At 63.0% G+C, this 57,671-nt stretch carries 47 protein-coding genes and 1 other RNA gene (2 of these 48 only partly in view); 20 read left to right on the top strand and 28 right to left on the bottom strand.

The window, feature by feature from the left end; all coding sequences use genetic code 11:
- Window positions 1–132, bottom strand: the beginning of a protein-coding gene (locus AC097A_RS01360; RefSeq protein ID WP_315494826.1) for a methyl-accepting chemotaxis protein. Its footprint begins 1,956 nt before the window's first position; 132 of the gene's 2,088 nt are visible here — the first part of the coding sequence; the start codon lies at window positions 130–132; its stop codon lies beyond the left edge, outside the window.
- Between the two features lie 19 nt (window positions 133–151).
- Window positions 152–664 (bottom strand): chemotaxis protein CheW, encoded by a 513-nt coding sequence (locus tag AC097A_RS01365; protein WP_479619471.1) that lies wholly within the window; start codon window positions 662–664, stop codon window positions 152–154.
- A gap of 191 nt (window positions 665–855) precedes the next feature.
- Here AC097A_RS01365 and AC097A_RS01370 point away from each other — a divergent pair, with 191 nt between their 5' ends.
- Both AC097A_RS01370 and AC097A_RS01375 read left to right on the top strand, forming a co-directional pair.
- A complete protein-coding gene (locus AC097A_RS01370; RefSeq protein WP_479619472.1) occupies window positions 856–2,424 on the top strand; it encodes a wax ester/triacylglycerol synthase family O-acyltransferase in 1,569 nt (522 codons plus the stop codon).
- 10 nt (window positions 2,425–2,434) lie between these two features.
- Window positions 2,435–3,226, top strand: coding sequence for an esterase/lipase family protein (locus AC097A_RS01375; RefSeq protein WP_479619473.1), 792 nt, complete (start codon window positions 2,435–2,437; stop codon window positions 3,224–3,226).
- Window positions 3,227–3,372: 146 nt separating this feature from the next.
- Here AC097A_RS01375 and ppa read toward each other — a convergent pair whose 3' ends face one another.
- Window positions 3,373–3,909, bottom strand: coding sequence for an inorganic diphosphatase (gene ppa / locus AC097A_RS01380; protein ID WP_105259644.1), 537 nt, complete (start codon window positions 3,907–3,909; stop codon window positions 3,373–3,375).
- 225 nt (window positions 3,910–4,134) lie between these two features.
- On the opposite strand from ppa, the gene AC097A_RS01385 reads away from it, so the two are divergent.
- Complete coding sequence (locus tag AC097A_RS01385; protein ID WP_315494823.1) at window positions 4,135–6,198, top strand: sodium-translocating pyrophosphatase; 2,064 nt, start codon at window positions 4,135–4,137, stop codon at window positions 6,196–6,198.
- 122 nt (window positions 6,199–6,320) lie between these two features.
- The gene (locus AC097A_RS01390) at window positions 6,321–6,959 is read left to right on the top strand and encodes a response regulator transcription factor (protein WP_105259646.1); all 639 of its coding nucleotides are present in this window, start codon (window positions 6,321–6,323) and stop codon (window positions 6,957–6,959) included.
- Here the strand turns inward: AC097A_RS01390 and AC097A_RS01395 are convergent, their stop codons facing one another.
- Genes AC097A_RS01395 through AC097A_RS01405 form a run of 3 tightly spaced genes read right to left on the bottom strand, consistent with a single transcriptional unit; the run spans window position 6,960 to window position 11,803 of the window.
- Window positions 6,960–8,903 (bottom strand): hybrid sensor histidine kinase/response regulator, encoded by a 1,944-nt coding sequence (locus AC097A_RS01395; protein ID WP_105259647.1) that lies wholly within the window; start codon window positions 8,901–8,903, stop codon window positions 6,960–6,962.
- The gene (locus AC097A_RS01400; RefSeq protein WP_479619474.1) at window positions 8,900–9,832 is read right to left on the bottom strand and encodes an ABC transporter substrate-binding protein; all 933 of its coding nucleotides are present in this window, start codon (window positions 9,830–9,832) and stop codon (window positions 8,900–8,902) included. Before AC097A_RS01400 ends, AC097A_RS01395 begins: the two co-directional genes overlap by 4 nt.
- A 9-nt stretch (window positions 9,833–9,841) precedes the next feature.
- Window positions 9,842–11,803 (bottom strand): TonB-dependent receptor plug domain-containing protein, encoded by a 1,962-nt coding sequence (locus AC097A_RS01405; protein ID WP_479619475.1) that lies wholly within the window; start codon window positions 11,801–11,803, stop codon window positions 9,842–9,844.
- Window positions 11,804–11,969: 166 nt separating this feature from the next.
- Between AC097A_RS01405 and moaA the strand changes: the two genes are divergently transcribed.
- Entirely contained in the window at window positions 11,970–13,058 is a 1,089-nt protein-coding gene (gene moaA, locus AC097A_RS01410; RefSeq protein WP_479620183.1) for a GTP 3',8-cyclase MoaA, read from the top strand.
- On the top strand, window positions 13,051–13,698 hold the full coding sequence (gene mobA, locus AC097A_RS01415) for a molybdenum cofactor guanylyltransferase MobA (protein WP_479619476.1): 648 nt from the start codon (window positions 13,051–13,053) through the stop codon (window positions 13,696–13,698). Before moaA ends, mobA begins: the two co-directional genes overlap by 8 nt.
- 1 nt (window position 13,699) lies before the next feature.
- Here the strand turns inward: mobA and AC097A_RS01420 are convergent, their stop codons facing one another.
- The 4 genes from AC097A_RS01420 to AC097A_RS01435 all read right to left on the bottom strand — a co-directional run bounded on the left by AC097A_RS01420 (window position 13,700) and on the right by AC097A_RS01435 (window position 19,399).
- Window positions 13,700–16,750, bottom strand: a complete 3,051-nt coding sequence (locus AC097A_RS01420) for an efflux RND transporter permease subunit (RefSeq protein WP_479619477.1) — start codon at window positions 16,748–16,750, stop codon at window positions 13,700–13,702.
- Window positions 16,751–16,756: 6 nt separating this feature from the next.
- Window positions 16,757–18,013: an efflux RND transporter periplasmic adaptor subunit gene (locus AC097A_RS01425; protein ID WP_479619478.1), complete on the bottom strand. Its 1,257-nt coding sequence runs from the start codon at window positions 18,011–18,013 to the stop codon at window positions 16,757–16,759.
- A 122-nt stretch (window positions 18,014–18,135) separates the two neighbouring features.
- Window positions 18,136–18,588 (bottom strand): ribonuclease HI, encoded by a 453-nt coding sequence (gene rnhA / locus AC097A_RS01430; protein ID WP_105259654.1) that lies wholly within the window; start codon window positions 18,586–18,588, stop codon window positions 18,136–18,138.
- 25 nt (window positions 18,589–18,613) lie between these two features.
- On the bottom strand, window positions 18,614–19,399 hold the full coding sequence (locus tag AC097A_RS01435) for a class I SAM-dependent methyltransferase (RefSeq protein WP_479619479.1): 786 nt from the start codon (window positions 19,397–19,399) through the stop codon (window positions 18,614–18,616).
- Between AC097A_RS01435 and gloB the strand changes: the two genes are divergently transcribed.
- Both gloB and AC097A_RS01445 read left to right on the top strand, forming a co-directional pair.
- Window positions 19,398–20,168 (top strand): hydroxyacylglutathione hydrolase, encoded by a 771-nt coding sequence (gloB, locus tag AC097A_RS01440; protein WP_479619480.1) that lies wholly within the window; start codon window positions 19,398–19,400, stop codon window positions 20,166–20,168. The genes AC097A_RS01435 and gloB overlap by 2 nt on opposite strands.
- Window positions 20,165–21,766, top strand: coding sequence for a transglycosylase SLT domain-containing protein (locus tag AC097A_RS01445; protein ID WP_479619481.1), 1,602 nt, complete (start codon window positions 20,165–20,167; stop codon window positions 21,764–21,766). Before gloB ends, AC097A_RS01445 begins: the two co-directional genes overlap by 4 nt.
- Before the next feature lie 59 nt (window positions 21,767–21,825).
- On the opposite strand, the gene AC097A_RS01450 is transcribed toward AC097A_RS01445, so the two are convergent.
- From AC097A_RS01450 to dnaX, 4 genes are read right to left on the bottom strand one after another with little or no spacing between them, the layout of a single operon-like run.
- Entirely contained in the window at window positions 21,826–22,239 is a 414-nt protein-coding gene (locus tag AC097A_RS01450; RefSeq protein ID WP_105260366.1) for an MAPEG family protein, read from the bottom strand.
- A gap of 45 nt (window positions 22,240–22,284) precedes the next feature.
- A complete protein-coding gene (gene recR, locus AC097A_RS01455) occupies window positions 22,285–22,875 on the bottom strand; it encodes a recombination mediator RecR (protein ID WP_479619482.1) in 591 nt (196 codons plus the stop codon).
- A 25-nt stretch (window positions 22,876–22,900) separates the two neighbouring features.
- Window positions 22,901–23,233 carry a YbaB/EbfC family nucleoid-associated protein gene (locus AC097A_RS01460; protein WP_105259658.1) on the bottom strand — a complete coding sequence of 111 codons (333 nt, stop codon included), beginning with the start codon at window positions 23,231–23,233 and terminating at the stop codon, window positions 22,901–22,903.
- A 39-nt stretch (window positions 23,234–23,272) separates the two neighbouring features.
- Window positions 23,273–25,234 (bottom strand): DNA polymerase III subunit gamma/tau, encoded by a 1,962-nt coding sequence (gene dnaX / locus AC097A_RS01465; protein WP_479619483.1) that lies wholly within the window; start codon window positions 25,232–25,234, stop codon window positions 23,273–23,275.
- A 75-nt stretch (window positions 25,235–25,309) separates the two neighbouring features.
- Here dnaX and AC097A_RS01470 point away from each other — a divergent pair, with 75 nt between their 5' ends.
- The 4 genes from AC097A_RS01470 (at window position 25,310) to AC097A_RS01485 (ending at window position 30,191) form a co-directional block, all read left to right on the top strand.
- The gene (locus AC097A_RS01470) at window positions 25,310–26,365 is read left to right on the top strand and encodes an ABC transporter substrate-binding protein (RefSeq protein ID WP_479619484.1); all 1,056 of its coding nucleotides are present in this window, start codon (window positions 25,310–25,312) and stop codon (window positions 26,363–26,365) included.
- Window positions 26,362–28,092 carry a diguanylate cyclase domain-containing protein gene (locus AC097A_RS01475; protein ID WP_479619485.1) on the top strand — a complete coding sequence of 577 codons (1,731 nt, stop codon included), beginning with the start codon at window positions 26,362–26,364 and terminating at the stop codon, window positions 28,090–28,092. Before AC097A_RS01470 ends, AC097A_RS01475 begins: the two co-directional genes overlap by 4 nt.
- Before the next feature lie 41 nt (window positions 28,093–28,133).
- Window positions 28,134–28,229: signal recognition particle sRNA small type (ffs, locus tag AC097A_RS01480), an RNA gene on the top strand.
- 39 nt (window positions 28,230–28,268) lie between these two features.
- A complete protein-coding gene (locus AC097A_RS01485) occupies window positions 28,269–30,191 on the top strand; it encodes a sensor domain-containing diguanylate cyclase (RefSeq protein WP_479619486.1) in 1,923 nt (640 codons plus the stop codon).
- Window positions 30,192–30,264: 73 nt separating this feature from the next.
- On the opposite strand, the gene AC097A_RS01490 is transcribed toward AC097A_RS01485, so the two are convergent.
- Genes AC097A_RS01490 through AC097A_RS01500 form a run of 3 tightly spaced genes read right to left on the bottom strand, consistent with a single transcriptional unit; the run spans window position 30,265 to window position 37,468 of the window.
- The gene (locus AC097A_RS01490; RefSeq protein ID WP_479619487.1) at window positions 30,265–31,581 is read right to left on the bottom strand and encodes a TIGR03862 family flavoprotein; all 1,317 of its coding nucleotides are present in this window, start codon (window positions 31,579–31,581) and stop codon (window positions 30,265–30,267) included.
- On the bottom strand, window positions 31,578–34,928 hold the full coding sequence (locus tag AC097A_RS01495) for a UvrD-helicase domain-containing protein (protein WP_479619488.1): 3,351 nt from the start codon (window positions 34,926–34,928) through the stop codon (window positions 31,578–31,580). Before AC097A_RS01495 ends, AC097A_RS01490 begins: the two co-directional genes overlap by 4 nt.
- Entirely contained in the window at window positions 34,925–37,468 is a 2,544-nt protein-coding gene (locus tag AC097A_RS01500) for a PD-(D/E)XK nuclease family protein (protein ID WP_479619489.1), read from the bottom strand. Before AC097A_RS01500 ends, AC097A_RS01495 begins: the two co-directional genes overlap by 4 nt.
- A gap of 157 nt (window positions 37,469–37,625) precedes the next feature.
- On the opposite strand from AC097A_RS01500, the gene trxA reads away from it, so the two are divergent.
- The 4 genes from trxA (at window position 37,626) to AC097A_RS01520 (ending at window position 41,639) form a co-directional block, all read left to right on the top strand.
- Window positions 37,626–37,958 carry a thioredoxin TrxA gene (trxA, locus tag AC097A_RS01505; RefSeq protein WP_105259664.1) on the top strand — a complete coding sequence of 111 codons (333 nt, stop codon included), beginning with the start codon at window positions 37,626–37,628 and terminating at the stop codon, window positions 37,956–37,958.
- Window positions 37,959–38,245: 287 nt separating this feature from the next.
- The gene (gene rho / locus AC097A_RS01510) at window positions 38,246–39,508 is read left to right on the top strand and encodes a transcription termination factor Rho (protein WP_105259665.1); all 1,263 of its coding nucleotides are present in this window, start codon (window positions 38,246–38,248) and stop codon (window positions 39,506–39,508) included.
- An 84-nt stretch (window positions 39,509–39,592) separates the two neighbouring features.
- Window positions 39,593–39,850, top strand: a complete 258-nt coding sequence (locus AC097A_RS01515) for a type B 50S ribosomal protein L31 (protein ID WP_105259666.1) — start codon at window positions 39,593–39,595, stop codon at window positions 39,848–39,850.
- Between the two features lie 85 nt (window positions 39,851–39,935).
- The gene (locus tag AC097A_RS01520; protein WP_479619490.1) at window positions 39,936–41,639 is read left to right on the top strand and encodes a hypothetical protein; all 1,704 of its coding nucleotides are present in this window, start codon (window positions 39,936–39,938) and stop codon (window positions 41,637–41,639) included.
- A gap of 4 nt (window positions 41,640–41,643) precedes the next feature.
- Here the strand turns inward: AC097A_RS01520 and phoR are convergent, their stop codons facing one another.
- From phoR to pstS, 7 genes are read right to left on the bottom strand one after another with little or no spacing between them, the layout of a single operon-like run.
- Window positions 41,644–42,990 carry a phosphate regulon sensor histidine kinase PhoR gene (gene phoR / locus AC097A_RS01525; RefSeq protein ID WP_479619491.1) on the bottom strand — a complete coding sequence of 449 codons (1,347 nt, stop codon included), beginning with the start codon at window positions 42,988–42,990 and terminating at the stop codon, window positions 41,644–41,646.
- Window positions 42,991–43,007: 17 nt separating this feature from the next.
- Complete coding sequence (gene phoB / locus AC097A_RS01530; RefSeq protein WP_105259669.1) at window positions 43,008–43,730, bottom strand: phosphate regulon transcriptional regulator PhoB; 723 nt, start codon at window positions 43,728–43,730, stop codon at window positions 43,008–43,010.
- On the bottom strand, window positions 43,727–44,428 hold the full coding sequence (phoU, locus tag AC097A_RS01535) for a phosphate signaling complex protein PhoU (RefSeq protein WP_094478445.1): 702 nt from the start codon (window positions 44,426–44,428) through the stop codon (window positions 43,727–43,729). The genes phoB and phoU overlap by 4 nt, the downstream gene beginning before the upstream one ends.
- A 17-nt stretch (window positions 44,429–44,445) precedes the next feature.
- Window positions 44,446–45,225, bottom strand: a complete 780-nt coding sequence (gene pstB, locus AC097A_RS01540; RefSeq protein ID WP_315494803.1) for a phosphate ABC transporter ATP-binding protein PstB — start codon at window positions 45,223–45,225, stop codon at window positions 44,446–44,448.
- Between the two features lie 35 nt (window positions 45,226–45,260).
- Window positions 45,261–46,121 carry a phosphate ABC transporter permease PstA gene (gene pstA / locus AC097A_RS01545; RefSeq protein WP_105259671.1) on the bottom strand — a complete coding sequence of 287 codons (861 nt, stop codon included), beginning with the start codon at window positions 46,119–46,121 and terminating at the stop codon, window positions 45,261–45,263.
- A complete protein-coding gene (gene pstC, locus AC097A_RS01550; protein WP_201740772.1) occupies window positions 46,118–47,149 on the bottom strand; it encodes a phosphate ABC transporter permease subunit PstC in 1,032 nt (343 codons plus the stop codon). Before pstC ends, pstA begins: the two co-directional genes overlap by 4 nt.
- 36 nt (window positions 47,150–47,185) lie before the next feature.
- On the bottom strand, window positions 47,186–48,229 hold the full coding sequence (pstS, locus tag AC097A_RS01555; RefSeq protein WP_105259673.1) for a phosphate ABC transporter substrate-binding protein PstS: 1,044 nt from the start codon (window positions 48,227–48,229) through the stop codon (window positions 47,186–47,188).
- 196 nt (window positions 48,230–48,425) lie between these two features.
- Between pstS and AC097A_RS01560 the strand changes: the two genes are divergently transcribed.
- The 3 genes from AC097A_RS01560 (at window position 48,426) to AC097A_RS01570 (ending at window position 51,781) form a co-directional block, all read left to right on the top strand.
- Window positions 48,426–48,929 carry a fasciclin domain-containing protein gene (locus AC097A_RS01560; protein ID WP_479619492.1) on the top strand — a complete coding sequence of 168 codons (504 nt, stop codon included), beginning with the start codon at window positions 48,426–48,428 and terminating at the stop codon, window positions 48,927–48,929.
- A 128-nt stretch (window positions 48,930–49,057) separates the two neighbouring features.
- Window positions 49,058–50,206, top strand: coding sequence for an ABC transporter substrate-binding protein (locus tag AC097A_RS01565; protein ID WP_479619493.1), 1,149 nt, complete (start codon window positions 49,058–49,060; stop codon window positions 50,204–50,206).
- Between the two features lie 72 nt (window positions 50,207–50,278).
- Window positions 50,279–51,781 carry a Ppx/GppA phosphatase family protein gene (locus AC097A_RS01570; RefSeq protein WP_315494800.1) on the top strand — a complete coding sequence of 501 codons (1,503 nt, stop codon included), beginning with the start codon at window positions 50,279–50,281 and terminating at the stop codon, window positions 51,779–51,781.
- Between the two features lie 111 nt (window positions 51,782–51,892).
- On the opposite strand, the gene AC097A_RS01575 is transcribed toward AC097A_RS01570, so the two are convergent.
- Window positions 51,893–53,701, bottom strand: coding sequence for a GGDEF domain-containing protein (locus AC097A_RS01575; RefSeq protein ID WP_105259677.1), 1,809 nt, complete (start codon window positions 53,699–53,701; stop codon window positions 51,893–51,895).
- Window positions 53,702–53,846: 145 nt separating this feature from the next.
- On the opposite strand from AC097A_RS01575, the gene AC097A_RS01580 reads away from it, so the two are divergent.
- Window positions 53,847–54,371, top strand: coding sequence for a hypothetical protein (locus AC097A_RS01580; RefSeq protein WP_479619494.1), 525 nt, complete (start codon window positions 53,847–53,849; stop codon window positions 54,369–54,371).
- Window positions 54,372–54,470: 99 nt separating this feature from the next.
- Here AC097A_RS01580 and AC097A_RS01585 read toward each other — a convergent pair whose 3' ends face one another.
- The 3 genes in view from AC097A_RS01585 to AC097A_RS01595 are tightly spaced (at most 45 nt apart) and all read right to left on the bottom strand, a layout consistent with a single transcriptional unit that may run on beyond the window.
- Window positions 54,471–54,932, bottom strand: coding sequence for a SixA phosphatase family protein (locus AC097A_RS01585; protein WP_105259678.1), 462 nt, complete (start codon window positions 54,930–54,932; stop codon window positions 54,471–54,473).
- 17 nt (window positions 54,933–54,949) lie between these two features.
- Window positions 54,950–57,046, bottom strand: a complete 2,097-nt coding sequence (ppk1, locus tag AC097A_RS01590; RefSeq protein WP_479619495.1) for a polyphosphate kinase 1 — start codon at window positions 57,044–57,046, stop codon at window positions 54,950–54,952.
- A gap of 45 nt (window positions 57,047–57,091) precedes the next feature.
- On the bottom strand, window positions 57,092–57,671 hold the 3' portion of the coding sequence (locus AC097A_RS01595; RefSeq protein ID WP_479619496.1) for a glycosyltransferase family 4 protein. The gene runs 491 nt beyond the window's last position; the window shows 580 of its 1,071 coding nt (coding positions 492–1,071); its start codon lies beyond the right edge, outside the window — the gene reads right to left on this strand; it ends in the stop codon at window positions 57,092–57,094.

The raw sequence follows: 57,671 nt of genomic DNA on the forward strand, positions 1-57,671 counted from the left end.
CAGAGACTGCAGCGCATGGCTGCGGGCCGTATAGACATTGGTAGCCGACAAAACCAGCAAGCCCGCGGCCACCAGCAGCCCCACGGTTGCCACAATTTTCCCGCGCAGGGAGGTCAAAAAACCAAGTGCCATCGTTTGTGCTCCAGTAAGTTCAGGTGGCCACTGCCACACCGATTTCGGCATTGCCCATCAACAATTCCATGTTCACCACAATCAGCATGCGCTCGCCCACATGGGCCAGCCCCAGGATAAAACGGGCGTCCAGCGCCGATTCGAATTGCGGCGTCGGCTTGATGGACTGGGCGCTCAGCGTCACCACATCCGACACGCCGTCCACCACCGCCCCCACCACACTGCCCCGCAGCTTGAGGATGATGACCACGGTGAAGTCGTTGTAAACAACGTGCGGCAAACGCAGCTTGAGGCGCAGATCCACAATGGGCACGATCACGCCGCGCAGATTGATCACACCTTTGACGAAACTGGGGGAATTCACCATGCTGATGGGCTGCTCGTAGGAGCGAATCTCCTGCACCCGCATGATGTCGATGGCGTACTCTTCGGTGCCCAGACGCAGGGTCAGGTACTGGCCGGAATCAGCATGGGCTGCGGCGCCCTGGGCAGGGCTGTGGTCCAGCATCGATGCGTTTCGTGGCACGTCCATAGGAACTCCTGATCAGGCCCGGCAAACGGGATTCCAACGCCTTGCAATTCATCATACACGCGCACCCCCGCTTCGGGAACCCGGCATTTGCAGTGTCAAAACGGGGCGTCCAGCTTGGGGCTGCGGCCCTTGGCAAACCCTAGCTGGCAGGCCCTGTGGGCACTGCTACCCTGTGCGCAGGAGACCCCACCATGAACACCTTGAGCGGCCTGGACGCCACCTTTTTGTACCTGGAGACGCCGCAGATGCCCATGCATGTGGGCTCGTTCTGTCTCTACGAACTGCCCGACACCCCGCGCTTCAGCCTGCACAAGGCCATCAGTGCCCACATTGGCCAGCGCCTGCACCTGGCCGCCGTGTTCACACGCAAGCTGGGCTTCATGCCGCTGGACCTGGGCCACCCGGTGTGGCTGCAGGCCGGTGAGGTGGACCTGGGCTTTCACATCCGCAAGGTCAAAGGCCGCACTCTGCCGCTGGCGCAAGCCCAGGCCCTGGCGGCCGAGCTGCACAGCGGCCTGATCGACCGCAGCCGCCCGCTGTGGGAGTTCCATGTGTTCGACCGCGTGTTGTGCCCGGACGGCACCGTGTGCGGCGCGATGTACTCCAAGATCCACCACGCCACGCTGGATGGCAAAAGCGGCACGGTATTGACGCAGGCCATGATGGACGTGGGCCCCACACCACGCGCCGTGCCGCCGCCCGACGAGAAGCCGCGCAAGGCGCAAAGCCTCAAAGTCGGCCAGATGCTGGGCGCGGTGTTCTCCGATTCACTGGCCCAGTACGCCAAGCTGGCGCGCGCGCTGCCCCAAGCCGCGCAGGCCCTGGGCAGCACCGTGGCGCGGCAAAGCCTGCAGGGCCAAGGCAGCGGCTTGCGCCCCAAGTCACCCATCACGCTGGCCCCGATGACCGACTTCAACGTGGCGGTGGGCACGGCGCGCAGCTTTGGCACCGCCAGCATTCCGTTTGAAGACTGCCGCGCCATGGCGCAGGCCGCAGGTGGCTCGTTCAACGACATCGTGCTGTGGATTTGCGCCACCGCACTACGCAGCTACCTGGCCCAGCACGGAGGCATTCCGCGCAAACCCCTGCTGGCCGCCATGCCGGTGAGCCTGCGCGAAGAGGGCAATACCGACTACAGCACCCAGGCCTCCATGACCGTGGTGGCACTGGGCACGCACCTGGCCCAGCCGCTCAAGCGCCTGCAGGCCATCATGGACTCCACCGCCAAGGTCAAGACCGCCATGGTGCAGCTCAAGGGCATGCTGCCCACCGACTACCCCTCGCTGTTGGCGCCGTGGATTGTGGGCGGCGTGGCCAAGGCCGCCTTCAAAACCTACAGCGCCACCGGCCTCTCGCACCGACTGCCCATGGTGGCCAACCTGGTCATCAGCAATGTGCCGGGCCCACGCGTGCCGCTGTACCTGGCCGGTGCACGCATGCGCACCTTCCACCCCATGTCCATCGTGGTGCACGGTATTGCCCTCAACATCACGGTGCAGACCTACGCCGGCAGCGTGGACTTTGGGGTGATTGCCGACGCCCAGGCGGTACCCCAGGTGCAAGACCTAACGCAGGCCCTGGTGGCCGCGTTTGAGGAAGGTCGCGCCCTTCTGGGCGCAGCACCCACCGAAACACCAGTCGCCAGGGCGACAAAAAAACAGAGTGGCCCAACTAAAGCCACCGCACCACGGTGGGGCACGGCCGCAAAAGCTGCTACTGTGAAATCCCCTTCAAAAAAACAGCCTGCAAAACGGGCCTGAAATACGTCGTATGGCCAAAGCGCGTGCCCCCAAGGGCGATCACCACCCTGCCCCCAATGCCTGGCTCATGGCCCTGGAACTGCGCGCCCCCTGGGAGCTGTGGTCGGTGCTGCCCAGCTGGCCGGCACTGGCCAAGGCGCCGGTGGGCGATGGGCATCCGGTCATCGTGTTCCCCGGCCTCTCGGCCAGCGACGGCTCCACGCTGCCACTGCGGGCCTACCTCAACAACCTGGGCTACGACATCTCGGGCTGGAACCAGGGCTACAATTTTGGCCCGCGCGCCGGCGTGCTGGAAACCGCCAAGCGCCAGGTGCAAGAGACGGCCGAGGCCAGCGGCGAGGCCGTGAGCCTGGTGGGCTGGAGCCTGGGCGGCGTGTACGCCCGTGAGCTGGCCAAGGAGCTGCCCCAGCATGTGCGCAGCGTCATTACCTTGGGCACACCCTTTGCGGGCTCGCACAAAAGCACCAATGCCTGGCGCCTCTACGAGCTCACCAGCGGCCGCAGCATTGCGCAGGAGGTCGAGAACTTCGACCTGCCGGCCGCGCCGCCGGTACCCACCACCTCCATCTACTCGCGCACCGACGGTGTAGTGGCTTGGCCCGCCAGCCTGCAGGCGCCCAGCCAGGCCAACCCGCACACCGAAAACGTGGAAGTATTTGCCAGCCACATTGGCTTGGGCCTGAACCCCAGCGCCTGGTGGGTGGTAGCCGACAGGTTGGCCCAAACCCCGGGCACCTGGAAGCCGTTTGAACGCACGGGCAAGCTGCAGCAGTGGGTGTTTCCCGACCCCACAAGGCCCTGAGCGTTGCCGGGGCGCCGTTTCAGCGGGCCACAAACACCAAGAGCGCTGCCCCTTACGGGAAAGCGCTCTTTTTTTGATAGCTGCTTGCGCAGTATCTACGGGGGCTAGAGGCCTATTTGACCTCTAAAACCCCGTCGCAGGCCGGTTCAGGCTTGCTGCTTGTTGTAATTGGCAATGCCGTCCATGATTTCCTTCTGCGCGGACTCTGGGCCTTCCCAGCCTTGCACCTTGACCCACTTGCCTTCTTCCAGATCCTTGTAGTGTTCAAAGAAGTGGGCAATGGTCTTCAAGCGGAAGGGGTTCAGGTCTTCCGGCTTCTTCCACTGGCTGTACAGCGACAAAATCTTGTCCACGGGCACGGCCAACACCTTGCCGTCTTCGCCAGCTTCGTCGGTCATCTTCAGGATGCCGATGGCACGGCAAGTCACCACCACACCGGGGATCAGGGGCACGGGGGTGATCACCAACACGTCCACGGGGTCGCCGTCGCCAGAGATGGTCTTGGGCACATAACCGTAGTTGGTCGGGTAGTGCATGGCGGTGCTCATGAAGCGGTCCACAAAAATGGCGCCAGAGTCCTTGTCCACTTCGTACTTCACCGGGTCGGCGTTCATGGGGATTTCGATGATGACGTTGAACGCCTCGGGGACTTTGCTGCCAGGGGTGACTTTGTCGAGGGACATGGAGTTCTCTTAGTGAAGTTAAAACAGAAACCTAGGGATTAACCCGGATTTTACTGACTACACACTTTCGTTTTCCACGTGCTGTCTTCAAAGCACGCTACATTCGGCCCGTTGGCCAATCATCTCCCCTTGCTTTGTAGGGTTGGAGCACTGAGGAAGCAACGCAGCGGGGGCCTCGCTAGCGTTGCTCCCATCTTTGCGAAACAACCATAGAGGAGTATTTCTATGACGGGCAACACAGCGCTGTTTCTGGCGCTTGGCTGTGGTCTCATTGCCGTGGTGTACGGTGTGTGGGCACGCAGCTGGATCCTTTCCCAAGACGCCGGCAATGCGCGCATGCAAGAGATTGCAGCCGCCATCCAGACCGGCGCCGCCGCCTACCTTTCTCGCCAGTACAAGACCATCGCCATCGTGGGCGTGATCCTGACCATCCTGATTGGTATTTTTCTCGATCCCCTCAGTGCCGTGGGCTTTGTAGTCGGTGCGGTGCTCTCGGGTGCTTGCGGCTTCATCGGCATGAACGTGTCGGTGCGCGCCAACGTGCGCACCGCACAAGCGGCCACCAAGGGCATTGGCCCCGCGCTGGATGTCGCCTTCCGCGGCGGCGCCATCACCGGCATGCTGGTGGTGGGCCTGGGTCTGCTGGGTGTCACTGGTTTTTACTGGTACCTGGTACCGGACGGTGTGGTAACCGCCGCCAAACTCAACCCGTTGATCGGTTTTGCCTTTGGCTCCTCGCTGATCTCCATCTTCGCCCGCCTGGGCGGTGGCATTTTCACCAAGGGCGCCGACGTGGGTGCCGATCTGGTGGGCAAGGTCGAAGCCGGCATTCCTGAGGATGACCCGCGCAACCCCGCAGTGATCGCCGACAACGTGGGCGACAACGTGGGCGACTGCGCTGGTATGGCCGCCGACCTGTTTGAAACCTATGCGGTGACCCTGATCGCCACTATGGTTTTAGGAGCACTTCTCGCAAGTGCAGCGGGGGCTACTGCCGTTTTATACCCTCTGGCGCTCGGTGCGGTGTCGATTGTGGCGTCCATCATTGGCTGCTTCTTCGTCAAGGCCTCACCCGGTATGAAGAATGTGATGCCTGCGCTGTACAAGGGTCTGGCCATTGCCGGCGTGTTGTCGCTGATTGCGTTTTACTTTGTGACGCAGTCCATGTTCCCCGCCGCCATCACCTTGACGGACGGCCACGTCTTGTCCGCCAGCAGCCTGTTTGGCGCCTGCACCGTGGGCCTGGTGCTAACGGGTGCGTTGGTCTGGATCACCGAGTACTACACCGGCACACAGTACGCACCGGTGCAGCACATCGCCCAGGCTTCGACCACTGGCCACGGCACCAACATCATTGCCGGTCTGGGGGTGTCCATGCGCTCCACCGCATGGCCGGTGATTTTTGTTTGTATGGCGATCTACAGTGCCTTTAGTCTGGGCGGCCTGTACGGCATCGCCATCGCCGCCACCTCCATGCTGAGCATGGCCGGTATTGTGGTGGCGTTGGACGCCTACGGCCCCATCACCGACAACGCCGGTGGCATTGCCGAAATGGCGGAACTGCCCGCCAGTGTGCGCGACATCACCGACCCGCTGGATGCCGTGGGCAACACCACCAAGGCCGTGACCAAAGGCTACGCCATCGGCTCTGCCGGCCTGGCCGCGCTGGTGCTGTTTGCCGACTACACCCACAAGCTGGACGCGTTTGGCAAACACATTACCTTCGACCTGAGCGACCCCATGGTCATCATCGGTCTGTTCATCGGTGGCCTGATTCCCTACCTGTTTGGTGCCATGGCGATGGAGGCCGTAGGCCGCGCCGCGGGCTCGGTGGTGGTGGAAGTGCGCCGCCAGTTCAAGGAGATCAAGGGCATCATGGATGGCACGGGCAAGCCCGAGTACGACACTGCGGTGGATATGCTGACCACGGCTGCGATCAAGGAAATGATGATTCCGTCGCTGCTGCCGGTGGTGGTGCCCATTGTGGTCGGCTTGGCCCTGGGCCCCGCCGCACTGGGCGGCCTGCTGATGGGCACCATCGTGACCGGTCTGTTTGTGGCCATCTCCATGTGCACCGGTGGCGGCGCCTGGGACAACGCCAAGAAGTACATCGAAGACGGCCACCACGGCGGCAAGGGTTCCGAAACCCACAAGGCCGCGGTCACCGGTGACACCGTGGGCGACCCTTACAAAGACACGGCCGGCCCAGCCGTCAACCCGCTGATCAAGATCATCAACATCGTGGCGCTGCTCATCGTGCCGTTGATGATGAAGATCCACGGCGGCTGAGTTCTCCCCGCTTGCCACACAGGCCCGCCTCGGCGGGCCTTTTGCATGGTGACTGGCAGTTGCCGCTTTGCGCTACCATGCTGCCACAGGCGCGTCTTGCGCCCCTCTCTTGAAGCAAGCCCGTGAAAATACTTGTGATTGACGACCACGCCCTGGTGCGCGAAGGCCTGCACCAGGTGCTCAAGGGTCTGGATGAAAACGTCTCTGTGCTGCAGGCAGGTACCTGCGAGCAGGCGTTTGCCTTGGCAGAAAACCATGCCGATATTGACTTGGTGCTGCTGGACTACCACCTGCCCGACATGACGGGCCTGCAAGCCCTGGATGTGTTTGGCAAAAAACACCCCGAACTCCCCATCGTCATGTTGTCGGGCTCGGCCAATGTGCAAATCATGCGCCAGGTGCTGCAGTCCGGTGCGTCGGGTTTCGTCACTAAATCCAGCCTCAGTGATGAGCTGCTGCACGCGGTGCGCCTGGTGCTCAATGGCGACGTCTATTCGCCCTCCGAGCTGGGCAGCGACTTTGGCGCCCTGTCGTTTGACGGCGCCAATGCCAAACCCCCACTCACGCAGCGCCAGGAGCTGGTGTTGCGCGAGTTACTAGATGGTCGGTCGAACCGGGAGATTGGCAGCTCCCTCAATGTGTCAGAAGAAACCGTCAAGACCCACGTCGCCTCCATCCTGCGCTACTTTGATGTGCAGAACCGCACCCAGGCTGTTGTCGCAGCCGCACGCTGCGGCTACCGCCCCACCTCGGCAGCCTAACTAAAGCTCAGCGGAGTCTTCCACTTCGGCAGCCATGGCCGAGCGGCGCAAGAAGCTGCGCAGCTTGGCTGGGCGCACCGGTTTGTGCAGCAGTGTTAAACCCGCATCCTTGGCCGCCTGAATCAGGCCAGCGTCCGTGTCACCACTCATCAGGCAGGCCGGGATCTCACGCCGCGCATGGGCACGCACCATGGCAATCACATCCAGGCCATTGCGCGCCTCTCCCAGGCGAAAGTCGCTGAGCACCACATCAGGCGCCGCATAAGCGTTCACAAAGTCCAGCGCCTGGGCCACAGTAGCCGCCGCATTCACCACACAGCCCCAAGAGCTCAGCAAGTCACGGATCGCCTCCAGCGCAAAACCATCGTCTTCAATCACCAGCACGCGCATACCCTCCACACCGCCCAGACCCTGGGGCTCGATGGGAAGCAGGGCCGTAGAGGCCTCCACCGCCTGCGCCACGGGCAGGTGGATGGAAAAACGCGTGCCACAGCCCAGAGCCGAGCGCAGCGTGATGCGGTGGCCCAGCAGCTGGGCGGTACGCTCCACAATGTTCAGGCCCAGGCCTAGACCCTGTGCCCGGTCCCGCCCCGAGTTGCCCACTTGGTAAAACTCCCGGAAGATGTCTTCTTGGTGGGCGGGCGAAATACCAATGCCACTGTCTGCCACATCCAGGCGCACCTTGCGGCCACCATCCACACGCCGGCAGACAATCATCACCGTGCCCCGCTCGGTGTAGCGAATCGCGTTGTTAGCGAGGTTCATCACCATGCGCTGCAGGAGCACGGGGTCCGTCATGGCCCAGTACGGGCTGGGGCGTATGCGCAAGCGCAGCCCCTTGCTCTCCGCCAACGGTTGCAGGGCCCTGCGCAGGCTGTGGAACAGCTCCCCCATATTCACCGCACCAACCTGCACCTGTACCGCACCAGCGTCTAGGCGAGACACATCGAGCAGGCCATCGAGCAAATCTTGCATGGACTGCACCGAGGCCTCCAGGCTGGCCACCAGTTGGCGCGTCTGGGCGTCCAGGGGCAACTGCCCGAGCCGAGCCACAAACATGCCCAGGGCGTGGGTGGGCTGGCGCAGGTCATGGCTGGCCGCGGCCAGAAAGCGTGACTTTGCCAGGGTGGCCGTCTCAGCCTCTTCCTTCTTGATTCGCAGCTCGCGCGTGGCGGACTCCACCCGGAACTCCATCTCCTCGCGTCCCCAGGCCAGACGCTGGGCCATCTGGTTCAAACGGGTCTGCAGGTCGTAGAGCGGGTCCGTCGGGCGCGACTCGGAGCTCGGCGTCAGGTCGCCCTCACCAATGCGTTCGATCATGCGGGACACGCGCAGCACCGGTCGCACCACGCCCTCTCCCATCCGGGTGGCCAAAATGCCGCCCAGCACCAGGCCCGCCAAGCCAATACCCAGGGCCAGAACCAGCAACTCGCGTTCACGCGTTACCAAGCGAACACGGGAAACCTCCAGCACCACGTGGCCAAACGCCTCCGGTGCGGCCCCCTGCGCGCCGGGAGAAGGGGAAAACAAATCATCAATGGCCACATTGCCCGAGGTCACATCTTCCACCACCACATCGATGCTAGCGTTGCGCTGGTACTGGGCGTAAGCCGGACTACTGGCCTCTTTAAACCCGTTGTAATGCAGTGCCCCGGAGCTGGCCAGCATGCGTCCATCCATGTCAAACACGGCCACCGAGCGGACATCGGGTTCGCGCTGCAACCCGGCCAAAACCGCCTGCAGGGCGGCCACGTTGCCCGAAAAAATACCGTACTCGCTGGCCAGCGCTACTTGGCGCGCCATCAGGCGTGTGCGCAGGCCATGGGATTCATCCAGGTCCGAGACGCGGCTGGTCCAGAACACCGCAACCAGCGCCAGCACCACCAGGGTGACCGGCACCAGCGCCGCCGCCAACATGCGTGTGCGAATACCAGGAAACATCATGGGCGCCTCTCCATCCGGTGCATGCGTTCATTCAGGGTGGCCTCATCCAGAACCATTCCCAGCGAGCGGGCCACGTGTTCATTCACCGCGACGCTGAATTCCAGCGGGTATTGCGATGCAGGTACAGCCCCCCCCTGCAGCACAGTACGCGCCAGTGCACCCGCTTGCACGCCAATCTGGCGCGGCGTGCTGTACACCGCCAGCAAGGCACCGGCTTTCACGTAGGCAGGAGAAAACGCGATGACAGGCAAACGGGCACGGTAGGTGGCCAACAAGATGTTGGAAATGGTGGCGCTGTTGTACACCTGTGGGTCGGCCACAGCCAGCAGCACATCGGCATCATCCAGCACGGATTTCAGACCGGAAAACAGCGTAGTCGACGCCGTCACACTGCCAGCCACCACGTCCATGCCACGCGCCTGTGCCGCGGCCAGCAAGGTCGCTTGCTGGGCTGTCGACTCCGGGCCCCACAGCACCCCCACGCGCCGGGTTTCGGGCAAGACCAAGCGCATCAAATCGAGTTGCCGCCCAAAGGGCTGGTCCAGGTACACGGCCAGTGCAGGCGCAGTCGTCTTGCCAGGGTTGTCACGCAACAAACGCTCAAAACCCAGGCGTGGAATCAGGGCCGACACCAGCGCGGGACGCCCCTCGCGTTGCAATGCACGGGCCAAAGCATCCGACCCCAGCGTGATCCAAACTTTGGCACCTTGTGCAGTCCCCAGGTCACCAGCCGCCAGTTCTGATGCATAGAGTTGGACAATATCCGTACGGCGCACCCCCAAACGCACCAGCTCCGCCACGGCCGCCTGGCTGGCATCGGTGTAGCTGGGGCTGCGCTCACTGCTGAGGACCAGCACCTCGGCGGCAGAAACCAAGCCAGCACTCCACAGCGTCCAGCCGAGCAAGATGCCACCAAGCGTGCGTGCCAAGCCCATGCGTCAGTGGTCCACCCGCAACGACACAAAGGCGCGGCGGTCGAAGAAGAATTTGCGGTCACCGTCCCGGTAGGGTTGGTCCAGGTTTTGGACTGTAAATGCGATCTCGCCTTTTCTGCGACCTAGATTAAAGGCTTTGCTCACGCGCACGTCGGTTCGTCCCATAGAGTAGGCGGGGTCACCCGCCTGGGCCGACATCAACGTAATTTGTTCCGTACGCTGGTGCATCAAAGTGACAGCCACGCGATGGCTGAACTCATGCATCACCATCAGAGAGCCCGCAAACTTTGGCGCGCTGTAGGTGGTGCGGTAGGCCCGATTGGGCAACACGGTATCGCGAACATCAATCTTGGTCCAGCCGCCACCGGTAAACACACGCGTCGATGACCCCAACTTCAGATCCAGCTGGTACTCCATGCCCACGATGTCGACGCGCTCTTTCCCCAGATAGACCTGGGGTGATCCTTCGTTGTGGCGAATCCCATCGGTGATGTGCTCAGCAAAAACACGAACGTCCCCATTCAGGGGCAGACTCCTGAGAGAGAAGTTGTAACCCAGCTCTTCCGTCTGCAACTTCTCCGCGCCCAAAGTACCTGGGTTCAAGGTGAAATAGGGGGTGCTCAGTGTATGAGTCGGATTCCAATAGTGGCGTGCCGCATACTTTTCATAGGCACTTGGTGGCCGAAACGCAGTCGAAACCCCTGCACGCAGCGTGTGTCCCGGCCACGCCTGCCAGTTCGCCATCACCCGGGGCGAGAAGGCATCGCCACCCAGACTGCTTCTCTCGGCCAGCGCACCAAAGTTCAGCACCCAATCAGGGGCCGCTCGCCATTCCAACGTCCCAAACACGCGGCCAAACTGCGATGAAACGGTGGTGTCATTGCCGAAATTCACGGATGAAGAGACAGACTCATGCCGGAACTCCGCCCCCATCACCGACCGCAAACTATTGGAGTGCCGGTTGGTCGTTTCTACCAACAAGGCGTCATTCGTTTCCGTGCCACCGGCAACAAAAGACCAGCCGTAATAGGCAGATCCGGGGTCCAGAAATGGAAAACTGTCCTGAAGATCAAATGTCGTACGTGATACGTGCACCTCGACGTCTTGGCTGTCACTGACCGCATTGCGCCAGTTCAGTTGGGCATGCTGCGATCCCATGAAACGCGTCCGCTTCATGTTTCCATATTCCGTGGGGTCAAAGGAGCCCCGGCCCGCGTTAACCCCCACACTGCCGAGGCGTACTTCCAGCTCCTGGCCTGCCGCCGGGAACAGCAGCGCGGCCGCATTCACGCGCTCAATTTGATTCTTGCCATACGCGCCACGCAATCCATCGTCTGCTCTTCGATCCACACTGAGACTGAACAGTGCATCCTGATCGCCCCATCCCAGGTAACCTCCGGCATCCTGTATTCCATTTTCGCCAACCGACATCTGCACACTGGAACCCACGCGCTCTCGAAGCGGTTTGGAAATAATGTTGATGACCCCCAAAAATGCCCGGGCTCCATAGGTTGCAGAGTTCGACCCACGCAGGACTTCAATGCGATCAATGTCCTCGATGGCAAGCACCTGCAGTCCGAGCCCCGTTGAGCCCTCCATGTGCCCAAAATACACGGAGCGCCCATCAACCATCACTTGGATGCGGTTGGCAAAATCATCAATCCGCCCATGGTAGGTGGCCATGGGGGCATCCGTTTCAAACGATGTCGTCGTCTGGAATCCCGGAACAAACCGCAACAGGTCCACCACGTCTCGCGCTCCGGAATTGCGAATGAACTGCCGGTCCAGCACGGTCACTGCCCCTGGCGCTTCGTCCAACGGCTGGGCCAACCGGGATACCGACAGGACCACAGGCACCTCGCCCAAAAAGTCGCGCTCGCTCACCGCGCTAGCCGAAGAACCACTTTGGGCTCGGGCCGTCACGCAGGCAAGTGTTAACAATAGGGGTAAAAGTTTGGAGGACATGGTTTCTTCTCCAACGACAGACTATGTGTTCTTGTAGTGCCTGATTTTGCCCTGCGATTCGCCCCTCGCCGCAGAAGCGTGGACAATAGTGTGCATGGCAGAACCCGGCAATTTGCGCATCGTACCCTTGGTAGACCAACGCTCCCGCTCCATCGCTGTCGCCAGCATGGCACCCGACCCGCGTGCAACCTGGCCCGAAGAGGCCGGTTTGACAGATGTGCTTGGCCGCCCGCTGCGGGATTTGCGCATCAGCGTGACCGACCGCTGCAACTTCCGCTGCAGCTACTGCATGCCCAAGGAGGTGTTCGACAAGGACTACCAGTACCTGCCGCAGACCGCCCTGTTGAACTTTGAAGAAATCACCCGGTTGGCGCGCCAGTTTGTCGCCCAAGGGGTGCGCAAGATACGCCTCACCGGCGGTGAACCCTTGCTGCGCAAGAACATCGAGGTTTTGGTCGCGCAGTTGGCGACCCTGCGCACACCCGATGGCCTGCCACTGGACCTGACTCTGACCACCAATGGCTCCCTGCTAGCCAAAAAAGCGCGCGCACTCAAAGATGCAGGGCTCCAGCGCCTGACGGTCAGTTTGGATGGACTGGACGACGCCGTCTTCCGCAGCATGAACGATGTGGATTTTCCGGTCGAAGACGTGCTGCGTGGCATCGACGCCGCGCAGGCCGCGGGCCTGGGACCGATCAAGGTGAACATGGTGGTCAAACGGGGCACCAACGAGCAGCAGATACTGCCCATGGCCCGGCACTTCAAGGGCACGGGCATCGTGCTGCGTTTCATCGAATACATGGATGTGGGCGCCACCAATGGCTGGCGCATGGACGAGGTGATGCCCTCGGCCGACGTGGTCCGCCTGCTGCAAACCGAATGGCCCCTGGTGGCCCTGGAACACGCCAGCGCGGGAGAAACCGCACAACGCTGGGGATACGCGGACGCCACAGGACGGCATGACACCGAGGCGGGAGAAGTTGGTGTGATCAGCAGCGTCACCCAGGCCTTTTGCGGTGACTGCAACCGGGCCCGACTCTCCACCGAAGGGCAGTTGTACCTGTGCCTGTTCGCCAGCCAGGGCTACGACTTGCGCAGCCTGCTGCGCAGCGGCAATGACGATGCACCACTGGCTGCCGCGATTCGCCGGATCTGGCACCAGCGCAGCGAACAGTATTCAGCCTTGCGCAGCGCCCTGCCCGCTGACGCTGCATCTGCGGTGCGCCGGGTGGAGATGAGTTACATCGGTGGCTGAATTCAGCCCAGCACCTGCTGCCAGCCCCGCCAACACTTTGTGCGTGGTTTTGGCAGGTGGCCAGGGCCAGCGCATGGGCGGCGTGGATAAGGGGCTGCAGCTCTACCAAAACCAAGCATTGGTCGCCTGGAGTCTGGCCCGCCTGCGGGCACAAAGCTGGGGAGTTGCGCAGCACATCGGCATCAGTGCCAATCGCAACCTGGAAAAATACGCCTCATTGGGTTACCCCGTCTGGGCAGATGCACGTCCCGGTTACGACGGTCCGCTGCAAGGCGTTATGGCATCCCTGCAACACGCCAACAGCTGGCCAGTGCCGCTCCATTACGTGCTTTTGGTGCCGTGCGACACGCCACACTTGCCACTGGATCTGGCCCTGCGCTTGTCGAGCGCACTAGCGGCCACACCAGCCCGCTTGGCGGCCGCGCGCGCAAACGCACGCACCCACCCATTGGCCTGCCTGCTGTCTCTCCATGTGATGCCGGAACTAGGCCGCTACCTGGACAGCGGGCAACGCAAAGTGCAGACGTGGATGGAGGCCTGCGGAGTGCAGTGGGTAGACTTTGACACGCCGGCCTATGCGGCCAATGCGTTTGACAACTTGAACAACTTGGCGGACCTGGCCGCCAAGCCCCCTCCCTAGTTCAGACCGGGTCTTTTTTAGCGCCTGGTGCGTGTTTGCGGGCCAGCAGGGTGTACATGGTGGGAACCACAAACACCGTCAACAAGGTCCCCACCGACATGCCCCCGACGATCACCCAGCCAATCTGCTGACGGCTCTCGGCCCCTGCGCCCGAGGCCAAGGCCAGTGGAATCGCGCCCAGCACCATGGCACCAGTGGTCATCAAAATCGGGCGAATGCGCTGGGCGGCGGACTGCTGAATCGCCTGCAGCGTCTGCATGCCCTGCTCGCGCAACTGGTTGGCAAACTCCACCATCAAAATGCCGTGTTTGGTAATCAGACCCACCAGGGTGATGAGGCCAATCTGGCTGAACACATTCAAGGTGCCCCCGGACCACTTGAGCGCCACCAATGCACCCGCCATGGACAGCGGTACGCTAAGCATGATGACAAGTGGGTCCACAAAACTCTCGAACTGCGCGGCCAGCACCAGAAAAATAAACACCAAGGCCAGCAAAAACACCAGCGTCAACGAGTCCGAGGACTTGCGGAACTCGCGGCTGGAACCGTTTACATCGGTGGCGTAACCTGGCTTGAGCACTTTCTTGGCGGTAGCGTCCAGAAAATCCAGTGCTTCGCCCAAAGAGTAGTCAGGCGACAGGTTCGCCGTCACGGTGGCCGAACGGCGCTGGCCAAAGTGGTTCAACTCACGCGGAACCACCACCTCCTTGATTTTGACCAAGGCAGACAGGGGCACCATGGTATCGCCCTTGGCACGTACAAAAATATTCTCGATGTCGTCGGGTGTATCCCGGCCGGCCGACGCGGTACGCACCACCACATCGTATTGCTCACCGTCGCGTTTGTAACGGGTCACATTGCGCCCCCCCAGCACGGTTTCAATAGAACGCGCAATCACATCCACGCCCACACCCATGTCGGCGGCGCGTTCCCGGTCTACTTCCAGGCGGAATTCGGGTTTGTTGAGGCGCAGATCGGTGTCCACCTGCAGGAAACCCGGGTTTTTGGCCAATTCATCCTGAAACGCACGCACAGCCTGCGACAGGTTCGGGTAACTCTCCGAGGTAATGATCACAAAATTGACAGGGCGCTGGGTAAAACCCTGCCCCAACGAGGGTGGTGTGATCGGGAACGCTGTGACACCGGGCATGCCCGCCACGCGGGGGGTCATTTCACGTGCCATCTCGATCGTGGTGCGCTGACGCTCTTCCCAGGGTACAGCTCGAAAAAACACATTGCCCTGGGCCACCGTGGGGCTGCCGATGTTGGCAAAAATGCGGTCAAACTCTGGAAAATTCTCACCCACTTTCTCGATGGAGCGCGCGTAACGGTTGGTGTAGTCCAGCGTGGCGCCATCGGGCGCATTGATCTGCGCCAGCACCACACCCCGGTCCTCCATGGGCGACAGTTCGCGCTTGATGGAACCCATGACCGACCAGGTGACCGCACCGCTGCCCACCATGACCAGCACCACCAGCCAACGGTGGCGCAAGGTCCAAGCTAGTACCGCGCTGTACGCGTTGGTAAAAGACACCAAGGCATGCTCCATGCCACGGTCAAACCAGCTGGGGCGCGGGTTGTGGCGCAGCAGCACAGAAGACATCATGGGCGACAGCGTGAGCGCCACCAGACCTGACACCAGCACCGCGCCCGCCAAGGCCAGAGCAAACTCGGTGAACAGGCGCCCGGTACGGCCCGGCGCAAAGGCCAGAGGCACATACACCGCCACCAGCGTCAGTGTCATGGCCACAATCGCAAAGCCCACCTCCCGTGCGCCCTGAATGGCAGCCTGAAACGGCGGCACTCCGTCCTCGATGTGCCGGTAGATGTTCTCCAGCATCACGATGGCATCGTCCACCACCAGGCCAATGGCCAGCACCAGGGCCAGCAGCGTTAGGGTGTTGATACTGAAGCCTGCCAACGCCATCAGGGCAAAAGCCCCAATCAGCGCGACCGGAATGGTGACCAACGGAATGATGGCGGCACGCAAGGTGCGCAGGAAAACAAAAATCACCAGCGCCACCAACACCGAGGCCTCCACAATGGTCTGGTACACGGCCTTGATGGAACGGTCGATAAAGACCGAGTTGTCATTGGCAATCTCCACCACCACCCCCGGTGGCAGGTCCTTCTGGATCTTGTCCATCAGGGCGCGTACGCCCGCAGACAAATCCAGCGGATTGGCCGTCGCCTGGCGGATCACCCCCACGCCAATAGCGTCCTTGCCATTGAGGCGCACACTGGACCGTTCCTCTGCCGGCCCCTGGGCCACGCGTGCCACATCGGCAATACGCACCGGAAACCCGTTCACCGTTTTGACAATCACTTGCGAGAACTCACCAGGCCGGCTCAAATCGGTCGCCGCGGTGACGTTGAATTCGCGCAAGTTGCTTTCAATACGCCCGGCGGGTACTTCAAGATTGGAGCGACGCAAGGCGTCTTCCACATCCTGGATCGTCAAGCGAAATGCAGCCAGCTTGGCCGGGTCCAGGGAGATTTGCATGGAAAACTTGCGCTCTCCCGAAATCGTGACATCTGCGGCTCCGGGCGCTGTCTGCAAGATGGGCTTGACCAGGGTGTTGGCCATCTCGGACAGCTGCAGGGCGTTATGCGTGTCCGAGCTCAGCGACAAAAAAATCACCGGGAATGCATCGGCCTCGACCTTGGCAATCACCGGTTCGTCAATACCCTGTGGCAGGCGCTGGCGCACGCGAGAGGTTTTGTCCCGCACATCGGCCGCCGCCGAGTCAGCGTCGCGCGACAGTGCAAAACGGATGGAAATCTGGCTGCGTTCCTGGCGGCTGCTGGAGGTAATGACATCCACCCCCTCAATGCCGGCCAATGAGTCTTCCAGCACCTTGGTGACCTGCGCTTCCACCACCTCACTAGAGGCACCGGCAAAACGCGTGGTCACGGTGACCACAGGCTCATCAATCTTGGGGTACTCCCGGACCGACAGCCCGGTGAAGGACACCGCGCCGACCAACATGATGAGCAGGGACAGCACGGTCGCAAAGACCGGCCGGCGGATGGAGGTTTCTGCCAATTGCATGGTGCATCAGCCTCCGGAAGCGCGCGCAGCAGGCGCGCTGGCGGGAGCAGATGCGGCAGAGGCCGGACCTGCAGCAGGCGCACGCCCCAACTCCACAATGCGCACGGCCGTACCGTCGCGCTGCAAACGCTGCTGGCCAGCAACCACAATGGTCTGGCCTTCACTCAAGCCTTCACTCACCTCGACCTTGCCCTGGCGGCGCACGCCCAGTTTCACTTCCTGCCGTTTGGAGACCCACTCCGTGTCCGGCGGCAGATTGGCCGCCGATGGCATTTCCGAGGGCGCCACCACCAGCACCACAAACTGCTTGCCACCTTGGGGAACCAGGGCTTCTTCCGGCACCACCAGCGCTGCGGTGTTGACCCCAAAAATGGCGGTCACGCGAGCAAACATGCCGGGCCGCAACGGAGCACCACCACCCGCACCCGCGGGTTCTCCACCGTTGTTGGGCAACATTGCGCGCACCCCGACCGAACGGCCATTGGCGTCCAGCAAAGGGTCTACCGCCTCAATACGCGCCTTGAAAGCGCGGCCGGGAAAAGCATCCAGGGCCAGCTCCACCACCAGACCAGGGCGCAGCTTGCGTTGGTAACGTTCGGGCAGGCGGAAGTCCACCAGCATGCTGCCCGTGTCTTCAAGGTTGATAAGGTCCGCACCGTCCTTGACATAGTCGCCTACGTTCACGGCACGCAAGCCCACCGTGCCATCAAAGGGCGCCACGATGGCCATGCGCCCCAAACGGGCCTGGGCCAGCGAGAGCTGTGCCTGCACCACTTGCACATTGGCAGCACTCTCGTCCAGCACCCGCTGGGCCACAAAATTCTGCGCTACCAGCTCCTGGTTGCGCTTGAAGTTGGCCTCGGCAATAGACAGCTGCGCCTGCGCCTGGCTCAGCTCGGCGCGTTGCAGGGTGTCGTCCAGCTGCACCAGCAATTGCCCCCTGCGCACCGTCGCACCGTCTTTGAAACCCAGGGTTTTGACCCGGCCGGCCACCTCCGGCCGCACCATCACACTCTGGCGTGAACGCAAAGACCCTACCGACTGGGCGTCGTCCTGCAAAGTGATGCGGGCCACCTTGGCCACCTCCACCCCAGCGGGCCGTGCTGGTGCGGCAGCAGGTGACTTGCCCGCCGGCTGTGCGCTGGCATTGCCCGCCAAAACTTCTTTGGGGCCCTGGGGCTTGGACTGGTGCCACCACGCCGCACCGGACAGGGCCGCGATACCCACAATTGCGACCGCAGAATAAACAGCTTTAGATGCCATAGGAAGAAATCGGTGGAGTGGGTTGTAAACAGACTAATCGTCAATGGTAGCGTCGGTGCATGACACTGGGCGTGGACCGACGCAAGCCCCGTGCCTGCGCACAGGAATTCAAGCCCACGGCGCTAGCCGCGCCCCAACACCTTATCCACCCCTTGGTTGGCCAGCGCATCCGCACGCTCATTGCCGGGGTCACCGGCATGGCCCTTCACCCAGCGCCAGTCGATGGTGTGGCCTGATGTACTCACCAGCTGGTCCAACTGCTGCCACAAATCCACGTTTTTGACCGGCTGCTTGGCAGCCGTCTTCCATCCTTTGGCTTTCCAGCCCACCAACCATTCGGTAATGCCCTTGAGCACATACTGGCTGTCCAAATGCAACACCACCGCGCAGGGGCGCTTGAGTGCCGCCAGGGCCTGGATCACGGCCATCATTTCCATACGGTTGTTGGTCGTGCCCAACTCTCCGCCAAACAGCTCTTTTTCGCTCCCGTCGGGAGACCGCAACAACACCCCCCAGCCACCGGGCCCGGGGTTGCCCTTGCAGGCGCCATCGGTATAAATCACCACTGAATTCATGCTCTGAGTCACTTTCCTGATACTTTCATTCTTGCGCATAACCATTGGGCTGGCTGCGCTGCGCAACCGGGACCGAAGCACCTGCGCGCGCCGGCACCGCCTTCCAGGCTGGGCCCAGCAAACGCATGCCCCGCACCCGCTTTACCGCCACCACAAAATAGGCGGCGCCGACAATCGGCCACCAACGCGGCCCCGCACGGTCCATCCAGGCCCAGCGCTCCAGCCACTTCTCACTGCGCACCGCAGGACGGTAACAGCCAAAACGCCCCTCTTCCACTTCAAAGCTGAGCAAGCGCAACCAATCCCGCAAGCGCCAGTAACCGATGAACTCCCCGCAATCGGGCAAATACAAGTCACCCATGCCCAGCCGCTGGACGGCACGGGCGCGGCGCTGCCGCAGCCCCCACAGGCTGGCCGGGTTCAGACCGCAAATCACCACGCGCCCTTCGGGTACCAGCACCCGCTCCACCTCGCGCAGGGTGGCATGGGGATCGGCACTGAGCTCCAGTGTGTGGGGCAAGACCACCAAATCCAGGCTGCAGGCCGAAAAAGGCAAGGCGGCGTAGTCGGTCACCAACGCAGTGCGCAGCGCAGAAGCGCCCGGCACGGGCTCGGGCGTAGGCATACCCAGCCACTGGTGGGGCATGCGGTTGGCCCGCAGGCCATGCAACTGCGGCACCCCCAGTTGCAACGCGTGGTAACCAAAGATGTCGGCCACCGCGGACTGCAGCTGCGCATCTTCCCAGCGCAACAGGTACTGGCCCGCCGGCGTTTGGAACCAGTCGTGCAAACCTATAATTTGTTCGCTCATGACGTTAATACCGCTACCCGCGTTTTCAGACAACTATGTCTGGATGTTGCACGATGGACGAGAAGCACTGGTGGTGGACCCGGGAGACGCTGCGCCTGTATTGCAGGCCCTGCAGCGGGAAGGCGTTGAACTGCGCAGCATTCTAGTCACCCACCACCATGCCGACCACACGGGAGGCGTGGACATTCTGCGCAACACCACAGGTGCCCAGGTCTGGGGCCCCGCCCAGGAAACCATTCCAACGCCTTACCAGCCCCTGGTGCAGGGCCAGCAGGTCCACAGCCTGGGCTTGGCCTTTGAGGTGATGGACGTACCGGGCCACACCGCAGGCCATATTGCTTTCTACACCGCAGACATGGACGGCGCACCCCTGCTTTTTTGCGGCGACACCCTTTTCAGCGCGGGCTGCGGCCGCCTGTTTGAAGGCACGCCCGCCCAGATGGAGGATTCCCTGGACCGGCTAGCCGCCCTGCCCGCCACCACCCGGGTATGCTGCACCCATGAGTACACCCTGAGCAATCTGCGCTTCGCACTGACCGTGGACCCGGACAACGCCGACTTGTTGGCCTACCAGGCCCATTGCCGGGCACTGCGCGACCAAGATTTGCCCACCTTGCCGTCTTCGATAGACTTGGAGCGGCGCATCAACCCTTTTTTGCGCGCATCCGCGCCACCCATCCTGGCCGCCCTGCGTCAATTTGACGCGCCCGGGCTGGCCCGCGATGGAGCCTTTGCCACGCTGCGGCGTTGGAAGAACGAATACCGATGAAATTTCTAAAAATCACCAGCCTGTTGGCCATGGCCCTGCTGACTGCTTGCGCCAGCACGCCACAACCCGTTAACAGCAGCGTTGAAGCGACCGGCACCACAACCACAACCAGCAGCACAAGCCCCACACCAGCAGACAACCTGAACCTGCAAACCAGCCGGGAGCTGCAACGCAAGGCGCCCGTGAAACCGAGCGCGCCAGAGCGCAGCACCAACACGGGCCCATTGAGCAATATTGACGCCCAGTCGCTGCCCTCGCGTACCGTGGTCGCCCTGGCCCCGCCAGCCGACCTGTGGGAACGTATTCGCCGGGGCTACGGCATGCCCGACCTGGACACCGAGCTGGTGCGTGACCGGGAGCAGTGGTACAGCAGCCGCCCCGATTACATCTTCCGCATGACGGAGCGCTCCAAAAAGTACCTGTTCCACATTGTTGAAGAATTGGAGTTGCGCGGCATGCCGACCGAACTGGCCTTGCTGCCGTTCATCGAGAGCGCCTTCAACCCCCAGGCGGTGTCGAGCGCCAAGGCGGCCGGCATGTGGCAGTTCATGCCCGCCACCGGCAAGTACTTCGAACTCAAACAAAACGCGTTCCGTGATGATCGCCGCGACGTACTCGCCTCCACCCGTGCCGCACTGGACTACCTGCAAAAGCTGCACGGCATGTTTGGCAACTGGCATCTGGCCCTGGCGGCCTACAACTGGGGGGAAGGCAGCGTGGGGCGCGCCATTGCCAAAAACAAACGCGCGGGCCAGGCCACTACCTACCAGGACCTGGGCATGCCTATGGAAACGCGGTTTTACGTGCCCAAGCTGCAAGCGGTCAAAAACATCGTCTCCAACCCGGCCCAGTTCAATTCCAAGTTACCCCTGATTGAAAACCACCCCTACTTCCAGACGGTCACCATCCAGCGCGACATTGACCTGACCCTGGCCGCCAAGCTGGCCGAAGTGGACCTGGCCGACTTCAAGGCTTTGAACCCGTCCATCAACCGCCCCGTCATCCTGGCCGCGGGCACGCCACAAATCCTGCTGCCCTGGGACAACGCCGAAGTGTTTCAGTCCAACCTGGAGGCCTATGGCAGCAACCGCCTGGCCAGCTGGACCGCCTGGGTCGCCCCCACCACCCTGCGCCCGGCCGATGTGGCCAAGCGGGTAGGCATGTCCGAGAGCGAGTTGCGCAGCATCAACAACATCCCTGCCCGCGTCGTCATCCGTGCGGGCTCCACGCTGCTGGTGCCGCGTAGCGCACACATGGCCGATGTGACAGAAAAAGTGGCTGACAACGGCCAGCTCACGCTAGCCCCCGAAGTCGCCCTGCGCCGCTCCAGCGTGCGGGCCACCAAGGGCGACAACGTGGCCAGCGTCGCGCGCAAGTACAAGGTCAGTGCGGCCTCGGTGGCCGAATGGAACAAGGTCAGTGCCAGTGCCAGCTTCAAGGCTGGTCAGCAGGTGGTGTTGTTCTTGCCGGCCAAGGCACGCAGCAAAACCAGCACCGCCAAAACCCGTGGCAAAACCACCATTGCCAAAGCGCCCGCCAAAGGCAAAACCGTGGCAGTCAAACCGCGCAGCACGGCCACCAAAGTGGCCAAAAAGTAAGCCGATGCGCGCCGCGTACGCTCAGGCGCAGCCAGGCGCCGGCCGGCCGAGCCGGCCTGTTAGCGGTAGCCGACCAACAAGATGGCGATATTGCTGGCCAGGCCCAGGCTCCAGACAACGGAGCGGGCCGTGCCCAAACCGGCCACGTACATCATGATGTAGAGCATGCGCAGCACGATGAACAGGAAGGCCAGAATGTCCAGCCGTGCCTGGTGCGCGCCAAGCTGGTGGGCAATGATGACCGCACCAATAAAAAACGGCAGCGCCTCAAAACTGTTGGCCTGCGCCCCGTTGGCGCGGGCACGCCAGTCGGTCTGGCGCGCCAGCCATTCGCGCGGATTCACATTGTCGTAACCGCCCTCGCGGCGCGGCACATTGACGCGGCCCCACTTGGCCAGTCCGGCACAGGCAATAGGCAACAACGCGGCAATCAGCACGCACCAATAAGCAACAGTGAAATGGGGGTATTGCATGAACAAATTACTTTCAAAAATCAGCCCGGACCGGCGCAGCACACGTTAGCGGCGGTCGACCAGGGCATGGGCAATAGTGCCCAGATCCACATACTCCAGCTCGCTGCCCACGGGCACACCGCGCGCCAGGCGCGTAGGCTTTAGCCCCCGCGCCTTGAGCCCTTCAGCAATCACATAGGCGGTAGCCTCGCCTTCGGCCGTGAAGTTGGTGGCCAGAATCACTTCCTGCACCAGACCATCACAGGCACGCTCAAACAACTTCTTCAAACCCAGGTCGTGCGGCCCCACGCCGTCCAGCGGACTGAGCTTTCCCATGAGCACGAAGTACAGGCCCTTGTAAGCGCCCGTGCGCTCCATGGCGGCCTGGTCGGCTGGGGTCTCCACCACACACAGCTGGCTGTGGTCGCGCCGCGGGTCCAGACAGGAAGCACATACCGACTGCTCGGTGAATGTGTGGCAGCGTTCGCAGTGGTGCACCTGGGTGCTGGCTTGTTGCAAGGCCTGTGCCAGCAGCTGGGCACCGGGACGGTCATGCTGCAGCAGGTGGAAAGCCATGCGCTGGGCCGACTTCACCCCCACGCCCGGCAGGCGTTTGAGCGCCTGGACCAGGGCGTCTAAGGCGTTGGTATCGGACACAGGGTACGAAGCAGCGTGGCGGCGTTCAGAACGGGAACTTCATGCCACCGGGCAAACCTGGCATGCCGGCGGTGAGTTTGCCCATTTTTTCGGTCGAAGTCTCTTCAGCCTTGCGTACGGCGGCGTTGAAGGCGGCGGCCACCAGGTCTTCCAACATGTCCTTGTCATCGGCCAGCAGGCTGGGGTCGATGGTGATGCGTTTGACATCATGTTTGCAGGTCATGGTAACTTTCACCAGCCCGGCGCCGGACTCGCCCGTCACCTCGATATTGCCCAGCTCGTCCTGGGCTTTTTTCATGTTGTCCTGCATCGCCTGGGCTTGTTTCATCAGGCCTGCGAGTTGTCCTTTGTTGAACATGGATGTCCTTGAGTGAGAAAGAGAAAAAAGGGGCCAGCCCTAAAGGGGCCGGATGGAACCGGGCACGATTTTCGCGCCAAAGTGTTGCACCATGGATTGCACAAACGGGTGGTCTGAGATTATCTTCTCGGCCGCCAACTGCTTCTCGGCAGATGCAGCTGCGTTGCGCCGCCCCGGGCTGTCGGTCACCCGCCCCACCTCGACCGCCAGCTTGACCGGGAAACCTGCCGCGGCCAATGCGGCAGTCAGCCGGTCCCGTGTCGCGGGCTGGTTCAGCGATTCACGCTCCAGCCGCAGCAGCCACTGGTCGGTGTCGCGCGCAATCAGCTGCGACTGCAAGGCCAGTTCACGCACCATGGCAGTGATCGCCTCGGACTGGATCAACTGCTGCACCGTGGCGTGCCAGAAGTCGCCCTCTTCGGTGGGCAATAACACTTGTGGTGCTTGTGTGGCCACTGCATCTGATCGGCTTTCGGCCTGGGTCCGCACCGGGACTGCTACAACTTTAGTAGCTGTTTGCGCAGATACCACGGGGGCTAGAGGCCTATTTTGATCCTCATACAGATCGGCGGGCTCTTCGTCCTCGTCCGGGCCACTGTCGCGCACCGTCAACACTTGACCGGGGGGAATGTCTGCCGGTTCCTGCACAGCAACAGCGGGCTCGGGCGCAGCGGGCGCGTCTTCCCAGGGCTGTACCACCGGGGGGGGCGCCACGGCAGGTGCCAGCACAGGCGCAGCAGGCACGGGGGCCACAACCGGCACAGGGGCGATCACAGGACGGGGCACAGGCACCGGCATGGCGGCGGCCACAGGCACGGGAGCCACTGCGGGCAGCGTGCGAACCGGTACCGTGGCGTCAGTTAGAGTTTTTTTTTCAGCCAGTGGCGCTGCGCCGGTCTGGGGCTTGAAGGCCAGCAGGCGCAGCAACACCATGGTCAACGCCGCGTATTCGTCGGGCGCCAAGCCCAGGTCGGCACGGCCATGCAGACAGATGCTGTAGAGCAGCTGGGTTTCATCGGCAGGCAGCAGGCCAGCCAGGCGGGCGGTGTCTGCCGCTTCGGGGTCACTATCGTCGGCAGCGGCCGCAGCCCCCATGGCCTGCAGCACCGCCATGCGCTGCAGCACGGTGGACATTTCTTCGAGGGTGGAGGCCGCGCTCAGGCCGTTGTGGCGCAGGGCTTCGGAGGTTTCCACCACGGTCTTGCCGTCGCCCAGCGCCAGCGCCTCAATCAGGCGGAACACGTACGAGCGGTCCACACTGCCTAGCATTTGGCGCACCGTGGCCTCCTGCAACTGGCCCGAGCCAAAGGCAATCGCCTGGTCCGTCAGGCTAAGCGCGTCGCGCATGGAGCCGCGGGCGGCGCGGGCCAAGAGGCGCAGGGCTTGCACTTCGGAACTTACCTGCTCCACCTCCAACACCTTGGTCAGGTGTTCGCGGATGGTCTCGGGCGCCATGGGACGCAGGTTGAACTGCAGGCAGCGGCTCAGCACGGTCACCGGCACCTTTTGCGGGTCGGTCGTGGCCAGCACAAATTTCAAATACTCGGGCGGCTCCTCCAGCGTTTTCAACATCGCGTTGAACGCCGTGTTGGTGAGCATGTGCACTTCGTCGATCATGAAGACCTTGAAACGCCCCTGCACCGGCTTGTAAACCGCCTGCTCCAGCAGGGCCTGCACTTCGTCCACACCGCGGTTGCTAGCGGCATCCAGTTCGGTGTAATCGACAAACCGTCCGCTATCAATATCAGAGCATGCCTGGCACACACCACAAGGGGTGGCGGTGATTCCGCCATTGCCATCGACGCCCTGGCAGTTGAGCGACTTGGCCAGAATGCGCGACACCGTGGTCTTGCCCACGCCGCGCGTGCCGGTAAACAGGTAGGCGTGGTGGAGGCGCTGGGTGGTCAGCGCATTGGTCAGGGCTTGCACCACATGGTCCTGCCCCACCATTTCGGTGAAGTTGCGCGGACGGTATTTGCGGGCGAGCACGAGGTAAGACATGCTCCGATTCTAGTGCGCCGCCCCTGCCAGTCTCAGTTAGACTGGAAGCCCACAAAGACCACCACCCACACCAACGTGCCCACTTTGTTGAGAAGCTGCTTTTTATGGCTGTCTTTTGTGCTGGCGGCTTGCCTGTGGAGCAGCGCAGTGCAGGCCGGCGGTACCTTGCGGGTACTGGCTTGGGCGGGTTATGCCGACCCTGACATCGTCAAAACCTTCGAGCAACGCACCGGAGCCAAGGTCGAAGTCAGCTATATCGACACCGACGAGGCCCTGTGGGCGCGTATCTCCAAAAACCAGGCCGGCGACTTCGATGTCTTCGCCGTGAATACGGCCGAACTGCAGCGCTACATCCAGACAGCGCTGGTCGTCCCCATCAATCTGCGCGCCATCACCAACACCCAGCGCCAGCTGCCGCGCTTCCAGGCATTGGCCAAGATTCCCGGCATCGTGCATGGCGAGAAGGTGTTTGCCATCCCCTACACCTACGCCGAAATGGGCTTGATCTATGACCGCAAGCAGATCAAAACACCGCCCACCTCCCTCAAGGCGCTGTGGGACCCGCGTTACCAAGGCAAGGTCTTGCTCTACAACGGAGGCTCCCACAGCTTCTCTCTGGCTGCACAGGCCCTGGGCAGCCCAACCCCGTTTGCACTGCCGACCGCGCAGTGGGAAGGCGCGGTGGAACAACTGATTGCGCTCAGGCGCAATGCCCTGACCTTCTACACCCAGCTGGACGACTCGGTGCACTGGTTCCAGAGCCGCAAGGCCGCTTTGCTGTTTGCCAACTATGGCTCCCAACAATTCAAGCAACTCCAGGCCGCAGGCCTGGATGTGGGCTACGCCATCCCCAAGGAGGGGGCGCTGGCCTGGCTGGACTGCTGGGTCATCACCCGCAGCGCCAAAAACCCGGCGCTGGCCGAAGCCTGGATCAACTACACGCTGGAAGACGGCCCCGGCAAGGTGCTGCTGGACCGCCAGGGCCTGGCCAACACCACCGCCCCCTCGCCTTACCTGAGGCCGGAGGACAAACTGATTTGGCTGGAGCCAGTGGAAAACGTGGAACGCAGAAACCAGCTGTGGAACCGCATTGTGTCTGGCGACCGCGCCAGCAAGGTGCTGGCGCCATGAAGTTCGGCATCAGCGCCCGGCTGACCCTGGTGCTGGCCCTGGTGGGCCTGCTGGTGGCGGATTTTACCGGGTTTTACGCCTTCCATGTCAGCCGCAGCCTGCTGGTCCAGTCCTCGCAAAACGAGCTGTTGCTGTCCACCCAGGTACTGGCGCGCCGCATTGCGCTCACGCGCCAGGAGGTTTCGCGCAACCTCATGGTGCTGGCGTCCCACCCGGCGGCCCAGGCCTCTCTGCAGCCCCGGTCACCCAGTGCCCAGGCGCAAATGGCCACACTGTTCAAGGTGCTGATGGAGGCCAACCCGGCCTACCTGCAGATCCGCCTGATCAGCGCGCAAGACCACGGCATGGAACGGGTGCGCGTAGACCGCGACAGCGGCACCCTGCAGGAGGTGACCGGTGAGGATTTACAGGAAAAAGGCCACTTTGCCTATGTGTCCGAAACCCTCAAGCTGGCCTACGGCGAGACCTACCTGTCGCCCATCGCCATCAACCATGAACAGGGCTCCCACGCGGGCCTGGACCGCCCCACCCTGCAACTGGCTACCCCGGTGAGTGACCCCCACGGCCTGGCCCTGGGCCTGCTGGTCATCAACCTGGACCTGGACGGCATGTTTGCCCTGCTCTCGGCCGACCTGCCCAAAGATTTTTCGCTCTACCTGTCCAATCACCGCGGCGACTACCTGATCCACCCCGACAGCAGCAAAACCTTCGGATTTGACAAGGGACGCCGGGTGCTGGTGCAAGACGAATTTCCGCAAACCGAGGCCTTGCTGCGCCAGAACACCGAATACATCTTGCTGCAGGCTGATCAGGGCCTGCATGCCTTTTCGCCCCTGCTGGCCGCGTTCATTGGCCGCCCGGTGCTGGTTAGGGGCGAAGAAAACCACCTGATCTTGGGACTGGCCCGCCCGCTGGAGGGGGTGCTGCAGCAAACCGACCAGCTCGGACGCACCATTGTGCAAATCGTCATTCTGGTGAGCCTGGCCTGCGCCTTGCTGGCCGTGCTGGTCGCGCGTGCGCTCACACGCCCCATCAACAGCATGATTGCGGCGGTGCACCGCTTCTCCAACGACAACAAGGCCTTGCCCCTGCCGGTGGAACGCAGCGACGAAATCGGCACGCTGGCGCGCAGCTTTGCCCGCATGCAGGGCCAGATTCGCAAGCAAATGGACGACCTGCACGACAGCCGCGAAGAGCTCGAACACCTGGCCCAACACGACATGCTGACGGAGCTGCCCAATCGGCGCATGTTCATGGATCGGCTGGCGCAGGCCATCGCCCGGGCCGAGCGTACGGAAGAAGGTTTTGCCCTGCTGTTCATCGACGTGGACAACTTCAAAAACTTCAACGACAGCCTGGGCCACGCCGCTGGCGACGCCGTGCTCAAGACCGTGGCGCAGCGCCTGGCCAGCAACACCCGCAAGGTGGACACGGTGGCCCGCCTGGGTGGCGACGAATTTGTGGTGATGATCGACAACTTCTCGGAACGCAACCTGATCAGCGCATTCACCGAAAAATTGCTGGCCGCCCTCAAAGCGCCCATGGACTTTGAGGGCCACACCCTGTGTGTGGAATTCAGTGTCGGCATCAGCCAGTTCCCTGACGACGGCCACACCGCCGAAGAGGTGATCAACAACGCCGACCGGGCCATGTACCGCACCAAGGCCGGTGGCCGCAATGGCTACCGCTTCACGTCGGATGCCAACACCCAGCCCAACCTGCTCTGAGGCGGTCCGAAACCACCCGCGCTTTGGGTACAATGCAGGCTGACGGGCCTTCCCGCATGGTGAAGCGGCCAACCGGGTCAGGTGGGGAACCAAGCAGCCCTAACTGTGGAGCCAGTGCCGGGGTCAGGCTCGTCAACCCCCATTCCATCCCTTGCCACCCCTGAGGATTTCCGGGAATGACTCTCAACGTGTGTTCCCGTTGGGTTGGTGCAGTGCTGCTGGCATGCGGAGCAGCGGTGGCCGCTTGGGCCGCTACACCGGGTCACACCACCGATTTCCCCCTCATTGCGCTTACGGATACCACGCCCACCCGCATAGAGCTGGGCGCCCATCTGGCCTACCTGGAAGACCCGGATCGCAAACTCTCGCAGGAGCAGGCCAGCGGCCCGCTGCAGACCTGGGTCGGCATGGACCGTACCAGCCCCAACTTCGGCTTTACCGACAAGGCGTACTGGTTCCGCTTCGCACTGGACAACCGCACAGACAAAACCCAGCAACGCCTGCTGGAGCTGCCCCGAGCCTTCATCGACGACGTGCGCCTGTTCCACCTGCACGACAGCCAGCTGATCACCAAATACGCGCTGGGCGACGAACAGCCCTTTGTGCAACGCGTAGTGCAGCACCAGAACCTGGTGATGCCGCTCACGCTGGCCCCCGGTGTGCACCAGATCTACCTGCGCATGGCCTCCAGCGGCACCATCGAAGCGCCGCTGCGCCTGTGGGAGCCTGCCGCCTTCCAGGCCGCCGCGGCCAAAGAGCATTTGCTGGCTGGTGCCGTGCTGGGCATGCTGGTGGTGATGATCGTCTACAACCTGTTCATCTACCTGTCCACGCGCGACATCAACTACCTCTACTACATCGCATTCGTGGCCAGCTACCTGTTGTTCTGGAGCACGCTGTGGGGCTACACCTTTGCCTATGTGTGGCCCAACGAGATCCGCTGGAACAGCATTGCGGTGCCGGTGTTCATCGCCTCAGCCTGCGTGGCGGCCAGCCTGTTTGCCGACAGCTTTCTCAAGCTGCGCCGCTTCTCGCGCCCACTGCACTGGGGCGTGCTGGGCCTGGCCTGGGCGAGTGCGCTGCTGCTGGCGGGCAGCTTTGTGCTGCCCTACCAGCTCATCATCCGGGTCAACTCGGCCATGATTCTGGTGGTGTCGGTGGTGGCGCTGGTGTGTGGCTACTGGCGCTGGTGGGCTGGCGCGCGTTTTGCGCGTTTCTACTGCCTGTCCTGGACCTCGGTGTTCGTGGGGGTGAGCGTGTTGACGATTGGCAAGTTCGGCCTGCTGCCGTCCAACTTCTGGATCGATAACGCTTCGCAAATCGGTGTCATGCTGCTGGTGCTGCTGCTGTCCTTCACGCTGGCCGACCGCATCAACACTGACCGCAGCCTGCGCATCAATGCCCAGGCCGTAGCGCTGGCCCATGCACAAAAAGCCCGCGCCTCACAAAAAGCCCTGATCGACTCCACCGCCCAAGCCAACCGCGAGCTGGAAAGCCGCGTGCAGGAACGCACCAACGAGCTGCACGATGCGCTGGAAAAACTGCAGACCGTGAACGCGCAGCTACAACGCCTCTCCAACACCGACGCCCTGACCCAGGTGGGCAACCGTGCCTACTTTGACGAAGCCCTGCAGACCGAACACAAACGCGCCAGCCGCCAGAAGCAGCCGCTGGCCCTGCTGCTGCTGGACATCGACCACTTCAAATCCATCAACGACACCTGGGGCCACCCGGCGGGTGACGCCTGCCTGCGTTACCTGGCCGACTTTCTGCGCCAAAAGGTGCAGCGCGCCGGTGATGTGCTGGCCCGTTACGGCGGTGAAGAGTTTGTGGTGCTGCTGATCAACAGCACCCTGGGCGACGCGCTGGACGTGGCCGAAGAGTTGCGTGCCGACATCGCCAGGCTGGAGATCCCGATCGAGGGCCGCAACCTGCGCATCACGGCCAGCTTTGGGGTGGCCAGCGCGATTCCGGCCAGCCTGACTTCGACCGCTACGCTGGTGGCCGATGCCGACAAGGCCCTGTACGAGGCCAAACACCACGGCCGCAACTGCGTGCGCGCCGCAGTGCCACGCATCAGCACCCGGCAAACCAGCTGATTCGCTACTAATTTAGTAGCTGCTCGCGCTTATTCCACGAGGGCTAGGCACTGATTTCTTATCAAAACCGGCCTCAGGCCCGCACATAGGCCAAGGCGCCCTGCCCGGCCGCCACCCCACTGGCAAAGCAGGCCTGCAGCAGGTAGCCGCCCGTGGGCGCCTCCCAGTCCAGCATCTCCCCGGCGCAAAACACACCAGGCAGCTGCTCCAGCATAAGCTGGGGCGTGAGCACCTCAAACAGCACCCCACCGGCCGTGCTGATGGCTTCGTCGATCGGACGCGCGGCCTGCAGGGTGATGGGCAAAGCCTTGATGGCCGCGGCCAGTTGGGCGGGGTCGTTCATCGCCTCTTTGCTCAGGCGCTCATGCAGGATGGCGGACTTGATGCCCTCCAGATGCAAGCGGCTCTTCAGATGGCTGGACAACGAGCGGCTGCCGCGCGGGTGGCGTACTTCGGCCAGCACCTTCTCAGCCGGCACATCCGGCAGCAGGTCCAGCGTGAAGCTGGCGCTGCCGTTGCGGATGATCTCGTCGCGCAGCAAGCTGGACGCGGCATAGACCAGGCTGCCTTCCACGCCCGTGGCCGTGGCCACAAACTCGCCCTTGCGCTGAAAGCTCTGGCCCTGGGCCGTGGTCACGCCAATGGCCACCGACTTGAACGGCTGACCGGCAAACTTGTCGGCAAAAAACGGGCTCCAGCCGCCCTGCACATCAAAGCCGCAATTGGCCGGCAGCAGCGGCGCCACCGCCACGCCGCGCTGGGCCAAGAGTGGCACCCAGGCGCCGTTGGACCCCAGCCGTGCCCAGCTGCCACCGCCCAGCGCCAGCACCACCGCGCGGGCCTGCACCTGCTGAGGGCCGTTGGGCGTGTCAAAACATAGCGTTGCACCAGTAACGCCGGCTCCAGATTCGCCCCAACCGGTCCAGCGGTGGCGCATGTGGAACTGCACGCCCATACCGGGCGCGGCGGGGTTGCGCAGACGCTGCAGCCAGGCGCGCAACAGCGGCGCAGCTTTCATGTCTTTGGGAAACACCCGGCCTGACGAGCCCACAAAGGTCTCAATGCCCAGGCCCTCGGCCCAGGCGCGCAAGGCGGTGGCGTCCAGCCCCTGCAGAAGCGCCTCGATCGCACTGCGGCGCGCGCCATAACGTTCGGCAAAGCGGTCGGCCGAGTCCGAATGGGTGAGGTTCAGCCCGCCCTTGCCAGCCAGCAAAAACTTGCGGCCAATGCTGGGCATGGCGTCAAACAAGTGCGCGGCCACGCCGGCGTCGGCCAGCTGCTGGGCCGCCATCAGCCCGGCCGGGCCACCGCCCACGATGGCCACGTCCACGCTGCGGACCTCGCTGGAGGAAGGCACAGAAACGGCGGGCTGGGAAAGTTCAGAACTCATGCGGGGGTCAATTCAATCAGTTGGCCTTGCGGCGTTAAAAAAGCGGCACGTACGGCCTGCCCGGGGTTGGCCTGCGCGACAGCATCGCGGTAGCCCAGCAGCTGGGCACACAGGGCCGCATCCTGCTGCGGCTGTGCGTTCGATTTGTAGTCCAGCACCCACCAGGCGCCGTTGCGTTGCTGCACCAAGCGGTCCATGCGCAGCAAACGGCCACGCTGGGTGATGGGCACTTCGTTGGCGTGCCAGGCCAGTTGGGCCTGGTCCCAAGCCCAAGCGCCCTCGCCTTGCAAGACCGCTTGCGCCATGTCTGCGGCGGCCTGCGCCTGCGCGGTATCCAGCACAAACTCTTTGGCCACCCGGGCCAAGGCCTCGGGGCCCCAAGTGTAGGGCCCTTGGGCATGGCCGCCGGACACGGCGGGCACCCACTCCAGCAAACGGTGCAGGGCCTGGCCCAGGCGGGACTCCAGGCTCTCGCTCGGTGCAGGTGCCCCGCCACCCGTCAAATCCGCTATCTTTTCAGGAGCTGCTTGCACAGTATCCACGTGGGCCAGAGCCACTTTTTGCACTATTTTTAGGGCATAAGGCGCCAAGGCGTCCTCCCCAGCCACCGTCGCATCGTTCTGCGCGACAGATCCTGCGGGCGCCTCGGACGCGTCCTGCGCCTGGCCTTCCAGCCGGCGCCACCAACTGCCGGCGTTCTCCCGGTGCGGCGCCAGGCTGGAGATGACCAGCGTGCGCTGCGTGCGCGTGAGCGCCACGTAGAGCGCATTGAGTTCCTCGCGGCTGCGCTCCGCCTGCTCATGCGCCAGCGCGTCCACCACACAGGCAGGCGGACGGGATTCGCTGGCCAGAAACACAAAGCGCCGGGGGTGGGTGTCTTCGCCGGGCCAGTCCACCAGTACGCCCATGGTCTCGGTCTTGCCGGCCTCGCCATCGGTGTCCAGCATCAGCACCAGTGGCGCCTCCAGCCCCTTGGCCCCATGAATGGTGAGCAGGCGCACGGCCTGGGCATTGGCGCGCACCGGTGCGGGGTTGCCCCCGGCCCGCAGCGCGCGCACCAGGCCATAGGCCGTGGTGTAACGCCCGCCGTCCACCTGCAGCGCTGCATTCAGCAAGGCTCGCACATTGGCCAGCACCCGCTCGCGCTGCGCGGGCGGGCTGGCGGCAGCGTAGCGGGCCAGTACATCGCCGTCGTCGTAGATCGCGCTCAAGGCATCGTGTGGCGGCAGCCGGTCCACCCACTGTTTCCAGCGCAGCAGTGTGGGGCCTACGTTGGCCAAAGCGGGGGGCAGCGCATCCGCGGTGCTGGCTTGCAGGGTCTGCCACCAGCTCAGCACCTCGCCCTTGCCAGCCTCGTCCTCGGTGGCCGTCTGCAGCGCTCGCAGGCGCAGCACCAGGGCCACCAGGTCGTCGTCGGACGCGCCAAACACCGGCGACTTGAGGACACGGGCCAGCGCCAGGTCGTGCCGTGGTGACACCAGCACATCGAGCAGCGCCACCAGGTCCTGCACCTCGGCAAACTCGCCCAGCTCGGCCTTCTCCGGCTGCTGCGCGGGAATGGCCAGTGCGGAGAGTTCCTGCTCCATCAGCGTGAGCCGCTCGCGCTTGCGCGCCAGCACCATCACGTCTTTGGCTTGGTAGTGCCCGGCCGCCATCTGCGCCGCCAGCCACTGCGCAGCCTGGCGGCACTCCAGCGTCTTGCGCGTGTCCTCGGCCTCGTGGCGGGGCATGCTCAGCGAGTCGCGCCACACGGCTTCGGGTGGCAGCGCCTCCTTGTCGGCCTTGGCTTCGCGCTCGATGCGTGGCAGCTTGAACACCTGGCCGTGCTGGTCGGACGCGGTGCTGTGCGCGCGAAAGTCCTGGTAGGCGCCCTCGTCCTGCGCCTGGCCCATGGTCTGGTTCACCAGCGCAATGATCTCGGGCGCGTTACGCCGCGTGTGGTCGCAGCTCAGCTGGTCGCCGCCCAGGCCTTGCGCCACAAAGGCTTTGGCCGCGCGGAACACCTGCGGCTCGGCACGGCGGAAGCGGTAGATGCTTTGCTTGGGGTCGCCCACAATGAACACACTGGGCGCGTTGCCGGCCCCGGCATAGGACGACAACCAGCTGTGCAGCGCCTGCCACTGCAGCGGGTTGGTGTCCTGGAATTCATCAATCAGCAAATGCCGCACGCGCGCATCCAGCCGCTCCTGCACCCAGCCGCTGAGCTCGGTGTCCGACAGCAAAACCAAGGCCGTGCGCTCCAGGTCGCCCATGTCCAGCCAGCCGCGTTCGCGCTTGAGGGCCGCATAGTCTTGCAACAGGCCACGCGCCAACCGGGCCATACGCTGCTGGTGTTGCCAGGCCTGGTCTTGCAGTTGGGCCTGCTGCACCTCTTGCAGCAGCGCCTGGGCGGCCTGAACGCTTGTCAGGTCCACCAGCTTGTCCGTCAGTTTGCGTGGGCCACCGGTCTTGGTGAACAGGGCGTCCACCACACCGGGCCAGTGCGCATCGGTCAGCGCGCGCTCCAACGTGCTGGCAGCGGTCAGGCAGGTCTTGCCACTGCACTGGCCCAGCGCACGCGCGCTGTCCCACAGCAGGGTTTGCACAGAGGCTTGCACCAGGCGTTCCTGCGGCGCCTGCAGGCCGGCAAAGGCTGGAAACTGCGTGGCGAAATGCTCTACCGAGGCGTCCACCACGCCCTGCGCATCGGCCAGGTCAAACTCCGTGCGCTTGTTGAGTGCGGCTTCCAGCGCCTTGTGGGTCTGGTGGCGGCCATACAGGCGCACGGCATCCAGGTAGTCGGCCAGCACGGCCGCATCGCCCGCCACGCGGGTCTGAAAACGGCGCCACACCTGGGCCACGGCCACGGCGTCGTTCTCCAGCAGCTCGTACTGCGTGGGCAGGCCCAGGTGGTGCAGCACGCCCAGCGGCGCACTGCCCAGCAGCGCGGCAAACCAACTGTGGAAGGTGCGGATCTGCACTGGCCGGCCGCCGGCCAACAGCTGGGCATGCAGGCCGCGCAGCGTCTGCAACTGAGCGGTATCTACCGGCTGCCGCACACCGCGCAGCTGCAGCTCCTGCTGCAAACGGGCATCGTCCAGGTGGGCAAACTCGCGCAGCCACTCCTGCAGGCGCTGGCGCATTTCGCCCGCCGCTTTTTTGGTGAAGGTGATGGCCAAGATCTCGTGCGGCTGCGTACCCTCCAGCAGCGCGCGCAGCATGCGCGAGACCAGCATCCAGGTTTTGCCCGCACCCGCGCAGGCCTCCACCACCACGCTGCGCCGCGGGTCGCAGGCGATCTCGTAAAAGCGTGGGGCTTCGACCAGGCGGCCGTTGTGCTCGTAGGCCGCGTGCAAGGTGGGACTCATGCGGCCTCCCAAAAGTCTTTGCGGCACAGGCCCCGCACCTGGCAGAAGTCGCACACCGTGCCCTCGCCCAGCGCCGGCAGTGCGGCGCCCTGCGCAATGCGGGCCATATCGCTCTGCACGCCGTCAATCAGGGCGTCACGCGCCATCACCACCTCTTTTTGTTCATACGCATCGGTGCCGTCGCGCTCGCCCACATTCACATAGGCGGCGCGCAGCGTGTCGTGCGGCAAGAGCGCGGCATAGAAGGCCATCTGCGTGTCCTCCAGCGGGTCCTGAATGCGCGTACGGGTCTTGCCCACAGGTTCGGTCTTGTAGTCCAGCAGCATCACCGTGCCATCGGGCAAGGTGTCGGTACGGTCGGTGCGGCCAATCAAGGTGACGGGACCGATGCGCTGGCGCTGCGGCATCTCACCACTGGCAAACACGGCGCCTTGCGCCTCGTGCTGGGTCAGCCAGTCCAGATAACCATCGCGCACCGCCGGCCAAGCTGCGGCAAACGGCAAAAACTCGCCTTCGGGCAAGGCCATGGCAGCGGTGACCTCGGTGCTGCACCGGTCCAGCAAAGCGCTGCGCGCCGCCAGCTCCGCAACCGGCTGCCCTGCCAAGGCCGCATGAAAGGCTTGCAGCACCGCATGTAACCAGAGGCCAAAGTCGCGCTTGTCGACCTCGGCATCCAGCTCGTCCACCGCCCGCAGGCCCAGCATGCGCTGGGCAAAAAAGCGGTAGGGGCAATGGCGCAGGTCTTCGTAGGCACTGGCCGACAGTGTGTGCACAGCCAGCGCAGGGCCGGTGGGCTGGGGCGGCAGGCAGGGCTGCGGCGTGACAAGGCGGGTCACTCGCGGGTCATGTCCGTCTGCGCCACCGCCTTCCGTCAGGCGCAGTTGTTGCACCAGTGCGCTGGGCTGCAAGGCTTCGCCCGTGTCGTCACTGCTGCGCCACAGTACGTCGCAGGCCGGGCTGGCCAGCGCATGGCGCCACACCTGGCGCAGCTGGGCCTCCAGTGCCTCGCGCGAGGGCAGCCCCAGGGCTGCACGCTGCGCCGGTGTCCAGCCGCCCGCGGGTTCGGGGGACGGGTTGAGCCGCACCTCGTCGCATCCGGCCATCACCACCGCGGCAAAGGGGCGCCCCAGCATCTGGCTCAGCGGCAGGATCACCACCTGCTCCTGGTCCGGGTAATCGGGTTGGAAACTCGCGCCCTCCAGCGCCTGGTTGACCCAGCGGGTGAATTCCATCAGGTCCAGCTTCTGCCCGGCCCACAAGGCCTGGCCCAGCAGCTGGCTCCACTGGGCCGCGTCGGCCGGCGCCAGCCGCAACACGGCCAGCAGCTTGCTACCGGCCCCATCCTCCTGCAGACGTGCCCACAGGCCCGTGCGTTGCAAGGTTTGCTGCAAGGCCGCGAGCCAACCCGCCAGTGACTTGCGCCCGGCCAGCGCACTGCGCAGTTGCTCCACCTCGGCACACGCAGCCTGCAGTGCCGGGCTTTTGGCCACAGCAAGACTAGTTGCTACCTGGCGCCAGTCGCGCACCTGGTCACGCCGCACCGCGGCCTCCAGCCCGTCCAGCGTGTCCAGATAACCCGGTGCCTGCTTCAAGGCGGCCAGCACCGCATCGCTGCTGGCATTCCACTGCGCGGCGCGCAGCAGTGCCATCACGCTGGCACCGGCCTGGCTGGTGGAGAGTTTCCAACCGTTTTCGTCCCGCACCGCCACACCCGCCATGTCCAACAGGGCGCGCACACGGCGGGTCAGTGCACGGTCGGCACTCACCAGGGCCACCGGGTAACGGTCGGCTGCGATGTGCTGCAACAGGCAGGCCGCGGTGCGCTGGGCTTCGTCCTCGGCATCTTCACAGGCATGCAAGGCCAGCGCCCCGCTCAAGGTCGGCGGCTCGTCTATCAAAGATTCGGAAAGGGGCAGACTCAGCAGCTTGTCGCCCCAGACGGACGCCAGCTCGGCCGGCAAGGCATCCTGGTTGGCGCCCTGCACCAGCACCAGGCAATCCAGGGTCTCCAGCCATTGGGAATCGAACAGGGCATCGCTGGTGTAAGAGGACACGGCAGCCCACTCTACCGCCAGGCGCGCCACACGCGCCTCCCAGGCAAGTGCCTGGCTGTCCATACCCAGGCCGGCATGCACGCGTGCGGTCTGGGCCCAGGCCGCACGTTGCGCCGGCCCGGCCGCCGCGGCCAGGGGGGCGAGCTGGTAGGCGGCTTGCACCAGCAACGGCGCCAGGGCTTCCTGCCCTTGCGCACCGCTACCGGCCAGCAACGCCTGCGCAGTGAGCGTGTCCACGGCGGGGTCCATGCTGATGTCCTGCGCGTCCAGCATCCGCCCGCCCGTCGTCGCTACCCAGTTCTGGGTGGTTTCAAAGCGTGGGGAAAAGCCGTCTGGATAGAGCCGTGCCCAGAGCCGGCTGGCCAGGGGCAGCAGTTGGGCATACGGTAGCAAGACCAGGGTGCGCGCCGGATGGGCTTGGCGGGCCTGCAACTGGGCGTGGATGCGGGGCAACAGGCCAGCGGCATCGGCCAGCCACAGGGCCATGGCGGGGTGCTCTGCCCCATAACTGAAGGCCCTGAGACCCGTATTGCTATCGCTTTTGGCTATGCTCGCCATAGGCGTAGCGGCATGGGTGATGGGCTTGGTTTCTGTCACAATGCCGCAACTTTAGCTCTTATAGCAATCTCCCAAAGGAAACACCATGGCCAGCGAGCTCATCAAACATGTCACCGATGCCACCTTCGAAGCCGATGTGCTCGGTGCGGCACAACCCATTCTGGTGGACTACTGGGCCGAGTGGTGCGGTCCCTGCAAGATGATCGCCCCCATCCTGGACGAAGTGTCGGCCACCTACGAAGGCAAGCTGCAAATCGCCAAGATGAACGTGGACGAAAACCGTGACATCCCCGCCAAGTTCGGCATCCGCGGCATCCCCACCCTGATGCTGTTCAAAGATGGCCAATTGGCCGCCACCAAAGTGGGCGCTTTGAGCAAGGCCCAGTTGACCGCCTTCATCGACCAGCAACTGGCCTGATGGAGCCCCCATCGCCTTGGCAACAAGGCGATGTTTCGCCGGGCCGCCCCAAGTTCTGAACCGCTTGGCGGCCCGCCGCGGCACACGCAGCAGCCTGCGTGCATGCAAAATACGGCACCGCGGCGTTTTCCTGTCATAATAAATCCCGTTCACCCGCCCACCCCAAGGCAGGCGCCGATTCCCGGCACAGAACGCAGAGGCGCTTACCCAGTTTTGCCTCTCCCCCCATCCCCCAGATTTTTGTAATTCGCCGAACATCGGTCAACGCCCTTACCGGGACCCATTCCATGCACTTAAACGAACTCAAGGCACTGCACGTGTCTGAAGTCCTCAAGCAAGCCGAAGAACTTGAGATTGAAAACACCGGCCGCATGCGCAAGCAGGAGCTGATGTTCGCCATCATCAAGAAGCGGGCCCGTACCGGTGAGCAGATCATTGCCGACGGCGTGCTGGAAATCCTGCCTGACGGTTTTGGCTTCCTGCGCAGCCCGGACACCAGCTACACGGCGAGCACCGACGACATCTACATCAGCCCTAGCCAAGTGCGCCGCTTCAACCTGCACACCGGCGACATGATCGAAGGCGAAGTCCGCACCCCCAAGGATGGCGAGCGCTACTTTGCCCTGAACAAGCTGGACAAGGTCAACGGCGGCCCGCCCGAAGGCAATAAGCACAAGGTCATGTTCGAAAACTTGACCCCGCTGTTCCCCAAAGAGCAAATGAAGCTGGAGCAGGACATCAAGGGCGACGAGAACATCACCGGCCGCGTGATCGACATCATTGCCCCCATCGGCAAGGGCCAGCGTGCCCTGATCGTCGCGCAGCCCAAGAGCGGCAAGACCGTGATGATGCAGCACATTGCGCACGCGATCTCCGCCAATTACCCAGACAGCTACCTGATGGTGCTGCTGATTGACGAGCGCCCCGAAGAAGTGACCGAAATGCAGCGTACCGTCAAGGGCGAGGTGATTGCCTCCACCTTCGACGAGCCCGCTGCCCGCCACGTGCACGTGGCCGAAATGGTGATCGAGCGCGCCAAGCGCCTGGTGGAACTGAAAAAAGACGTGGTGATCCTGCTGGACTCCATCACCCGCCTGGCCCGCGCCTACAACAACGTCGTGCCTTCCTCGGGCAAGGTGCTGACCGGTGGTGTGGACGCCAACGCCCTGCAGCGCCCCAAGCGCTTCCTGGGTGCTGCCCGCAATGTGGAAGAAGGCGGCTCGCTGACCATCATCGCCACGGCCCTGGTCGACACCGGCAGCCGCATGGACGAAGTGATCTTTGAAGAATTCAAGGGCACCGGCAACTCCGAAATCCACCTGGACCGCCGCCTGTACGAAAAGCGCGTGTTCCCGTCGATCCAGCTCAATCGCAGTGGCACCCGCCGCGAAGAACTGCTGTTGCAGCCCGAAATTCTGCAAAAAACCCGCATCCTGCGCCAGTTCCTCTACAACATGGACGAAGTGGAGTCCATGGAGATGGTGCTCAAGCAGATGAAGGCCACCAAGAACAACAGCGAGTTCTTCGACATGATGCGTCGGGGCGGCTGATTCTGATCAATACGCTATAATCGATGGTTTCGCGAAAAGTACGCTGGATAGGCTGGCGCGGCTGACGCAACTGATGGAGAAGATATGAAAGAAGGCATTCACCCCAATTACCGCGAAGTTTGCTTCCAGGACATGTCCAATGGATTCAAGTTCGTGACACGTTCCTGCGCCAACACGAAGGAAATGATCGACATGGAAGACGGCCGCAAGCTGCCTCTGTTCAAGCTCGATACCACCAGCGAATCGCACCCCTTCTACACGGGCACCCAAAAGTCCGTGGACAACATGGGTGGTCGCGTGGAGCGCTTCCGCAACCGCTTCGGCAAAACTGCCGCCAAGTAATGCGGAATCAGGCTTGCGCCTGAGTTCTCTGCAAAAGGCAGCCCGGCCCTCCGAGCTGCCTTTTTTTTCACCTGATTCTTTGCCCGTGAACCACCCCAATCCCGCCATCGTTTCCCAGTCGGCCGTGCGCCGCCTGCCCCGCTGGGCTTTGTTATTGCTCTGCCTGAGTTATATCTGTGCCGGGTTCATGGGCCGCGATGCCTGGCGCAGTGCCGACATCACGGCGCTGGGATTCATGGGTGCTTTGGCCAATGGCACGTCATCCTGGTGGTCGCCCAGCCTGTTGGGCTGGTCGCCGGACAACCCTGCGGTGCTGCCCTATTGGCTAGGCGCCTTGGCCCTGCAACTGGCGCCAGCGGCCTGGCCGGCTGACTTTGTGGCGCGCATCCCCTTTGGCCTGCTACTGGCCACAGCCCTGCTGGCCAGCTGGTACGGCACGTATTACCTGGCCCGCAACCCGGCCGCCCAACCCGTGGCGTTTGCCTTTGGCGGCGAAGCCCAGCCCACCGATTACGCACGTGCCATGGCCGATGGCGGCGTGCTGGCCTTGATTGCCTGTCTGGGGCTCGCCCAGCTGTCCCACGAAACCACCCCCGCGCTTGCCCAACTTGGCTTCAGTGCCCTGCTGTTCTACGGCATTGCAGCCCTGCCCTACCGCACACTCGGGCCACACATGGCAGCCTTCGTGGGACTGCTGGGCCTGAGTTTGTCGGGCGCCCCGACCATGGCCATGCTGTACTTGGTGGGCGGCATGCTGGTGCACTGGCTGGACCGTGACAACGGCCGCACATCGGATGCCCCACGGTCGGCGCGCAACAACGACCTGTGGGCGCTGCTGGCCTACGCTGGCGTGGCGTGTGCCGTGGCGTATGCATTGAACCTGTGGCGCTGGAAGCTGGAGCTGCCCCCACTGTCCTGGCGCACGGTGGATGGTTTTGCCCAGTTGCTGATCTGGTTCACCTGGCCTGCTTGGCCGCTGGCCCTGTGGACGCTGTGGCGCTGGCGCTGGCAGCTGTGGGGCCGGCGCTTGCACCGGCACCTGGCCTGGCCACTCTGGTTCGCTGCCGTCACCGTGGCGGCCACGCCATTTGGCAGCGACTCCGACCGCACCCTGCTGCTGGTCCTGCCTGCGCTGGCCACTTTGGCAGCGTTTGCACTACCCACGCTCAAGCGCCAGGTCGCCGCCCTGATCGACTGGTTTACCTTGCTGTTTTTCTCGGGCTGCGGTTTCACCATCTGGGTGGTCTGGATCGCCATGCAAACCGGCGTGCCAAGCCAGCCCGCAGCCAACGTGGCGCGCCTCGCCCCAGGTTTTCAGGCCAGTTTTTCGCTGTTTGCCTTTGGCATGGCAGTACTGGCCACGCTGGCCTGGACCTGGCTCGTCAAATGGCGGGTGGGGCGGCACCGCGCGGCCATCTGGAAAAGCCTGGTGCTGCCTGCGGGTGGTGCGGCCTTGTGCTGGCTGCTGCTCATGACGTTGTGGATGCCTTTGCTCAATTACGCACAAAGTTACCGCAGTCTGGTGCAACAGGCCTCCCCCCTGGTGGGACCCGAGGGTTGCGCAGAAACCGGCACCCTGAAGGCCGTGCACCTGTCTGCGTTCCAATGGTACAGCACCGTACGACTGGTAGCCGCCAACGGTGAAAGCGCCTGTGAATGGCAGCTCAGCGAGCCCGCCGAAGACATGGAAGTGCAACCTTCGGTGGACACCACACGCTGGACACCCCACACCCTGCTGCGCCATCCGGTGGACCGGGCTGAAGCCGTGTGGCTGTTACACCGCCGCTAAGGGCTCAGACAGTGGCCAGGCTGAGTTCTGCCATAGCACGCACCCGACTGGCGGGGAACACGATGGAGAACACAGAGCCCCTGCCCGGCACGCTGTCAATGCGCAGCTCCGCGCCGTGGCGTTGGGCCACATGTTTGACAATGGCCAGCCCCAAGCCGGTGCCACCGGTATCGCGCGAACGACTGCGGTCCACGCGGTAAAAACGCTCGGTCAACCGGGGCAAATGTTCTGGCGCGATGCCGGGACCGGTGTCTTCGACCGACAACACAGCACCACCATGGCCCAAGGCCTGCCAACGCACACGAATGCTCTTGTCTGCGGGGGTGTAACGCACCGCATTGCCCACCAAGTTAAACACCACACTGTGCAGCTCAGGCTGCGAGCCGGCCAGTTCGCAAGGCGCATCCGATTCAAAAACGATGTCCTGGGCGCGCCCCCACAACAAACGCGACAGCTCCAGTGCTTCGGTCTCACAGGCTTGCAACACGGCAGGCACAGGCACCCAGTCGTGCACCGAGGGCAAGGGACTGCCCTCCAGCCGAGACAGGGTTAACAAGTCGTTCACCAGGCTTTGCATGCGCTGCGCCTGTTGGGCCATCAGCCCCAGGTAGCGCTGGCGGTCGTCCTCGCCCAGCGGCAATGCCTGCAGGGTTTCCACAAACCCAGCCAACACTGTTAGGGGCGTGCGAATCTCGTGCGACACATTGGCCACAAAGTCACGGCGCATGGCCTCGGCCTGCTCCACCGCCGTGATGTCACGCGACAGCAGCAGGCTGCGCCCTTCACCATACGGGTGCAGGTGCACAGACAGGCGCACCGGCTTGGCGCTGGTGCTGTCGCGTCCGGGCATCACCACGTCGTGGCTGAAATCGCGTTCGGAAAAATAGGCAGCAAACGCAGGGTCGCGCACCAGGTTGCCAAAATGCTGCAGCAAATCGCGGCGTGCATCGAAACCAAAGTGTTCACCTGCGATCTGGTTGAACCACTCAATGCGCCCTTGCGCATCGAGCAACACCACACCATTGGGAGATGCCTGCAAGGCGGCCAAAAAATCCTGCAACTTGCCCTCGCCCTCCACCACCTGGCGCTCACGGGTGCGCAACAAACGGCGCATGCGGTCTGCCGCTTCACCCCACAGCCCGGCGCCCAGGGCCACTTCGGTGGATTCCCCACGCCGCAACCAGTTGAGCAAGCGCATACCGCGCACCGCATCAAACAACAGCCAAAGATAACCAGCCCCTATGGCGGCCAGCAAGGCAGTCAGCACGCGGGCAGCGGGCTCCACCAAAAACCAGGCCAATGCCGCAGCAACACTCTGCAGCCCCACAAAGGACAGCAGGCGCAAAACCATGCCCGATCCGCCTTGGTTCACACGCTGGCTTTGTCGGTCGACACCGCCACGGCGGGCTTGGCAGTCAGGCGGTAACCCGCACCGCGCACGGTTTCCACCATCGTTCCGGCCAAGGTCAACGCCTCGCGCAGGCGCTTCACATGGACATCCACCGTGCGTTCTTCGATATAGACGTGGTCGCCCCACACCTTATCCAGCAACTGGGCCCGACTGTGCACACGCTCGGCGTGGCCCATGAGGTAATTCAGCAGCTTGAATTCGGTAGGTCCGAGTTTCAGCGCCTGGCCTTCAAACGTCACCCGGTGGGTGGACGGGTCCAGGCTCAAACCGGCAATGGTGATGACCTCACCAGCCTCTTCGGGTGCACGGCGGCGCAGCACGGCGCGCACACGGGCCAAGAGCTCTTTGGTGGAGAAGGGCTTGGCAATGTAGTCATCGGCCCCGGCATCCAGCCCCGCCACACGGTCCGCTTCGTCGCCACGCGCCGTGAGCATGATGATGGGCGTGTCCTTGGTGCGTGGGTCGGTGCGCCAGCGCTTGGCCAGCGTCAGACCACTCTCGCCGGGCAGCATCCAGTCCAGCAAAATCAGGTCGGGCACGGCAGCGTCAATCTCGCGCTGGGCAGACTCGCTGTCCATGGCCCAGCGGGGGCGAAAACCGTTGTGCCGCAGGTTGACAGCAATGAGTTCGGCAATCGCCGACTCATCCTCAACCACCAAGACGGCAGGCATATTTCTCATTTGACGATAGACTCGATTTTTTCCATGGTGGAGTGGCGAACGTCTTCACCCTTGACCACGTAAATGATGAACTCGGCAATGTTCTTGGCATGGTCGCCAATGCGCTCGATCGCCTTGGCCAGGAACAGCAGGTCCAGGCTGGGGGAGATCATGCGGGGGTCTTCCATCATGTAGGTGACCAGCTTGCGCACAAAACCGTCGAACTCGGCGTCGATCAAGTCATCCTCTTTCAGGATGGCCACGGCCGCATTCACGTCCAGGCGGGCAAACGCATCCAACGCTTTGTTGAGCAGTCCGGAAGCCAAGTCGGCTGCCACACGCAGCTCCAGCGAGGGCAAGGAACGCGGAGCACCACTCTGGATGATGGAGCGCACCATGCGTGCAATCTTCTCGGCCTCGTCGCCCACGCGCTCCAGGTTGGCGGTGGTTTTGGAAATCGCGATCAACAGGCGCAGGTCACGGGCGGTCGGCTGGCGGCGCGCAATGATGGACGACAGATCGCGGTCGATCTCGATTTCCATCGCGTTGACGCGGGCTTCGCGCGAAGTCACCTCATTGGCCACCTCGACGCTGAACTGGGACAGCGCGTAAATGGCTTGGCGAATTTGCGACTCCACCAGACCACCGAGCTCCATGACCTGGGTGGAGACCGATGTGAGTTCGCTGTCGAACTGGGTAGATAGGTGTTTATCAGACATGGGGACCTCTGTGTCGATCAGCCGAAGCGGCCGGTGATGTAGTCTTCGGTTTCTTTGCGCGTGGGTTTGAAGAACATTTGCTCGGTAGGACCAAACTCCACCAAGTCACCCAGGTACATATAGGCGGTGTAGTCGCTGCAACGGGCAGCTTGCTGCATGTTGTGCGTCACGATGACCACGGTGTAGTCGTTCTTGAGTTCCACGATCAGCTCTTCCACTTTGGCCGTGGAAATAGGGTCCAGTGCCGAGCAAGGCTCGTCGAGCAACAGCACTTCGGGCTTGATGGCAATGCCACGTGCAATGCAAAGGCGCTGCTGCTGGCCACCCGACAGGCTGGAGCCACTTTGGTGCAGCTTGTCTTTCACTTCGGACCACAGGGCCGACTTGCGCAGCGCCCACTCCACACGCTCTTCCATATCGGTGGCGTTGAGGTTTTCAAACAGCTTCACGCCAAAGGCGATGTTGTCGTAGATCGACATCGGGAACGGTGTGGGCTTCTGGAACACCATCCCGACCTTGGCGCGCAGCAGGGCCACGTCTTCTTTGCTGGTCAGCAGGTTCTGGCCGTCCAGCAGGATCTGGCCTTCGGCGCGCTGCTCAGGGTAAAGCTCAAACATGCGGTTGAAGATGCGCAACAAGGTGGACTTGCCGCAACCCGAAGGACCGATGAAGGCGGTTACGCGCTTTTCGGGGATTTCCAGGTTGATGCCCTTGAGGGCGTGGAATTTGCCGTAGTAGAAGTTTAGGTCTTTGACCGAAATCTTGGACTTGGTCGGGGCGCTAGGGGTGTTCAACATAACAAGGTTTCCGTTCAGTACAGGGCCCGCGGGCCTCAGGATTTGTTGCGGGTCAGCACCCGGGCGAGGATGTTCAGGCCCAACACGGCCACCGTGATCAGGAAGACACCAGCCCAAGCCAGCTGCTGCCAGTTTTCATACGGGCTCATGGCGAACTTGAAGATCGTGACCGGCAAGCTGGCCATGGGTTCGCCCAAAGACGAGGTCCAGAACTGGTTGCTCAACGCGGTGAACAACAACGGTGCGGTTTCGCCGGCAATGCGGGCCACGGCCAACAGCACACCGGTAATCACACCGGCACGGGCGGCTTTCAGCGTGATGCTCAAAATCACCTTCCACTTGGGCGCACCCAAGGCATAGGCAGCTTCCCGCAGGCCGGAAGGCACCAGTTGCAGCATGTTTTCGGTGGTGCGAATCACCACCGGAATCACGATCAACGACAGCGCCATGATGCCGGCGTACCCCGAGAAGGACTTGAAACGCGACACCACCACGGCGTACACAAACAGGCCAATCACGATGGACGGAGCAGAGAGCAGGATGTCGTTCACAAAGCGGGTCAGTGAGGCCAGCCAGCTCTTGGAGTCAAACTCCGCCAGGTAGATGCCGGCCATCACACCGATGGGGGTGCCCACGCAGGTGGCCAGAAACACCATCAGGAAGGAACCGTAAATGGCGTTGGCCAGGCCGCCCTCTTCGTTGGGCGGTGGTGTCATCTGGGACAAGGTGGCCCAGTTCATGCCACCAATGCCCAGGCGAAAGGTCTCCCACAGGATCCAGAACAGCCAGAACAGGCCAAAGGCCATGGCAGCCAGGGCCAGGCCCGTGGCGACGTAATTCACACGCTTGCGCTGGGCAAAGCGGGCGGCGCGGACTTGCGACAAGGTGGCGCTCATGTTTTGGTTCCTTCGGATTTACGCAGCCGCGACAACAGCAACTTGGACAGCGCCAGGATCACGAACGTGATAAAGAACAGCACCAGCCCCAGGTACATCAGGGCGGCCTGGTGCAGGCCTTCGCCAGCTTCGGCAAACTCATTGGCCAGCGCAGAGGTAATGCTGTTGGCGGCCTGGAACAAACTCAGCGAATCGAGCTGGTTGAAGTTGCCGATGACAAAGGTCACGGCCATGGTCTCGCCAATAGCGCGGCCCAGGCCCAGCATGATGCCGCCGATGACACCGGTCTTGGTGTAAGGCAACACCACCTTGGACACCACTTCCCAGGTGGTAGCACCCAGTCCGTAGGCCGACTCTTTGAGCAAGGGCGGGGTCACTTCAAACACATCACGCATCACCGAGGCGATGAAGGGGATGATCATGATGGCCAGGATGATGCCGGCCGACAGGATGCCGATGCCCACGGGTGGGCCAGAGAAAAACGCGCCCAGGTAGGGGATGCCGTTGGTCAGGCTTTGCAGCGGCTGCTGCACATAGGTGGCCAGCACTGGGCCAAACACCAACAAACCCCACATGCCGTAGACGATGGAGGGCACCGCCGCCAGCAACTCGATGGCCGTGCCCAGCGGGCGCTTGAGCCAGGCGGGCGACAGCTCGGTCAGAAACAGGGCGATACCAAAACTCACCGGCACCGCAATCAGCAGCGCGATGAACGAGGTCGCCAGGGTGCCATAAATCATCACCAGTCCGCCGTACTCGTTTTGGACCGGATCCCAGACGGTGCTGGTCAAAAACGAGAGGCCGTATTTGCTGATCGCTGGCCAGGCGCTGATGGTCAGCGAGGTCAGGATGGCCAGCAGCAAGGCCAGCGTCAGCAGGGCAGAACCTTTGGCGAGCCAGCCGAAAATTCGGTCGGCCAGGGGGCCGGAGCGGGCACGCTTGACGGGAGGTGGTTGGGTCATGGCACGGGTAGGCAAAGTAGCAGACAGGCTGGACGGGGAATCCCCATGCACGAGTGTAGAGGACATGGGGTTGTTCTCCGTCAGTTCAGTAGCAGCTGTCGATTACTTGAAGGCCACGGGCTTGCCAGCACCGTCCTTGATCTCGCCCCAGGATTTCTGGATGGCAGCGATCACGGAAGGAGGCATAGGCACGTAGTCCAGATCGGCCGCAGCCTTGCCACCGTTGGCGTAGGCCCAGTTGAAGAACTTCAGGGTTTCAGTCGCATTGGCGGGTTTGTCCTGCTTCAGGTGCATCAGGATGAAGGTCGCGCCGCTGATGGGCCAAGCGTCTTTGCCAGGCTGGTTGGTCAGGATTTGGTAGAAGGACTTGTTCCAGTCAGCACCGGCTGCGGCGGCCTTGAACGCTTCGTCATCGGGCTTCACAAAGTTGCCGGCCGAGTTTTGCATCACGGCGTAGTTCAGCTTGTTTTGCTTGACGTAGGAATATTCCACGTAACCCATGGAGTTGGGCAGGCGGCCCACAAACGCGGCCACGCCTTCGTTGCCCTTGCCACCGGCGCCCACAGGCCAGTTCACGGCTGTGCCCTCGCCCACTTTGGACTTCCACTCAGCGTTTACTTTGCTCAGGTAGTTGGTGAAGATGAAGGTGGTGCCAGAACCATCGGCACGGCGCACTTGGGCAATGGCCGCATCAGGCAGAGCCAATGTAGGGTTCAGTGCCTTGATAGCGGGATCGTTCCACTTGGCAATCTTGCCCAGGAAAATGTCGCCCAGCACCTGGCCGGTCAGCTTCAGCTGGCCAGGCTCAATGCCTTTGACGTTGATCACGGGCACCACACCACCGAGCACGGTGGGGAACTGCATCTGGCCCTTGGACTTGAGCACTTCGTCGGTCAAAGGTGCATCAGACGCGCCAAAGTCCACGGTCTTGGAGTCGATTTGTTTGATACCGCCACCGGAACCGATGGACTGGTAGTTCACCTTCACACCGGTGGCCTTGTTGTAGTCAGAAGCCCACTTGGCGTAGATGGGAGCGGGAAAAGAAGCGCCCGCACCGGTAATTTCTTGGGCGCCAGCAGCACCAGCAAAGCCCACTGCCGCGGTCATCGCGGAGACCAGCAGTGCGCGTTGGAAGGAAATGATCATGGGAAAACCTCAATCGGTTGGTTAAGAAAACAGCGAACGATGTGAATTTAAGAACCTTTTGTGACAAAGGTATGACATTTTTCAGCTTTTCTGGTGCCGCAGGGTGGCACAGGCTGCGTCATCTGGTTTTCAAGTGTTTGTCACATTCTTGTCACGTTGTCTTTCTACGCTTCGCGCTTTCAACCCGGAGCACACCATGACATTCAGCACCCATTTCAACTTTGGCCGCCGTAGCTTGCTGGCGGCCGCTCTGCTCACCGGCCTGGTGGGCTGCGCCACCCGCCCGGTCCCGGTCGATGTGGCCCAAACCCTGGCCAATACCCCCTCGCTCAGCACCCTCAACACCCTGGTAACCCAAGCCGGCTTGGCCGACACCCTGAAAACCGGCGGCCCCTTCACCGTGTTTGCGCCCAGCAACGACGCATTCAAGGCCGTGCCTGCCAAAACCATGGACGAACTGGCCAAAAATCCCGAAAAACTCAAAGCCCTGCTGACTTACCACGTGGTACCCGCCAAATTGATGGCGGCGGACGTGAAAAACAGCAATGTGAAGTCCGTGCAGGGCAGCATGCTGGCCGTGGCCAAAGCGGGCGACTTTGTGACGGTGGAAACCGCCGCCGTGACCCAAGCCGACATCGCCGCCACCAACGGCGTGGTGCATGTGGTGGACACCGTGCTGCCAGCCCCCGCGGGCAAGTAAAGCACTGCCAAGCGTGCCAATGGCCCGATAGCGGGCCATTTTTCATTCAAATTGGCACCTAGACCTTATGGAATATGCGCGAGCAGCTCCTATTTTTATAGCAAACATATCTCGTTGGAACGCCCCCCATGGTTGACACTTTTCCCCGCCCCCTCCTGCGTCGCACGTTTCTTGGCTCGCTGGCCTGCAGTGCCGGTCTGTTCGGCACCGCCACCAGTTGGGCCCAAGGCCCCCGCGCCACAGTGGTCACGCCCAGCGTGCTGCAGGTGGTGGACATGTCGGCCAGCCAGGTTGACGTGTCCAAGGACTTTTTGATCGGCGCCCGGGCAGCCTGGCAAGACCTCAACAGCCGCGGCGGTGTGCGCGGCAAGGCCATCAAACATGTGGTGGTGGAAGTAGACGGCAGCCCGCAGTCCCTGCGCGCGGTGCTGGACACCCTCAAAGCCATGCCCGAGTGCCTGGCCGTGGTGGGCAGCGCCGGCCATCGGGCGGCCAGCCAGCTGGCGACCCTGCTGCAACGCGAAGCGGCCGATGTGGCCCACGTGGCGCCCTGGCTGCACAGCGTGGCGCCTGAGGGACAAGACAACACTTTTGGCATTTTTGCCACGCGGCAGGAGCAAATTGCGCACGCGGTCAAATCCCTGTCCATCATGGGCGTGACCGAGGTTGGCGCCGTGTTTGCATCCGCTGCCGAGCGTGCCAGCTACCAAACCGACCTGGAACAGGCCGCCGCCGGCCTGAAACTCAAACTCAAAACCTATGTGCCCAGCACCAGCCTGCAAGCGCTGGCCACCGAGCTACGGCCCGACAGCCCGCGCATCCTGATCTTTCTGGGCGGCACACCCGAGCTGCTGCAGTTTTCCCAGGGCATCGAAAAACAGGCGGCGCAGCGTTACATTGTGGCCATGTCGGACGTGAACCTGCAGGCCCTGCAGCAACTGGGCGTGTCCCGTTTTACCCCGGTGATTGCCACGCAGGCCGTGCCCCCGGTGAATGGCAACCAGCCCATCGTGCGCAGCTACCGCGAAACCCTGAACCGCCTGTACGACGAGCCCCCTACCCCACAAAGCCTGGCCGGTTACCTGTCGGCCCGCTACGCCCAAGAGGTGCTGGGCAACCTGGACGGTGCCCTGAACCGTGCCAATACCCTGCAAGCCTTTGCCCGCCGCCTGCCCATGGACCTGGGGGGCTTTCGCATCAACCCCGACCCCAAGCGCAAAACCCCGGCCTTTGTCACCCAAAGCATGGTGGCCGCCGATGGCCGCCTGGTGGGTTGAGCCCGACCTTGCCCGGCCACAGGCCGGTGCTATGCTCCCTGCAGCTTTTAACCCTTACCTGACACAACGTCGATGCAAAACGGAAATCGCCTGGCCGCCGTGGACCTGGGCTCCAACAGCTTCCGCCTGGAAATTGGGCGTGTAGACCACGGTGAATTTCGACGGACCGAATACCTCAAAGAGACCGTGCGCCAGGGCGGCGGTCTGGACGAAGACCGCAACCTCACCCCCGCCGCCATGCAGGCTGGCTGGGAATGCCTGGCCCGTTTTGGCGAGCGTTTGGCAGGCTTCAAACCCGGCGAAGTCAAGGCCGTGGCCACCCAGACCCTGCGTGAGGCGCGCAACCGCGATGCCTTTCTGGAACGTGCCAACGCGGTGCTGGGTTTCCCCATCGACGTGATCTCGGGCCGCGAAGAAGCCCGCCTGATCTACCAGGGCGTAGCCCACATGCTGCCCGCCACCGAAGAACGCCGCCTGGTGGTGGACATTGGCGGCCGCTCCACCGAACTGATTCTGGGCACCGGCCTGACTCCCAACGTCATGGAGTCGTACCGCGTGGGTAGCATTGCCTGGTCCAAGCGTTATTTTCCGGACGGAAATTTCAGCAAAAAATCGTTCGAAATGGCCGAAATTGCGGCCAAGGCGGTGCTGGACGAAGCGCTGGACGCCTATCCGCCGGACCGCTGGGACACCGCCTACGGCTCCGCTGGCACGGTGGGTGCGATTGGTGACGTGTTGGTGGCCGCGGGCTGGCCCGCCGGCATCGTCTCGCAAGACGGACTGGACTGGCTGCTAGAGCGCCTGATTGCCGCGCAAAGCGCAGACCGCCTGCGCCTGCCCGGCATGCGCGAAGACCGCAAGGCCATCATCGGTGGCGGCGTGAGTGTCATGCGCGCCGTCTTCAGCCTGCTTGGCATCACCGAGATGCAACATGCCGCCGGCGGCCTGCGCCACGGCCTGATTTGTGACCTGCTGGGCACGGCCAACACCTACGGCGACCTGCGCGCCAAAAGTGTGCAGCGCCTGGCCAGCAAGTTCAATGTGGACACGGCGCACGGCGAACGTGTCGGCACCGTGGCCACCCACCTGCTGCAGCAGGTGCTGGGCGGCCCGCTGGACGAACACCACCCCGAACACGGCCGCACGTTCCGCAAGCTGCACTGGGCGGCCCGCCTGCACGAAATTGGCAGCCACATCTCGCACAGCGACTACCACAAACACGGCGCCTACATTCTGGACAACGCCGATGCGGCGGGCTTCTCGCTGTCGGAAATGCACCGCCTGAGCCTGCTGGTGCTGGGCCACCGCGGCAAGTTGCGCAAGCTCGAATCTTCACTGGAGCAGGACGACTTGGTGCTGCAGCTGATGTGCCTGCGCCTGGCCGTGATTTTGTGCCACGCACGCCGTGCGCCGGACCTGCAGGGCATGGCGCTGGCGCGCGGTGAGGACCATGCATTCCGGCTGCGTTGCCGCAACGGCTGGGCAACCGCTTTCCCGCAGAGCGCGCACTTGCTGCAAGAGGAAGTGCAGCTTTGGCAGAAGACGCCTTGGAGTTTGGAGTTGGTGGGGGTTTGAGCCCTGGTTTTTTTACTGTGTTTTTGTTCGCGCTGCACCGCTTTTTTTAACACCCACTCCCCCAGCCCCTCGCCCCGTCGGCGAGGGGCTGGGGGAGTGGGTGTTAAAAAATCAAGGCAACAGAGCCTCACGCTCCCACAACCCCACCCCCGCCTGCTTCGCCGCATGTTTGGCCATCGCCGCCAAATTGGCTACATCCTCGGCACGCGAAAACTGGCTGCCGTCAATCGCCACAGCACCGATGGACAACGTGGTGCACGGAAAGAAGCGCTGCACACCGTGGCGGTCCTCGGCCTCGATACCACCGCGTGTACGCGCTGCCTCGTCAAACATGGCTAGCGCACGCTCCGCAAACTCGGCCACCAGGCGCTCACAACGCACCTTCCAGTCCGGGCTCTGAAACAGAATGATGAAGTCGTCACCGCCCACATGGCCCAAGAAGTCGCGCTGCGAGTCACACTGCTCCATGGCCACGCGTGCCAGCAGGCGGATCATCTCGTCGCCCCGCCAGTAACCGTAGTAGTCGTTAAACGGCTTGAAGTTGTTCAGGTCGGCATAACAGGCCACAAAACGCACCTGCTTTTTAAGCAGCCGCTCCATGTGTTGGCTGATCGGAATATTGCCCGGCAAAAAGGTCAGCGGGTTGGCGTGGCGCGCCGCTTCGATACGTGTCTCGGTCACTGAGCGCACCAACTGATCGCCGGTGCCCAGGCCCACATAGCGGCCGTTTTCGGTGGCAATAAAACCGTCGTTCAAATAACGCTGGTCTTGCGAGGTGAGGATGCCCACCAGCTCGTCCACGCTGTGTTCGCGCTCAATCAGGCGAGGCTCCGGGTTGGCGTGCACGCCACACGGTTTTCGCCCCCACACCTCGCGGTAGTAGAGCTTGCTGTATTCGTTCATGAACAGTGCACGGTTGATGATGCCCACCGGCCGCTCGCCGTCGAGCATGGCCACCGCATGCAAGGTGGGGTGCTCCAGAAAAATCTCGGCCAGCGCGTCGTTGTGCGTGTCGGGTGTGACTGTGGGTGCCCGCAGCAGCGAGAGGCTGCGCAAATGCCCGCCTTGCGACATGCGCCCCAGTTCAGGAAAAACCACCACCTGTCGCTCACCCAGCACACGCTGGGGGTCCACCCCCAGGTACTTGAGCGGTTTGCGGTCCGGGTGGCCCAAGAAATACCCTTGGCCGTATTCGATGCCCAGGTCGCGCAGCACACGCAAGTCCTCCGCAGTCTCAATGCCTTCGGCCACCAGCGAGCTGCCAAAGATGGTGGCAATCTGTTGCAGGGCCTGGATGGTCTTGAGCTTGTCGCCATGCGCGCTGATGTTGCGCGTGAAGTACTTGTCGATCTTCACCACCTCGGGTTTGAGCTGTGACCACAGGCGCAGGCTGGAGTGGCCATCGCCGAAGTCATCCAGCGCCAGTGACACACCCGCCGAGCGAATCTCCTGCACCACTTCGGCCAGGCGGTCCATACTGTCCACACGTTCGTGCTCGGTAATCTCCAGCACCAGGGTGCGTGGCATCACCCGCAGGTCCAGAATCCAACGCAACAGACCCTCGCGCCCGCGCAGATTGAAGATGCGGGTCAAAGCATTGGCGCTGATATTCACAAACAGCCGACCGCCGCTGCGCATATGTCCCCAGGTGCGCAAGGTGGACACCACGCAGGCGTTCTCAAACTCATACCGCAGGTCCTCCACCGCAGCCGCACGCAGCAGGCTGTCGGGGGTGTGCAGGGGTGTTCCGGCGGGGCCGCGAATCAGCGCCTCGTGGGCGTGGATAGAGGCATCCGAGAGATTCACAATCGGCTGAAACACCGGGTACAGACTCGCGTCCTGCAGCACTTTTTGCAACGGCCCCAGACCCGGGGTGAGGGGCGCAATGCCGGATACCAAACGCAAAGGCTGTGGCTGCATGGCACGTTCTCCAAGACACTAGGGGCAGGCGAGTTTATGAAGCCTCGGTGACAGTGTCATGACAGTGTGGCGCTGTGTATTTTTCCTCTAAAATTAAACGGTATAAACTGTATATACCGTTTCACTTTTCAGAAGGATTTTGTACGTGACTTCGACCGAAAAAACACTCCCCCCCACACCAGCTGCTTCACCTGCTGCTCCCGCCAAACCCGTGATCAGCAAGAAGCCTGCGCCCAAAACCGCTGCCAAGCCCGCTGCAAAAACCAAAGCAGCCGCCAAACCAGCAGCCTCCAAAGCCAAAGTGGCTGTGGCCAAGAAACCTGTGGCCAGCGTTCCCAAGAAGGCCAGCGTGGCAGCCACCAAACCGGCTGCCAAGAGCAGCGCAAAACCTGCGGTGAAACCCGCTGCCAAGCCCGTAGCAGTCAAAACGCCCAAGGCCAAGAAGCCCAAGATGGTGCGCGACAGCTTCACCATCCCCAAGCCCGAATACGACGTACTGAATGTGCTCAAGCTGCGCGCCACCAAGCTGGGCAGCCCGGTCAAGAAGACAGAGCTGATCCGAGCTGGCGTCAAGGCGATTGCGGCCCTGTCCGATGCGGCTTTCAAACAAGCCCTGCTGGCCGTGCCCAGCCTGAAAACCGGCCGCCCGGCCAAAGCCAAGAAGGCCTAAGTACCTAGAAAGATGAAAGGCAATTTGCCGCCGGGCCGCCCCAAGGCAAATTAGCCCCCGTGGGGGGCAGCGACCCGCGCAGCGGTGGAGCGTGGGGGCCTACAGCAACTCGGGGGATTGCACGGTTACCACCACGGTCTGGCCTGCACCCTCGCGCTCGCGGTAGCGCAGCCACCAGACCGCGCCTTTTTTGATAGCGCATTCGCTTTCGTTGAGGCCCAGCAAGCGCGAGATGGTTTGCCCCAATGTGGGCTGGTGGCCCACCACGAGCACACAGCCCTTGGCATGGGGCCATTGCACCAGCCCCAGCAGATCGTCCACACTGCCCAGCGGGGCAATGGCGGCATGGGTCTTGAACTTGCGGCCCAGCGCCTGCGCCGTCTGGTCGGTGCGCGCCGCCGGGCTGGCCCAGATGCGGGCACCGTCGGGCAGCTGCCGATCCAGCCAAGCGGCCATGCGGGTCGCTTGTTTGTCCCCCTTGCTACTCAGTGTGCGCAGCATGTCGTCGCCCACCAGATCCAGGTCAATGGCTTCCGCGTGGCGCCAGAGAATCAAATCCATCGCTCCCTCTCCCTTATTCAGGCTTTTGTATGGTGGCCGTAACGTGCCATGAGTGCGGCCTGGGCCCCATGTGCGGGGGTGTGCGGACTGTGTGACTGCACCCGCTGGTAGCGGCCATCGGCACCCAGGTCCCAGGCGTCCACCCCATCGTGCAAATACGCCACCAGGCACTCATCCACCATGCGCTGGCGCAACACCGGGTCGGTCACCGGCCAGGCCAGTTCCACACGCCGCACCATGTTGCGGTTCATCCAGTCGGCGCTCGACAGGTAGAGGTCTTCCACCTCGCCCTGGCGGAAATAAAACACCCGCGAGTGCTCCAGAAACCGACCAATCACCGAGCGCACGCGGATGTTCTCGGTGCGGCCCGGCACCTGGGCCGGCAGCATGCACGCACCGCGCACGATCAGGTCGATCTGCACCCCCTGTGCACCCGCGCGCATCAGGCTGCGGATCAGGGCCTCGTCGGTCAGTGAATTCATCTTGGCCACGATGCGGGTGGACTCCCCCCGCCCTGCGGCGTCGCCCAACGCGTCGATCTTGGCCACCAGATTGCGGTGCAAATGAAATGGCGCCATCCACAACTTGGACAGGCGTGGCAGCTTGCTTTGGCTGGCCAGGTGCACAAACACGTGTTCCATGTCGGTGGTGATACTGGTGTCTGCCGTGAGGTGGCTGATATCGGTGTACAGCCGGGCCGTGCGCGGGTTGTAGTTGCCGGTGGACAAATGGCCGTAACGCTTGAGCGACTTGCCCTCACGCCGGGTGATCAACATCATCTTGGCATGTGTCTTGAGGCCCACCACGCCGTACACCACCTGCGCACCAATCGACTCCAGCATCTCGGCCCAGTTGATGTTGGCCTCTTCGTCAAACCGGGCCTTGAGCTCCACCACCACTGTCACCTCTTTGCCACGGCGTACGGCTTCGCGCAGCAGGTCCATCAGCTCGGAATCGGCCCCGGTGCGGTAAATGGTTTGTTTGATAGCCAGCACCTGCGGGTCGTTCACCGCCTCGCGCAAAAAGGCCAGCACGCCGTCAAAACTCTCGAACGGCTGGTGCATCAGGATGTCGCCCTGTTTGAGCTGCGCAAAGATGGACTGGGCCTGCTGCAGCTGCGCCGGAAACGAGGGGCGGTAGGCCGGAAAACACAGGTCAGGCCGGTTCACCAGGTCAATGAGCTGCGTGAGGCGCACCAGGTTCACCGGGCCATGCACGCGGTACAGCGCCTTGGGTGGCAAGGCAAACTGTTTGAGCAAAAAGTCCGCCAAGTGTTCGGAGCACCCAGCCGACACTTCCAGCCGCACGGCCTGGCCGTAATGGCGGTGCACCAGGCCCTGGCGCAAGGCGGTGCGCAGGTTTTGCACATCGTCTTCGTCCACCGCCAAATCCGAATGGCGGGTCACGCGGAACTGCGAAAACTGCCCGACCACACGCCCCGGAAACAGCGAGTCCAGGTGCGCACGGATGACGCTGGACAGCGACACAAACAAGGTGCGCTTGCCAGCCACTTTGTCGGGCATACGAATCAGGCGCGGCAGCACCCGTGGCACTTTCACAATAGCAATTTCGTTCTCGCGCCCAAACGCATCTTTGCCACTGAGGCGCACGATGAAGTTGAGCGACTTGTTGGCCACCTGCGGAAACGGGTGCGAGGGGTCCAGCCCCACTGGGATCAGCAGCGGGCGGACTTCGCGTTCGAAGTACTGGCGCACCCAGGCGCGCTGGGCCACGGTGCGCTCGCCATGTGAGGCGATGTGCAGGCCTTCGCGCGCAAAGGCTGGCATGAGCTGTTCGTTGTACAGCGTGTACTGGCGCGCTACCAGGGTGTGCAGGGCATCGGCCAGGCGGTCGAAGGAGCCTACGCTGAACTGGCCCTTCTGGTCATTGGCCTGGCTGGCCGTGAGGTGCGGCTCGGCGCGCACTTCAAAAAACTCATCGAGGTTGGAGGACACGATACACAGGTAGCGCAAGCGCTCCAGCAACGGCACATCGTCACGCACCGCCCAGTCCAGCACACGCTCATTAAAGGCCAGAATGCTGTGGTCGCGGTCCAGCAAATCGGGCACGACCGGCGCGGGCTTGGCAAAGCGCTTGCGGAGAACAGACAACATGAACACCTACCCATTTATGACACAACGGTGAAGGATTGTTGACTTTCAAGATGACAGTGATGTGACATCTTGCGCCGCAGCGGGTGCGCTGGCAGGCGCAGCCCGCGCCGGCACCAGGTGGCCTGCAAACAGCAGCGCCGCATAGGCCCAGCCAAAGTGCAGGGCCCGCGCACGTGCCTCGTGGCGCGGCACCGACAAGGCGCCGTACCAGGCCTGGGTCAGGTCGGCGTGCAACACCCCGCCCTGCGGCGGCGCACCCACCACCTCGTTAGGCCCCTCCACCGGATAGGCCGCCACCGGCGTTCCACAGGCCATGGCCTCCAGCATCACCAGGCCAAAGGTCTCGGAGCGGCTGGGCATGACAAATACATCGGCCGCGGCATAGACCCGGGCCAGCTCGTCACGCGCCAGCACGCCCAACCAACGCACATGGGGGTAGCGCGCCTTCAGGTCCGCCTCCAACGGGCCCACGCCGCAGACCACCTTGGTGCCCGGCACGTCCATTTGCAGAAAAGCATCGATATTTTTTTCGTACGACACGCGCCCCACAAACAGCGACACCGGCCGTGCCAGCAGGCCCAGCGGCGCATACACGCGCGGCTCCTCCTGGTAGGGGAAGAGCTGC

The organism is Rhodoferax sp. XS2R6 (assembly GCF_056521365.1).

Coding starts and splice junctions, on each gene's coding strand:
- AC097A_RS01370 (WP_479619472.1), top strand. CDS start 856: ATGAACACCTTGAGCGGCCTGGACGCCACCTTTTTGTACCTGGAGACG.
- AC097A_RS01490 (WP_479619487.1), bottom strand. CDS start 31,581: ATGAGTTCTGAACTTTCCCAGCCCGCCGTTTCTGTGCCTTCCTCCAGC.
- AC097A_RS01585 (WP_105259678.1), bottom strand. CDS start 54,932: ATGGATTTGATTCTCTGGCGCCACGCGGAAGCCATTGACCTGGATCTG.
- AC097A_RS01420 (WP_479619477.1), bottom strand. CDS start 16,750: ATGCAATTGGCAGAAACCTCCATCCGCCGGCCGGTCTTTGCGACCGTG.
- AC097A_RS01435 (WP_479619479.1), bottom strand. CDS start 19,399: ATGAGCGAACAAATTATAGGTTTGCACGACTGGTTCCAAACGCCGGCG.
- phoU (WP_094478445.1), bottom strand. CDS start 44,428: ATGTCTGATAAACACCTATCTACCCAGTTCGACAGCGAACTCACATCG.
- AC097A_RS01405 (WP_479619475.1), bottom strand. CDS start 11,803: ATGTCCTCCAAACTTTTACCCCTATTGTTAACACTTGCCTGCGTGACG.
- pstC (WP_201740772.1), bottom strand. CDS start 47,149: ATGTCCTCTACACTCGTGCATGGGGATTCCCCGTCCAGCCTGTCTGCT.
- AC097A_RS01395 (WP_105259647.1), bottom strand. CDS start 8,903: ATGATGTTTCCTGGTATTCGCACACGCATGTTGGCGGCGGCGCTGGTG.
- AC097A_RS01575 (WP_105259677.1), bottom strand. CDS start 53,701: ATGCAGCCACAGCCTTTGCGTTTGGTATCCGGCATTGCGCCCCTCACC.
- phoR (WP_479619491.1), bottom strand. CDS start 42,990: ATGGTTTTGCGCCTGCTGTCCTTTGTGGGGCTGCAGAGTGTTGCTGCG.
- AC097A_RS01475 (WP_479619485.1), top strand. CDS start 26,362: ATGAAGTTCGGCATCAGCGCCCGGCTGACCCTGGTGCTGGCCCTGGTG.
- pstB (WP_315494803.1), bottom strand. CDS start 45,225: ATGTTGAACACCCCTAGCGCCCCGACCAAGTCCAAGATTTCGGTCAAA.
- pstA (WP_105259671.1), bottom strand. CDS start 46,121: ATGAGCGCCACCTTGTCGCAAGTCCGCGCCGCCCGCTTTGCCCAGCGC.
- gloB (WP_479619480.1), top strand. CDS start 19,398: ATGACGTTAATACCGCTACCCGCGTTTTCAGACAACTATGTCTGGATG.
- AC097A_RS01485 (WP_479619486.1), top strand. CDS start 28,269: ATGACTCTCAACGTGTGTTCCCGTTGGGTTGGTGCAGTGCTGCTGGCA.
- rnhA (WP_105259654.1), bottom strand. CDS start 18,588: ATGAATTCAGTGGTGATTTATACCGATGGCGCCTGCAAGGGCAACCCC.
- trxA (WP_105259664.1), top strand. CDS start 37,626: ATGGCCAGCGAGCTCATCAAACATGTCACCGATGCCACCTTCGAAGCC.
- AC097A_RS01445 (WP_479619481.1), top strand. CDS start 20,165: ATGAAATTTCTAAAAATCACCAGCCTGTTGGCCATGGCCCTGCTGACT.
- AC097A_RS01365 (WP_479619471.1), bottom strand. CDS start 664: ATGGACGTGCCACGAAACGCATCGATGCTGGACCACAGCCCTGCCCAG.
- pstS (WP_105259673.1), bottom strand. CDS start 48,229: ATGATCATTTCCTTCCAACGCGCACTGCTGGTCTCCGCGATGACCGCG.
- AC097A_RS01515 (WP_105259666.1), top strand. CDS start 39,593: ATGAAAGAAGGCATTCACCCCAATTACCGCGAAGTTTGCTTCCAGGAC.
- AC097A_RS01495 (WP_479619488.1), bottom strand. CDS start 34,928: ATGAGTCCCACCTTGCACGCGGCCTACGAGCACAACGGCCGCCTGGTC.
- AC097A_RS01565 (WP_479619493.1), top strand. CDS start 49,058: ATGGTTGACACTTTTCCCCGCCCCCTCCTGCGTCGCACGTTTCTTGGC.
- rho (WP_105259665.1), top strand. CDS start 38,246: ATGCACTTAAACGAACTCAAGGCACTGCACGTGTCTGAAGTCCTCAAG.
- AC097A_RS01375 (WP_479619473.1), top strand. CDS start 2,435: ATGGCCAAAGCGCGTGCCCCCAAGGGCGATCACCACCCTGCCCCCAAT.
- AC097A_RS01425 (WP_479619478.1), bottom strand. CDS start 18,013: ATGGCATCTAAAGCTGTTTATTCTGCGGTCGCAATTGTGGGTATCGCG.
- AC097A_RS01460 (WP_105259658.1), bottom strand. CDS start 23,233: ATGTTCAACAAAGGACAACTCGCAGGCCTGATGAAACAAGCCCAGGCG.
- ppk1 (WP_479619495.1), bottom strand. CDS start 57,046: ATGTTGTCTGTTCTCCGCAAGCGCTTTGCCAAGCCCGCGCCGGTCGTG.
- moaA (WP_479620183.1), top strand. CDS start 11,970: ATGGCACCCGACCCGCGTGCAACCTGGCCCGAAGAGGCCGGTTTGACA.
- AC097A_RS01450 (WP_105260366.1), bottom strand. CDS start 22,239: ATGCAATACCCCCATTTCACTGTTGCTTATTGGTGCGTGCTGATTGCC.
- AC097A_RS01385 (WP_315494823.1), top strand. CDS start 4,135: ATGACGGGCAACACAGCGCTGTTTCTGGCGCTTGGCTGTGGTCTCATT.
- AC097A_RS01500 (WP_479619489.1), bottom strand. CDS start 37,468: ATGGCCCTGTGGCTGGCCGATGCCGCTGGCCTGTTGCCCCGCATCCAC.
- dnaX (WP_479619483.1), bottom strand. CDS start 25,234: ATGTCTTACCTCGTGCTCGCCCGCAAATACCGTCCGCGCAACTTCACC.
- AC097A_RS01560 (WP_479619492.1), top strand. CDS start 48,426: ATGACATTCAGCACCCATTTCAACTTTGGCCGCCGTAGCTTGCTGGCG.
- AC097A_RS01570 (WP_315494800.1), top strand. CDS start 50,279: ATGCAAAACGGAAATCGCCTGGCCGCCGTGGACCTGGGCTCCAACAGC.
- phoB (WP_105259669.1), bottom strand. CDS start 43,730: ATGAGAAATATGCCTGCCGTCTTGGTGGTTGAGGATGAGTCGGCGATT.
- ppa (WP_105259644.1), bottom strand. CDS start 3,909: ATGTCCCTCGACAAAGTCACCCCTGGCAGCAAAGTCCCCGAGGCGTTC.